The organism is Streptomyces filipinensis (genome assembly GCF_014649495.1).
Taxonomy (GTDB): Bacteria; Actinomycetota; Actinomycetes; order Streptomycetales; family Streptomycetaceae; genus Streptomyces; species Streptomyces filipinensis.
Window position 1 is genome coordinate 114,448 of sequence record NZ_BMTD01000014.1, and the last position, 56,360, is coordinate 170,807.

Here is a 56,360-nt window from a genome sequence, read left to right on the forward strand (position 1 = left end):
GGAACCCCTCGGCGTCGAGCTGGTCATCGCCGTACCCGACCAGCCCGCCGTGCTGCCCGCGGTCGCCGGTGTCCTCGCCGTGCACCGCCTCACCGTCCGCACGGCCGAGCTGCGCGCCCTGCGCCTGCCCGAGGACGTCGACGACGGCCCGGTGCTGCTGCTCAACTGGCGGGTCGCCGCCGAGTACGGCTCCTTGCCCCAGGCCGCCCGGCTGCGCGCCGACCTGGTCCGCGCCCTCGACGGGACCCTGGACATCGCCGGCCGCCTCGCCGAACGGGACGCGGCCTACCCCCGCCGGCGCGGCTGGGTCGCCCCACCGCCCCGGGTGACGGTGGCCCCGGCGGCCTCCCACCACGCCACGGTGATCGAGGTCCGCGCCCAGGACGCCCCCGGCCTGCTGCACCGCATCGGCATGGCCCTGGAGAAGGCGGCGGTGCGGGTGCGGAGCATGCACGTGAGCACGCTGGGCTCCAACGCGGTGGACGCCTTCTACGTCACGACCGGCACCGGGGAGCCGCTGCCGGGGGAGGACGCGGGGTCGCTGGCACGGGCCCTGGAGGAGACGCTGCGGGCCTGACCTCGCGGCCCCGTCGTCCTCGCGCGCCCCCTGGAGCGGGCGTGCGAGGACGAAGAGCTTGCGGGGCCAGATACCCTGGAAGACGCTCAGACTGCCCCCGACTCCGAGGACCGACGCCGCCGTGTTCGATACTCTCTCCGATCGCCTCTCAGCGACCTTCAAGAATCTGCGCGGCAAGGGGCGTTTGAGCGAGGCGGACATCGACGCCACCGCACGCGAGATCCGCATCGCCCTCCTTGAGGCCGACGTCGCCCTTCCCGTCGTCCGCGCGTTCATCAAGAACGTCAAGGAGCGCGCCCTCGGCGCCGAGGTCTCGCGCGCGCTGAACCCGGCCCAGCAGGTCCTGAAGATCGTCAACGACGAGCTGGTCACCATCCTCGGCGGCGAGACCCGCCGCCTGCGCTTCGCCAAGCAGCCGCCCACCGTGATCATGCTGGCGGGTCTGCAGGGTGCAGGTAAGACCACCCTCGCGGGCAAGCTCGCCCACTGGCTGAAGGAGCAGGGCCACTCCCCGCTGCTCGTCGCCTGTGACCTCCAGCGCCCCAACGCCGTGAACCAGCTGAGCGTCGTCGCCGAGCGCGCCGGTGTCGCGGTGTACGCCCCCGAGCCGGGCAACGGCGTCGGCGACCCGGTCAAGGTCGCCAAGGACTCCATCGACTTCGCGAAGTCCAAGGTCCACGACATCGTGATCGTGGACACCGCCGGCCGCCTGGGCATCGACCAGGAGATGATGCAGCAGGCCGCGGACATCCGTGACGCGGTCTCCCCAGACGAGATCCTGTTCGTCGTCGACGCGATGATCGGTCAGGACGCCGTCAACACGGCCGAGGCCTTCCGTGACGGCGTCGGCTTCGACGGCGTGGTGCTCTCCAAGCTCGACGGTGACGCCCGCGGTGGTGCCGCCCTGTCGATCCGGCAGATCACCGGCAAGCCGATCATGTTCGCGTCGAACGGCGAGAAGCTGGACGACTTCGACGCCTTCCACCCGGACCGGATGGCCTCCCGCATCCTCGACATGGGTGACCTGCTCACCCTGATCGAACAGGCGGAGAAGACCTTCAGCCAGGAAGAGGCCGCCAAGATGGCCTCGAAGCTGGCGTCCAAGAAGGGCCAGGACTTCACCCTGGACGACTTCCTGGCCCAGATGGAACAGGTCCGGAAGATGGGCAGCATCAGCAAGCTGCTCGGCATGCTCCCGGGCATGGGCCAGATCAAGGATCAGATCCAGAACATCGACGAGCGGGACGTGGACCGCATGGCCGCGATCATCAAGTCGATGACCCCGGCCGAGCGCCAGGACCCGACGATCATCAACGGCTCCCGCCGCGCCCGTGTCGCCAAGGGTTCCGGTGTCGAGGTCAGCGCGGTGAAGAACCTGGTCGAGCGGTTCTTCGAGGCCCGCAAGATGATGTCCCGCATGGCCCAGGGCGGCGGTATGCCGGGCATGCCGGGGATCCCGGGCATGGGCGGCGGCCCCGGCCGGCAGAAGAAGCAGCAGAAGAAGGCCAAGGGCAAGCAGCGCTCCGGCAACCCGATGAAGCGCAAGCAGCAGGAGCTGGAGGACGCCCAGCGCCGCGAGGCCGCGGCCCAGGGCGGGAACGCCTTCGGGCTGCCGCAGCAGGGCGGCCAGGACTTCGAGCTGCCGGACGAGTTCAAGAAGTTCATGGGCTGAGGGCGCCCCGCCGGGTCCGGGTTCGTCCCGGCTTCGGCGCTGGGCATGCCAGGGGTTGGTCATTGTCGTACGGTCCCGATATGACCAACCCCGCGCCGCCACGCAAGTCACCCGACCAGCCCTGGCGTACCGAGGGCGCTCCCGACGAACCGCCGCAGCAGCCGCCCGGCGGGCGCCGGATGCGTGGCGGCTGGTGGCGTCTGATCGTCACCGCGTTGGTCGTGTACCTGATCGCCAACCTGGTGCTGTCCTACTTCGACCAGGCCAACGAGCCCACGATCTCGTACACCGAGTTCAGCAAGCAGGTCAACGACGGCAACGTCGCCAAGATCTACGCCAAGGGCGACTCGATCCAGGGCCAGCTGCGCAAGGGGCAGAAGAACCCCGAGGGTGGCGGGAACTACACCAAGTTCAACACCGAGCGCCCCTCCTTCGCGCACGACGACCTCTGGGCGAACCTGACCAAGCACAACGTCACGGTCACCGCCGAACCGGTCGTCCAGCACCGCAGCTTCCTCGCCAACCTGCTGATCTCGCTGGCGCCGATGCTGATCATCGTCGGCCTGTGGATCCTCGTCGCCCGGCGGATGCGCGCCGGCCTCGGCGGCGCGGGCGGCATGCTGGGCCGCAAGGCGCCGCCGAAGCCGGTCGAGCTGGTGCCGGGGGAGAAGCGCACCACCTTCGAGGACGTGGCCGGTATCGACGAGGTCGAGGGCGAGCTGAACGACGTCGTCGACTTTCTGAAGAACCCCGACGCCTACCGCCGTATGGGCGCCAAGATGCCCCGCGGGGTGCTGCTCGCGGGCCCGCCCGGCACCGGCAAGACGCTGCTCGCGCGGGCGGTCGCCGGTGAGGCGGGCGTGCCGTTCTTCTCCGCGTCCGCGTCCGAGTTCATCGAGATGATCGTGGGCGTGGGCGCCTCCCGGGTGCGGGAGCTGTTCGCGGAGGCCCGCAAGGTCGCCCCGTCGATCATCTTCATCGACGAGATCGACACCATCGGGCGGGCCCGCGGCGGTGGCGCCTCGATGGGCGGGCACGACGAGCGCGAGCAGACCCTGAACCAGATCCTCACCGAGATGGACGGCTTCTCCGGCTCCGAGGGCGTCATCGTGATCGCCGCCACCAACCGCGCCGACATCCTCGACCCGGCCCTCACCCGCCCCGGGCGCTTCGACCGCATCGTCCAGGTCTCGCCCCCGGACCGCGGCGGACGCGAGGCCATCCTGGAGATCCACACGCGGGAGATCCCGCTCGCCGAGGACGTCGACCTCGCCCAGGTCGCCCGTACGACCCCCGGCATGACCGGCGCCGACCTGGCGAACCTCGCCAACGAGGCCGCGCTGCTCGCGGTCAAGCGGAAACAGGAGCGCGTGACCCAGTCGGACATGTCCGATGCGCTGGAGAAGGTCCAGCTCGGCGCGGAACGCCCCCTGGTGATGCCCGAGGAGGAGCGCCGGCGCACCGCCTACCACGAGAGCGGACACGCCCTGCTGGGCATGCTCCAGCCGGGCGCCGACCCGGTCCGCAAGATCACCATCGTGCCGCGCGGCCGCGCGCTCGGCGTCACCCTGTCCACACCGGACGCCGACAAGTACGCGTACACCGAGGAGTACCTGCGCGGCCGGATCATCGGCGCCCTCGGCGGCATGGCGGCCGAGCACGTCGTCTACGACGTGATCACCACCGGATCCGAGAGCGACCTGGAGCAGGTGACCAACATCGCGCGCGGGATGGTCTCCCGCTGGGGCATGAGCGAGGAGGTCGGCCGCCTCTCCGCGCTGCCCAACGACGCCCAGCAGGCCTACGGCCTCGCCGCCGCCCCGCAGACCCTCGACGTGATCGACACCGAGATGCGGCGGATCGTGGACGAGTGCTACGAGGAGGCCTGCCGCAAACTCCGCGACCACCGCGGCCAGTTGGACGCCCTCGCGCAGGCGCTGCTGGCGAACGAGACGCTGGAGGAGGCGGACGCGTACCGGATCGCCGGGATCACGCGGCTGACCAAGGACCTGGACCAGTAGGGGTCAGGGCACGCGGGCCACGAGGTAGCGGAACACGTTCGGCATCCACACGGTCCCGTCCGGGCGCCGGTGCGGATGCAGGGCCTCCGTCAGTTCCTTGTCGACCTGCTTGGCGTCGGTCGCCGTGATCGCCGCGTCGAACAGGCCCGTCGACAGCAGCCCGCGTACGGCGCTGTCGGCATCGGCGTACCCGAACGGGCAGGCCACCCGCCCCGAGCCGTCCGGCTTCAGCCCCGCCCGCTGGGCGACCTCCTCCAGGTCGTCCCGCCGGGCGGGCCGCCAGCCGCGTGCGCGGCGCAGCGGATCGGCCAGTCTCGTCGCGATCCGCAGCACCGAGGAGGTGGCACAGCGCTCCGGCGGCCCCCAGCCGGCCAGCACCACCGCGGCCCCGTGCTCGGCCAGCGGCAGCGCGTCCGCGAGCAGCTCGACAACCCCCTCGGAGTCACCGGCGCGGCAGCCTATCGGTTCGAAGACGGTCACCAGGCCGTACCCGGCCGTCTCCGCGCCGGCCGCCTCCCGGGGCGAGCCGTCGACGAGTCGCGCGAGCGCACGCGCGTGTGGACGGCTTCTTCCGCCGTGCGCGGCCGCGCCGCCGCTGCCGCCCCGCGGGGTGTCCGGCAGCAGACGTTCGCGGGCGAGGGCGAGCCGTTCGGGGGAGGCGGTGTCGACCCCGGTGACCACGGCACCTCTGCCCGCGGCCAGCAGCAGCGCGAGCCCCGCACCGCAGCGCAGGCCCAGCAGCCGGGTGCCGGGGCCCACTTCGAGCCGTTCGTAGACGGCTTCGTAGAGCGGCACCAGCATCCGCTCCTGGATCTCGGCCCAGTCACGCGCGCGTGCGCTCAGGTCCGCGCGGGGTGCGGAATCCGCGCCGGACACGTGCTGCCGCACGAGCGTAGGTGTCATAGGTATGCGCCCCAATCCGCCGACAGTTCGCCGTAGTGCCTGATCGCGTGGTCCCCGCGCCGTACGCGCACACTTCCCACGTAAGCCAGGTAACTCCCGGCTCGCGGCTCCGTCCAGGGGGCGTGGGGTTCCGCTTGGGCTCGGGACGCGGGTGTGGCGAGATTTCACATGCCGGTCATCTGGACGGCCATACGGTGTCCGGTTCCGGGGAACCGGCCGGTGCGGGGCGCCGGAGGGCAGGCGGTAACGTCACGGCCGTCACAGACGCTGACCGAGGTGAGGCATCGCGACGAGAGAGGCCGAAACGTCTCTTGCGCAACCGCCGACCGCGGCTGCATGGGTCCCTACAGGCCGGGGCGTACGGCGGACTACGCGTCGGCTTGATATGAGCTGTGAGGCTTCTCCACAGATCAGCGCACCCGCCCTCGTCCGGACGCATCAGCGGCAACTGACGGGTACGTGCAAATTATTTGGGATGACCCCGAATAGGAACACATTCGAGCTCCCGCTCGTTGTCATTACGTGAGCACGACACAGACACCACCTGTTCTCGCCGCAGAGCTGGCACAGGCGTGGGCCGACATTCAGCGGTACCACCCCGAGCTGCCGGACCTCGCCGCGCCAGAGTCCCTGATCGGGGAGTCGTCGTCCGCGTGCGGTCACGAACTCTCCTTCGAGCGACTGCTCCATGAGGCAGTCCACGGCATCGCCGCCGCCCGCGGGATCCGCGACACCTCCCGCGCCGGCCGCTACCACAACCGCCGTTTCCTCGCGATCGCCGAGGAACTGGGCCTCGACCACCCCGAGGAGCCGCACCCGAGCAGCGGCTTCTCCCTGGTCACGCTCAACCCCGAGGCCAAGCGTCGCTACCGCCCGACCATCGAGCGGCTGCAGCGCGCGCTGAAGGCCCACACGGCGGCCACCATGTCGGACACCACCCGCAGCTTCCGCGGTCCGGCCGCCCGGCACGGCTCCTCCGGCGGTGGCGTCCGGGTCAAGGCGGTCTGCGACTGCGGCCGCAACGTCCGCGTGGTCCCCTCGGTCCTGGCCCAGGCCCCGATCGTCTGCGGCGGCTGCGGCAAGCCGTTCCGGATCCCGGAGGTGGCGGGAGCGGCGTAATCGCGACAGGCCACGGAGTACCGGCATCTCGTGGGTGCCGGTGGCGGGCCGAGCGGCAACTTCACAGCAGCGGGCGGCGCACCCGACGTGACCTCACCTCCACGCCGGGTGCCTCCCAGCCATGCCCGAACGCGGCTCACCCCCCTCGGCCGGAAGCGCCCCGCCGGGTGTGGCACAATGGCTAGCTGTACTCGACAGCCGCACAGGACCCCTCTCTCCTCCGGCTGACGCGTCCATCGGGCACTCGGGTACCGCAACCCCACGCGGCAGTCTCGCCGTGCCCAACCACGTCAAATCCAGGAGAACCCACTCCCGTGGCAGTCAAGATCAAGCTGAAGCGTCTGGGCAAGATCCGTTCGCCTCACTACCGCATCGTCGTCGCCGACTCCCGTACCCGCCGTGACGGCCGGGCCATCGAGGAGATCGGCAAGTACCACCCGACCTACAACCCGTCGGTCATCGAGGTGGACGCCGACCGCGTGGCGTACTGGCTGGGTGTCGGCGCGCAGCCGACCGAGCCCGTTCTCGCCATCCTGAAGAAGACCGGCGACTGGCAGAAGTTCAAGGGCGAGCCGGCTCCCGCGCCGCTGCTCGTCGCCGAGCCGAAGCCGGCCCGTCCGTCGTTCGAGGCTCTCGGCGGTGACGACGAGGGCAAGGGTGAGGCGATCACCCAGAAGAAGAAGGCTGAGAAGAAGGACGAGGCCGCTGCCGAGTCCGAGTCGACCGAGGCCTGAGCAGCATGCTCGAAGAGGCGCTTGAGCACCTCGTGAAGGGCATCGTCGACAACCCTGACGATGTGCAGGTCGCCTCGCGCAACCTGCGCCGCGGGCGCGTGCTCGAGGTCCGGGTCCACCCGGACGACCTCGGCAAGGTGATCGGCCGCAACGGCCGCACCGCGCGTGCCCTGCGCACCGTCGTGGGCGCCATCGGCGGTCGCGGTGTCCGCGTCGACCTGGTCGACGTGGACCACGTCCGCTGACGCTTCATCGCAACCGGCTCGGGCCGGGGAGGGCCACTGGGCCGTCCCCGGCCCGTAGTCGTATGACAGGAGATCAAGCACAGTGCAGCTGGTAGTCGCACGGATCGGCCGTGCCCACGGCATCAAGGGCGAGGTCACCGTAGAGGTGCGCACCGACGAGCCCGAGCTGCGGCTCGGCCCGGGCGCCGTCCTGGCCACCGACCCGTCCTCCGCCGGACCGCTCACCATCGCCACCGGTCGCGTGCACAGCGGCCGCCTCCTCCTGCGCTTCGAGGGCGTCACCGACCGCAACGCGGCCGAGGCCCTGCGCAACACCCTGCTGATCGCCGAGATCGACCCGGAGGAACTGCCCGAGGGCGAGGACGAGTACTACGACCACCAGCTCATCGACCTCGACGTGGTCACCGAGGACGGTGAGGAGGTCGGCCGGATCACCGAGATCTCGCACCTGCCCTCCCAGGACCTGTTCATCGTGGAGCGCCCCGACGGCAGCGAGGTGATGATCCCCTTCGTGGAGGAGATCGTCACCGAGATCGACCTGGAGGAGCAGAAGGCCGTCATCAGCCCGCCGCCGGGCCTGATCGACGACCGCGCCGAGATCGCCTCCCCGAGCGAGGACACCGGGGAGGAAGCAGGGGCAGGGTCCGGGGGAGAAGCCGGGGAGGACGCATGAGGCTCGACGTCGTCACGATCTTCCCGGAGTACCTGGAGCCCCTCAACGTCTCCCTCGTCGGCAAGGCACGCGCGCGTGGGCAGCTCGACGTCCATGTGCACGACCTGCGGGAGTGGACGTACGACCGCCACAACACGGTCGACGACACCCCGTACGGCGGCGGCCCCGGCATGGTCATGAAGACCGACCCCTGGGGCGACGCCCTGGACACGGTCCTCGCCGACGGCTACGAGAGCGGCGCCCAGGCCCCCGCGCTGATCGTCCCCACCCCCAGCGGCCGGCCCTTCACCCAGGAACTGGCCGTCGAACTCTCCGAGCGCCCGTGGCTGATCTTCACGCCGGCCCGCTACGAGGGCATCGACCGGCGTGTGATGGACGAGTACACGACCCGCATGCCCGTCTACGAGGTCTCCATCGGCGACTACGTGCTCGCCGGCGGCGAGGCCGCCGTACTGGTCGTCACGGAGGCCGTCGCCCGGCTGCTGCCCGGCGTCCTCGGCAACGCCGAGTCGCACCGCGACGACTCCTTCGCACCCGGCGCGATGGCCAGCCTCCTCGAAGGCCCCGTCTACACCAAGCCTCCCGTCTGGCGCGGCCGGGACATCCCGGACGTGCTGCTCAGCGGCCACCACGGCAAGATCGCCCGCTGGCGCCGCGACGAGGCCCTCAGGCGCACGACCGCCAACCGGCCCGACCTGATCGAGCACTGCGATCCCAAGGCCTTCGACAAGAAGGACCGCGAGATGCTCTCCATCCTGGGCTGGGAGCCCGACCCGGAAGGGGAGCCGTACGGCCGATTTTGGCGGCGGGCCGAGGGCGTGGAAGAATAGAGCGCTGTTGTGCGTCCGTCCGGCGTGCGCCCCTGCCGCAGGGGGACACGACGTCCGCCCCGACCCGCACACGGCTTCGTGCAAACACCTAGTTTCCGTTGATGACCTGTGGCATCAGCGAAGAAAGCAGACGAAATGTCTCACCTGCTCGACTCCGTCGACGCCGCGTCGCTGCGCAGCGACGTCCCGGCCTTCCGCCCGGGCGACACCGTCAACGTCCACGTTCGCGTCATCGAGGGCAACCGCTCCCGTGTGCAGCAGTTCAAGGGCGTTGTGATCCGCCGCCAGGGCGCCGGTGTCCGCGAGACCTTCACGGTCCGCAAGGTCTCGTTCTCCGTCGGCGTCGAGCGCACCTTCCCGGTGCACACCCCGATCGTCGAGAAGATCGAGCTCGTCACCCGCGGTGACGTGCGTCGCGCCAAGCTGTACTACCTCCGTGACCTGCGCGGCAAGGCCGCGAAGATCAAGGAGAAGCGCGAGAGCTGAGCGCTCGCCGGGATCCATGGCGGGGCGGGATAGCATCTCGCTCCGATGGACACCGAAGCACAGCCGACGAAACGCGACCGCTCCTCCCACCCGGATTCCCCGGGGCCGGAGGAACGGTCGCGTTTCGCGTTGGTGGCGAGGGTCACCGACTGGCTGCCGGGCGGCCGGATCACCCTCACCCTCTTCGTCTGCCTGGTGTTTTTGCTGGTCCTCAACGCTTTCGTGGTGCAACCGTTCCAGATTCCGAGCGGATCCATGGAACAGGGTTTGAGGATCGGGGACCGCGTTCTCGTAAATAAGTTGGCATACCGTTTCGGTGCTCAGCCGCGCCGCGGGGATGTGATCGTGTTCGACGGCACGGGGTATTTCGGGGACGCGGACTACATCAAGCGCGTTGTCGGGGTGGGGGGAGACCATGTCGTCTGCTGTGACAAGGAGGGAAGGATCGAGGTGAACGGCCGCGCGGTCGACGAGTCGGCGTTCCTCTATCCGGGGGACAGTGCCTCCAGCGTGCCCTTCGACATCGCCGTGCCCGCCGGTCGCCTGTTCGTCCTCGGTGACCACCGCAGCGACTCCAGCGACTCCCGGGACCATCTCGGCTCGCCCGGCGGCGGCATGATCCCGGTCGGTGACGTCATCGGGCGCGCCGACTGGATCCTGTGGCCCCGTGCCCACTGGACGCACCTGACCCGGCCGTCCGCCTACGCGCGCGTGCCCGCCGCCGCGGCGGAGGGCACCCATGGGTAACCGCGGCAAGCCGCGCGGGGCGCCCAGCAGCCCCGCCGAAGATCTGCTCCCCACCGGGTCGCGCCGCGCCTCCGCGCCCAGCGGCGGCCGTACCCGCGCGGAGCGGCGGAAACTCCAGCGCAAGGTCAAACGCAAGCGCCGGCGTTCAGCCGTCCGGGAGATCCCCCTTCTGGTCGGTGTCGCCGTCCTCATAGCGCTGGTCCTGAAGACCTTCCTCGTCCAGGCCTTCGTGATCCCGTCCGGCTCGATGGAGCAGACGATCCGGATCGGCGACCGCGTCCTGGTCGACAAGTTCACCCCGTGGTTCGGCTCCAAGCCGCAGCGCGGGGACGTCGTGGTCTTCCACGATCCGGGCGGCTGGCTGGCCGACGAGCAGACGGCCAAGAAGCACGACCCGGTCGTCGTCAAGCAGCTCAAGGAAGGCCTCACCTTCATCGGCCTGCTGCCGTCCGACAATGAGAAAGACCTGATCAAGCGGGTCATCGGGGTCGGCGGCGACCACGTCAAGTGCTGTGACGCGCAAGGCCGTGTCACCGTCAACGGCGTACCGCTGACGGAAGGCGACTACCTCTATCCGGGGAACGAGCCGTCCGCCACGCCCTTCGACATCACCGTCCCCAAGGGCCGGCTGTGGGTGATGGGCGACCACCGGGCCAACTCCGCCGACTCCCGCGCGCACCAGAACACCGACTACGGCGGCACGGTCTCCGAGAAGTCCGTCGTCGGCCGGGCCGTCGTCATCGGCTGGCCGGTCGGCCACTGGACACGTCTGCGGGAACCTAAAACCTTCGCAAGCGTCACCGACTCCGTGTCGCGTACGACCGCCGCTCCCCGGGCGTCGCATAGGGTTGCCTCCGAGAATCCGAACGGAATGACCGAGCTCCCGACCCCTGCGGAACTCCCGCTCGTTATGGGAGTGGTGGGCCTGCGTCGTGTGTGGGGCAGGCGGCGGCACAGAGTAAGGAGTTGGCGTGGGGGACGTGGCGGTTGGCGCACGGTCGGGGCACGACGGCGAGGAGCACCGCGGGCACCCCGTGGAAGCGAACGCCCCCGTGCCGGACGGCGACATGACCTCAGAGAATGAACCAGCGGGCGGCGACGGCAGGCCGGAGGACGGACAGCGGCCGACGACCGAGGACGCCCGTACGGGCGATGCGGCCGGCCGGCCGAGGAAGCCACGCTCCTTCTGGAAGGAGCTGCCCATCCTCGTCGTCATCGCGCTGGTCCTGGCGCTGCTGATCAAGACGTTCCTGGTGCAGGCGTTCTCGATCCCGTCCGCCTCGATGCAGAACACCCTCCAGGTGGGTGACCGCGTCCTGGTCGACAAGCTCACCCCGTGGTTCGGTTCCGAGCCGGAGCGCGGCGAGGTCGTCGTCTTCCACGACCCGAGCGGTTGGCTGAACGGCGAGCCGGCGCCGACCCCGAACCCGGTGCAGCGGGTCCTCAGCTGGATCGGCCTGATGCCGTCGGCCAACGAGAAGGACCTCATCAAGCGCGTGATCGGGGTCGGCGGCGACACGGTGCAGTGCAAGAACACCGGCCCGCTGCTGGTCAACGGCAAGGCCCTGAACGAGCCGTACGTCTACCCCGGCAACACCCCGTGCACCGACGACGAACTGGGCGGCCAGTTCAAGGTGACGGTCCCCAAGGGGTACATCTGGGTGATGGGCGACCACCGCCAGAACTCCCGTGACTCGCGCTACAACCAGTCCGACAAGTACCACGGCATGGTTCCGGTGAAGGACGTCGTCGGTCGCGCCATCGTCAAGGCCTGGCCGATCAACCGCTGGGGCACGCTGCCCGTCCCGGACACCTTCGACCAGCCCGGTCTGAACGACAAGGCGGCCGCGGCCGCGCTTCCGTACGCACCGGAGGGGCTCGCCTTCACGGCTCTCGTCCCGGTGGCCCTGTGGCGGCGCCGCGTGCGCGCCAAGGCCGCGGCCGGGAAGTAGCCGCGGCGCGACCGCGCCGACCGGGCTCCTCAGGGCACCCGGGTCCGCGCCTGGTCGAGTCCTGCAGCAGTACGTGGGGCGGTCCCCTCGGATTTCGATCCGAGGGGACCGCCCCAGCTGTTCACCTGGCGCGATATGGTGCTCTGCGCGAGGCGCGGGAGCGGGAGTAGACATGACAAAAGCCGGGCGTGGCAAGGGAAACTCTGGTGCCGACTGGGGCGGAAGGCTCTCCGGCCTGGCCGTCGCCCTCGGCCTGCTGCTGTTCCTCGGCGGCTTCGGCTGGGCGGCGGTGAGCTACCGGCCGTACACCGTCCCCACCAGCTCCATGACCCCCACGATCGACACCGGTGACCGCGTGCTGGCGCAGAAGGTCGACGGTGGCGAGGTCAAGCGCGGTGACGTCGTCGTCTTCGAGGACAAGAGCTGGGTCACCGGCGCCAAGGTGGTCAAGCGCGTGGTCGCGGTCGGCGGCGACACCGTCTCCTGCTGCACCGACGGCAAGCTGACCGTCAACGGCAAGCAGATCGACGAGCCCTATCTGCCCAAGGGCAGCCTGGCCGAGAACAAGAAGATCCCGACGGTGACGGTCCCCGAGGGCCGCCTGTTCCTCCTCGGTGACGAGCGCCAGGGTTCCCTGGACTCCAGCGCCCACCTCACCGACGCCGCCAAGGGCACGGTCTCCCGGGACGCCGTGACCGCTCGGGTGGACGCCGTCGTGTGGCCCTGGAAGGGCCCGCTCAAGCGCCCCACCGGTTTCGAGGCGCTCGGCACCCTCTCGCAGCCCGGGCCGCTGCCCACCATCGAGCTGCTGATCGCCGCCGGCGCCGTCCTGGTCCTGGCCGGCGGTGCCTACGGCCCGATCGCCAAGCGCATGGGCCGCTCGCGTGCCGGCAGTGCCCGACCGGAGGCGGCCGGTGTCCGCTGAGTCCCCGCGGACCTGCGAGGACTCCTGCGAGGACTCCGGCGAGGGCGGCCTGCGCAAGGTCGCCCGGGTGGTCCTCCTCGATCCGGAGGACCGCATCCTCCTGCTCCACGGGCATGAGCCGGACGACAAGGCCGACGACTGGTGGTTCACCCCCGGCGGGGGACTGGAGGGCGCCGAGACACGCGAGGAGGCCGCGCTCAGGGAACTCGCCGAGGAGACCGGCATCACCGACGTCGAACTCGGCCCGGTGCTGTGGCGGCGCAGGTGCTCGTTCCCGTTCGCGGGCCGCCGCTGGGACCAGGACGAGTGGTACTACCTGGCCCGTACGGCCCAGACGGCGACCGCGCCGACGGGGCTCACGGAGCTGGAGCGGCGCAGCGTCGCCGGAGCGCGTTGGTGGACGTGCCAGGAACTGACCCGGGCACGTGAGACGGTGTATCCGACCAGACTCGCCGAGCTGCTGCGCACGCTGCTCGACGAAGGTCCCCCGGACAGTCCTGTGACCCTCGACCCGGAAATCGTCTGAGGACCCGTCGGACTGGCGCACAATGGGGGGATCGCACGGCTGAAGGGGAACATGCCATGAGCGCCGAGGACCTCGAGAAGTACGAGACCGAGATGGAGCTGAAGCTCTACCGGGAGTACCGAGATGTCGTCGGTCTGTTCAAATACGTGATCGAGACCGAGCGACGTTTCTATCTCACCAACGACTACGAGATGCAGGTGCACTCGGTCCAGGGTGAGGTGTTCTTCGAGGTGTCGATGGCTGACGCCTGGGTCTGGGACATGTACCGGCCGGCGCGCTTCGTGAAGCAGGTCCGGGTCCTCACGTTCAAGGACGTGAACATCGAGGAGCTGAACAAGAGCGACCTGGAGCTGCCGGGCGGGTGACGGGGTTTTCCACAACGGCCGGGTGGTCCACCAAGATCAACATCTCTCGGCCGGATGCGTGACCGTTGGCGCCGGAGGTGGTGCCGACATGAGCAGGGCACGCAACGGACTCGGCAGGTACGGCGAGGACCTGGCCGCCCGGCGGCTGGCCGAGGGCGGAATGACGATCCTGGGGCGCAACTGGCGTTCCGGCAGGTCCGGCGAGATCGACATCGTGGCCCGGGACGGGGACGTCCTGGTCGTGTGCGAGGTGAAGACCCGCAGGGGCGGGACCTTCCAGCACCCGATGGCCGCGATCACACCCGAGAAGGCCGAACGTCTGCGCGGCCTGGCCGAACGCTGGACGCAGGCCCACGGCGGAGCCCCGCCGGGCGGCGTCCGCATCGACCTGATCGGCGTCCTGCTGCCCCACCGGGGCGCCCCCTGTGTCGAGCACGCGCGGGGGGTGGCCTGACATGGGATTCGCCCGCACATGCTCGGTGGCCCTGGTCGGGGTCGAGGGAGTGGTCGTCGAGGTCCAGGCCGACCTGGAACCCGGCGTCGCGGCCTTCACCCTGGTCGGCCTCCCGGACAAGAGCCTGACGGAGAGCCGCGACCGGGTCCGGGCGGCGGTGGTGAACTCCGGCGCGGCCTGGCCGTCGAAGAAACTCACCGTCGGCCTCAGCCCGGCGTCGGTGCCCAAGGCCGGCTCCGGCTTCGATCTCGCCGTCGCCTGCGCGGTGCTCGGCGCCGCCGAACGGATCGATCCGCGCGTGCTCGCGGACATCGTCATGATCGGGGAGCTCGGCCTGGACGGCCGCGTCCGGCCGGTCCGCGGCATCCTGCCGGCCGTCCTCGCCGCGGCCGACGCGGGCTACGAGCAGGTGGTCGTACCGGAGTGCGCCGCCGCCGAAGCATCGCTGGTCCCCGGGGTCTCGGTGCTCGGCGTCCGCAGTCTGCGGCAGCTCGTCGCGGTCCTCACCGAAGAACCCGTCCCCGACGAGGAACCGGACGGGCAAGGGCGTCCCGACCCCCTCCTGGCGGGTCTGCGCATGCCCGGTACGGGCGCGGCCACCGGCATGCACAGCGTCGGTGCCGCGCAGCACGACCACGATCACGACCTGGCGGACGTCGTGGGCCAGACCTCGGCCCGCACGGCCGTGGAGGTGGCCGCCGCCGGCGGACACCACCTGTTCCTCGAAGGGCCGCCCGGCGCGGGCAAGACCATGCTCGCCGAACGGCTTCCCGCCGTCCTTCCCCGGCTCACCAGGGCCGACTCGCTTGAGGTCACGGCGGTGCACTCGGTGGCCGGGCTGCTGCCCGCGGGGAAGCCGCTCATCGACGTCGCCCCCTACTGCGCCCCGCACCACTCGGCCACGATGCAGTCACTCGTCGGCGGAGGCCCCGGCATCGCCCGGCCCGGTGCGGTCTCCCTCGCCCATCGCGGCGTGCTGTTCCTCGACGAGGCGCCCGAGTTCCGCAGCCAGACCCTGGACGCCCTGCGCCAGCCGCTGGAGTCCGGACACGTCGTGATCGCGCGCAGCGCCGGTGTCGTCCGGTTCCCGGCCCGCTTCCTGATGGTGCTGGCGGCCAACCCCTGCCCCTGTGGACGCTTCTCGCTGCGCGACTCCCTGTGCGAGTGTCCGCCGTCGGCGATCCGCCGCTACCAGTCCCGGCTCTCCGGTCCCCTGCTGGACCGGGTGGACCTGCGCGTCGAGGTCGACCCGGTCACCCGTGCCCAGCTCACCGAACCCGGGGCCCGGGGCGAGTCCACGGCGGCCGTGGCCGAGCGGGTGCGGCAGGCCCGCGAGCGTACGGCGGCCCGCCTGGCGGGAACCCCGTGGCGCACCAACAGCGAGGTGCCGGGCCGGGAGCTGCGCAGCCGCTACCTCCCCCTGGCCGGCGCGATGGGCGAGGCCGAGCGCAGCCTTGAGCGGGGCGTGCTCACCGCCCGCGGTATCGACCGGGTCCTGCGCGTCGCCTGGACGGTCGCCGACCTCGTCGGACACGACCGCCCGGACGCGACGGACGTCGCCCTGGCCCTCCAACTGCGCACCGGGGTGCCCCGAGGAGTACCGATGGCCATCGGGGCACTGACATGACCACGGGCGAGGACCCCGGGGACGAGCTGCTCGGGCGGGTCCTTCTGTGCCGGGTTCTTGAGCCGGGGGACGAGGCCGGCGGGCGGTGGGTCCGGGAGCTCGGGGTGGGGGAGGTGGTGCGGCGGTTACGGGACGGCGTGCGGGCCCTGCCGGGTGTGAGCGAGGCGCGGTGGGCCGGGCTGGTCGCGCGGGCCCGGCGGGCCGAGCCGGAGCGGGATCTCGCGGCGGCGCGGGCCGCCGGGGCGCGGTTCGTGGGCCCCCACGACACGGAGTGGCCCCGGCAGCTCGATGATCTCGGGGATGCGCGGCCGACCGGGTTGTGGGTGCGCGGACGGCCCAGTCTGCGGATGTGGGCGCTCAGGTCGGTGGCCGTCGTCGGGGCCCGTGCCTGCACCGAGTACGGCACCCACATGGCCGCCACCCTCGCCGCGGGACTCGCCGAACGCGGCTGGGTCGTGGTCTCGGGCGGCGCCTACGGCATCGACGGCGCCGCCCACCGAGGCGCCCTCGCCGCCCGCGGGGCCACCGCCGCCGTCCTGGCCTGCGGCGTCGACCGGCCCTACCCACGCGGTCACGCCGCTCTGATCAGCCGGATCGCGGAACAGGGGCTGGTGGTCGGAGAGCTGCCCCCGGGCGACCATCCGACGCCGAGCCGGTTCATCCTGCGCAACCGCGTCATCGCCGCGCTGACCACGGGCACCGTCGTCGTGGAGGCCGCCGCGCGCAGCGGCTCGCTGGCCACCGCGCGGGCCGCGGCCCGCCTCGGACGCTTCACCATGGGCGTGCCCGGGCCCGTCACCAGCGCCCTCTCCGCCGGGGTGCACGAACTGCTGCGTGGTGAGGCAACGCTGGTCACCGATGCGGCGGAAGTCGTGGAACTCGTGGGTGACATGGGTGAGCTGGCGCCGGCCCGCCGGGGCCCCGTCCTCCCACGCGACCTGCTGGAACCCCCCGTCCGGGCCGTCCTCGCCGCCCTGCCCGGCGACCGCGCGGCGACCGCCGAGGAGGTCGCGCTCGGCACGCCGACCACGCGGGACGAGGCGATCGCGAGATTGTACGAACTCCGAGCACTTGGATACGTCGAACGACACGGCGACGGCTGGAAGTTGACACGCCAGGCCGTGATGTCGGTCCGCAGGGGTCACCGTGCGTGCTGACCGAGCGTGTTCGGCCGTCCGGGGGAATGCCCGACGCCCTTGAGGTTTCCCGGAGTTGGCCCTCCGGCCGGTCACGCAGAGCGAGCTGCGGAAGGCGCGCGCGAGGCCGGCGGGAGCGCCCCGCGCACGGGTGGTGCCCCGTTGTTCGCACACCGCGACAGCTCAGTCACGCTACGCTCACGAGGGCGCCGCACAGATCCCGCCAACTCGACACCAGACCGACACCCCCCAGTCAGCCCGCTTCCCCGCACCCCGTCCCACTCACTCCTTCTTCACGGCACTTCACGGCACTTCACGGCAGAACGGCACAAGGCGACGAATGCCCCAGCACACCTCCGGGTCCGACCGGGCGGCGATCCCCCCAGCCGCTCGCGACGGTGGCAGCGTGCGGCCGCCCGCTCCCTCGACGCTCGACGAGCTGTGGCGGTCGTACAAGGCGACGGGGGACGACCGGCTGCGGGAGCAGCTGATCCTGCACTACTCACCGCTCGTGAAATACGTGGCGGGGCGGGTGAGCGTGGGGCTGCCGCCCAACGTGGAGCAGGCCGACTTCGTCTCCTCGGGTGTCTTCGGGCTGATCGACGCGATCGAGAAGTTCGACATCGACCGGGAGATCAAGTTCGAGACGTACGCGATCACCCGGATCCGCGGCGCGATGATCGACGAGCTGCGGGCGCTCGACTGGATCCCGCGGTCGGTGCGGCAGAAGGCGCGCAACGTGGAGCGCGCCTACGCCACGCTGGAGGCGCGGCTGCGGCGCACCCCTAGCGAGGGTGAGGTGGCCGCGGAGCTCGGCATGGAGGTCGAGGAGCTGCACGCCGTGTTCAGCCAGCTGTCGCTGGCCAACGTGGTCGCGCTGGAGGAGCTGCTGCACGTCGGCAGCGAGGGCGGGGACCGGCTCAGCCTCATGGACACGCTGGAGGACACCGCCGCGGACAACCCGGTGGAGGTGGCCGAGGACCGGGAGTTGCGCCGCTTCCTCGCCCGGGCGATCAACACGTTGCCCGAGCGGGAGAAGACCGTGGTCACGCTGTACTACTACGAGGGGCTCACCCTCGCCGAGATCGGCAACGTGCTGGGCGTCACCGAGAGCCGGGTCAGCCAGATCCACACCAAGTCGGTCCTGCAGCTGCGGGCCAAGCTGGCGAGCTTCGGGCGCTGAGCCGCCGGCGCCGGCCCGCGGCGCCGGAAGAGAGACCGGCGGCGCGGTGGTGAGTGGCTCCCGTTCGGGTGGGGTCGTCCGTAAAGTGGTTGACGTGCCAAGGATTCGAGCGGCCTCCGTGGCCGAGCACCGGTCGATGCAGCGAGCCGCCCTGCTGGACGCGGCGCGGTCCCTGCTGTCCGAGGGCGGAACCGATGCGCTGACCTTTCCCGCGCTGGCCGAGCGGACGGGGCTGGCGCGTTCGTCCGTGTACGAGTACTTCCGGTCGCGGGCCGCCGTGGTCGAGGAGCTGTGCGAGGTCGACTTCCCGTTGTGGGCGGCCGAGGTGGCTGCCGCGATGGAGCGCGCGCCGTCCGCCGAGGGCAAGGTCGAGGCCTATGTCCGGCAGCAGCTGGCGCTGGTCGGGGACCGGCGGCACCGGGCGGTCGTAGCCATCTCCGCGAGCGAGCTGGACGCCGGGGCGCGGGAGAAGATCCGGGCCGCGCACGGGGGGCTGGTCGCGATGATCGCCGAGGCGCTCGGCGAGATGGGGCACGAGCAGCCCCGGCTGGCGGCGATGCTGCTGCAGGGGGTCGTGGACGCGGCGGTGCGGCGCATCGAGCTCGGTGCCGCCGAGGATCCCTCCGTGGTGACGGACGCGGCGGTGGCCATGGTGCTGCGAGGCGTCAGAGGCTGAGCCCGGCCGCGGCCGCGGCGGCGCGGTACCCGCATGGCGGCCGCCGGCACGGCGGCCGACGCCGAGCGCTACCCCGGCAGGGATACGCCCAGCACCGGCAGCAGTCTCGGTGGCCCCCCGTGCAGCAGCCAGTGCGGCAGGAGGGACAGGGGGTCCAGGTAGGCCTCACCCCGCCGCAGTCCCCAGTGGACGCAGGTCGCCGCACCGCAGTGGGAGCCCGTCCGCTCCACCGCCCCCACGACCTCGCCCGGCCCCACCGTGTCCCCCTCGCGCACCGACGGAGTCACCGGCTCGTACGTCGTACGCAGATCCGTGCCCGTCAGGCCGACCGAGACCACCCCCCTCCCCGCCACCCGGCCCGCGAACGTCACCCGTCCGGCCGCGACCGCACGGACGGGTGCACCGGCGGGCGCCGACAGGTCCACGCCCCGGTGGCCGGGGCCGTACACCGTCGCCGGGGGCTCCCAGCCCCGTAACACCAAGGGGCGTACGCCCACCGGCCAGGTGCGCGCGACAGCCGGGACCGGGGGCCAAGAGGGTGGATCGGGGGCCGGCGCAGGGGCGTCCGCCCAGGCCCCGGGGGACAGCAGGGCCACCGGCCCCAGGCCGAGGAGCAGACCCGCCGACACCAGGGCATTTCGCATCGCTCGTCGCATGCGACCACCGTCCCGCATCCCCGCCGATCATGGCCGGAGCCTGTGGACCACGCCCCGGTTGTGGACAGCGGCGTCACCCGGCGCCCCGGCGGTCCCGTACACTTCTTCTGGCGATCCGGGTCACCGGGTCGACTTCGCACGCCCCGACACCAGTCCGTCCAGCGGTCGGTGTCAGCGCCTCTCGGTCCTCAGCGGCAAGGCGCGTCGCGGGCGTCAGGCGCGGGAGCCGTCCGGCATCCGCGGCACAACCGAGAACACCAAGGAGATACGGCCATGGCCGTCGTCACGATGCGGGAGCTGCTGGAGAGCGGCGTCCACTTCGGTCACCAGACCCGTCGCTGGAACCCGAAGATGAAGCGCTTCATCTTCACCGAGCGCAACGGCATCTACATCATCGACCTGCTCCAGTCGCTGTCGTACATCGACCGCGCCTACGAGTTCGTCAAGGAGACCGTCGCCCACGGCGGCACGGTCATGTTCGTCGGCACCAAGAAGCAGGCGCAGGAGGCCATCGCCGAGCAGGCCACCCGCGTCGGCATGCCCTACGTCAACCAGCGCTGGCTGGGCGGCATGCTCACCAACTTCTCGACCGTCTACAAGCGTCTGCAGCGCCTCAAGGAGCTTGAGCAGATCGACTTCGAGGACGTCGCCGCGTCCGGTCTGACCAAGAAGGAGCTTCTCGTGCTCTCGCGCGAGAAGGCCAAGCTGGAGAAGACCCTCGGCGGTATCCGCGAGATGCAGAAGGTGCCCAGCGCCGTCTGGATCGTGGACACCAAGAAGGAGCACATCGCGGTCGGCGAGGCCCGCAAGCTCAACATCCCGGTCGTCGCGATCCTCGACACCAACTGCGACCCCGACGAGGTCGACTACAAGATCCCGGGCAACGACGACGCGATCCGCTCCGTCACCCTGCTCACCCGTGTGATCGCCGACGCCGTCGCCGAGGGCCTCATCTCCCGCTCTCGCGTCGCCACCGGTGACAAGGGCGAGAAGGCCGCGGGCGAGCCGCTCGCCGAGTGGGAGCGCGACCTGCTCGAGGGTGAGAAGAAGGACGAGGCTCCGGCTGCCGAGGCCGCTCCGGCCGCCGAGGCTGTCGCCGAGGCCGCTCCGGCCGAGGGCGAGAAGGCCGCCGAGGGCGAGCAGGCCTGACGTCAGCGTTGACGGCGGGGGCGGTGACATCAAGTCCGCCCCCGCTGTTCACCCGCAGGTCGGCACCGCGTACGGGATCCGCGGCTACATGTGGATCACGAACCGTGCGGATCTGAAGACCTCCAGACTTCGAGAAAGACTCACAGACTCATGGCGAACTACACCGCCGCCGACGTCAAGAAGCTCCGTGAGCTCACCGGCGCCGGCATGATGGACTGCAAGAAGGCGCTGGACGAGGCCGAGGGCAACGTCGAGAAGGCCGTCGAGGCGCTGCGTATCAAGGGCCAGAAGGGCGTCGCCAAGCGCGAGGGCCGCTCCGCCGAGAACGGCGCCGTGGTCTCCATCATCGCCGACGACAACTCCTCCGGCGTCCTGGTCGAGCTGAAGTGCGAGACGGACTTCGTCGCCAAGGGCGAGAAGTTCCAGGCCGTGGCCAACGCCATCGCCGAGCACGTCGCGAAGACGAACCCGGCCGACCTCGCGGCCCTGCTCGCCTCCGAGATCGAGGCCGGCAAGACCGTCCAGGCGTTCGTGGACGAGGCCAACGCCAACCTCGGCGAGAAGATCGTCCTGGACCGCTTCGCGCAGTTCGCCGACGGCTTCGTGCTCGCCTACATGCACCGCACCATGCCCGACCTGCCCCCGCAGATCGGTGTCCTGGTCGAGCTGGACAAGCCGAACGCCGAGGTCGCCAAGGGCATCGCCCAGCACATCGCCGCCTTCGCGCCGAAGTACCTGTCCAAGGACGAGGTGCCGGCCGACGTCGTCGAGTCCGAGCGTCGGATCGCCGAGGAGACCACCCGCGCCGAGGGCAAGCCCGAGGCCGCGATCGCCAAGATCGTCGAGGGTCGCCTCAACGGCTTCTTCAAGGACGCCACGCTGCTCGGCCAGCCGTACGCGCTCGACAACAAGAAGTCGGTCCAGAAGGTGCTGGACGAGGCCGGTGTCACCCTGAAGCGCTTCTCGCGCATCAAGGTCGGCATCTGAGTCCGTACCGTGATCGACGCACGACCCACGGAGGAATTCCGGGAACAATCCCGGGAGGAATCCCGATAGGGTCGTAAGCAGTCGTCCGCGCACACCGCCACACCCCGGCGTGGGGCGGACGGCAGCAGATCTGACGAGGAGGCCATTGCCGCGCATGGGAGCGAAAAGCGACCCCATCGGCAATGGCCTTCTTCGTATGTGCAACACGTGAAAGAGGCGGGATCCCCATGACCACCAAGGGCCAGAAGAGCGACGACGGCAAAGTACGCGGCCGGTTTCTGCTGAAGCTGTCCGGAGAGGCCTTCTCCGGTGGCGGGGGCCTGGGCGTGGACCCGGACGTGGTGCACAAGATCGCCCGCGAGATCGCGGCCGTCGTGCGCGACGGCGCCGAGGTCGCGGTCGTCATCGGCGGCGGCAACTTCTTCCGCGGCGCCGAACTCCAGCAGCGCGGCATGGACCGGGCCCGCTCCGACTACATGGGCATGCTCGGCACCGTCATGAACTGCCTCGCCCTCCAGGACTTCCTGGAGAAGGAGGGCATCGACAGCCGGGTGCAGACCGCCATCACCATGGGCCAGGTCGCCGAGCCGTACATCCCGCTGCGCGCCGTGCGCCACCTGGAGAAGGGCCGCGTGGTCATCTTCGGCGCCGGTATGGGCATGCCGTACTTCTCCACCGACACCACCGCCGCCCAGCGCGCCCTGGAGATCGACGCCGAGGCGCTGCTCATGGGCAAGAACGGTGTGGACGGGGTCTACGACTCCGACCCCAAGACCAACCCGGACGCGGTCAAGTTCGACGCCCTCGGCTACGGCGAGGTCATCACCCGCGACCTCAAGGTCGCCGATGCCACCGCCATCACGCTGTGCCGCGACAACAAGCTCCCGATCCTCGTCTTCGAGCTTCTCGCGGAGGGCAATATCGCCCGCGCCGTCAAGGGTGAGAAGATCGGCACCCTGGTGGGTGACCAGGGCAGCCGGGACTGACCCGGGATCAACCCGGCCGGTGGTGTGCGGCCCTGTAAGGGGGCCGGACCCGGGCCGGGGGATGGACAATGTCCTGCCGGTCGGGAACCGTGCAGGAAGAAGACGCGACGCAGCCGGCCGCCGCCCGACAGAGGAACCGCAGCCGGGCCTTACTCAAGACACGCAGGAGCAAGTGGTGATCGAAGAGACCCTCCTCGAGGCCGAGGAGAAGATGGAGAAGGCCGTCGTGGTCGCCAAGGAGGACTTCGCCGCGATCCGCACCGGCCGTGCGCACCCGGCGATGTTCAACAAGATCGTGGCCGACTACTACGGTGCCCCGACGCCGATCAACCAGCTGGCCTCGTTCTCCGTGCCGGAGCCGCGCATGGCGGTCGTGACGCCGTTCGACAAGAGCGCGCTGCGCAACATCGAGCAGGCGATCCGCGACTCCGACCTGGGCGTCAACCCCAGCAACGACGGAAACATCATCCGGGTGGTGTTCCCCGAGCTGACCGAGGAGCGCCGCCGCGAGTACATCAAGGTCGCCAAGGGCAAGGGCGAGGACGCGAAGGTCTCGATCCGTTCCGTGCGCCGCAAGGCCAAGGACGCCATCGACAAGCTGATCAAGGACGGCGAGGTCGGCGAGGACGAGGGCCGTCGTGCGGAGAAGGAGCTTGACGACACCACGGCGAAGTACGTCGCCCAGGTGGACGAGCTCCTGAAGCACAAGGAAGCGGAACTGCTCGAAGTCTGATGAGCGACTCTTCCTGGGGGGCGCCGCCACCGGCGGGGCAGGCCCGCTACTGGGGGCCCACCGAGGGTGGGCCTGTCCAGGGGGCCGCCCCGGCGGGTCCCGCGTACGATGCGCCCAAGGCGCAGCACACTCGCCCCATGCCCATCGTGCCCGACGAAGCCGCCTACGGCGGAGCCCAGGACGACGACCGGCGGGCCGCTCGGGTGAGCGGCTCCCTGTTCCAGGACGAGTTCCGCCCCGAGCCCGCGCCGGTCCGGACCGTCCCGGCCGAGAACCAGAATCCGGAGCCCATGCCCGACGCCCAGCAGGCGGCGCCAGCGCCGCAGAAGAAGAGCGCGGGCCGTGACCTGAGCGCGGCCATAGGGGTCGGGGTCGGGCTCGGTGTGGTGATCGTCGCCTCCCTGTTCGTCTGGAAGCCCGCGTTCGTCGGCGTCATCGCCGTCGCCGTGGTCGTCGGGCTGTGGGAGCTGACCAGCAGGCTGCGGGAGCGCAAGGGCATCAAGGCGCCGCTGGTGCCGCTCGCGGTCGGCGGTGCGGCCATGGTCGTCGCCGGGTACGTCCGCGGCGCCGAGGGGGCGTGGGTCGCCATGGCGCTGACGGCCCTGGCCACCCTGGTCTGGCGGATGACGGAGTCGCCCGAGGGTTACCTCAAGGACGTCACGGCGGGCGTCTTCGCCGCCTTCTACGTGCCGTTCCTGGCCACGTTCGTCGCGATGACGCTGACCGCGAAGGACGGGCCGTGGCGGGTCCTGACCTTCCTCCTCCTGACGGTCGTCAGCGACACCGGCGCGTACGCGGTCGGCTGGCGGTTCGGCAAGCACAAGCTGGCCCCGCGCATCAGCCCCGGCAAGACCCGCGAGGGCCTGCTCGGCGCGGTGCTGTTCGCGATGGTGGCGGGCGCCCTGTGCATGCAGTTCCTGATCGACGGCGGCACCTGGTGGCAGGGCCTGCTGCTGGGCCTCGCCGTCGCGGCCAGCGCCACGCTGGGCGACCTCGGCGAGTCCATGATCAAGCGGGATCTGGGGATCAAGGACATGGGCACCCTGCTCCCCGGCCACGGCGGCATCATGGACCGGCTCGACTCGCTGCTGCCCACGGCGCCGGTGGTCTGGCTGCTGCTGGTGATCTTCGTAGGCTCCGCCTGACCTCCGTGTCGTACGCCTCCGGGCCCCCGTCCTGTGCGCAGGACGGGGGCCCGTTGCCGTGACCGGCCGAAAGCGGTCTCAGGTGGCGCGGATGGCGGCGATGTCGAACTGGAGACGGACCTTCTCGCTCACCATGGACCCGCCCTGGACCAGTCTGGCGTCGTAGGTCAGCCCCCAGTCGGACCGGTTGATGGTGGTCGTGCCGTCGAATCCCACCCGCTCGTCACCGAACGCGTCGGTGACATGGCCGATGTAGGTGAGCTCCAGGTCGACGGGGCGGGTGGTGTCCCTGATGGTGAGATCGCCGGTCATGAGGTAGACGTCCTTGCCGGCGAGCCGCACGGTGGTGCTCGTGAAGGTCATCCGCGGGTACGTCGCCGAGTCCAGGAACTGGCGGCCCACCACGTGGGCGTCACGCTGCTCGACACCGGTGTCGACACTGGCGGTGTACAGCACGAGGTCGGCGCGGGAGCGGGCCGGGTCGCGGCCGTCGAAGTACAGACGGCTCTCGTACTGCGTGAAAGCACCGCGGACGGTCGTCACCATCGCGTGCCGCACGGAGAACCCGATCCTGCTGTGCGCCGGGTCGATCAGCCAGTCGCCGGTGAGGCCCCCCAGCTCGGGGTCGGGCAGTACGGCGGTGGCACTGGCCACCGGGGCGGTCGCCACGGGAGCGGGGGACGGCTGCGCGCGCCGCTGGAAGGAGTTGCGGCCGAAAAGGTTCATGGCTCATCTGGTTACGTCAGCTCACGGGGCGGGACAAGGCCCGACCAGGAAACCCGACCGTTCGTCAGCAGAACTTCACAGCCGTTTCGGCTCCACCGACCGCGTGTGCGTCTGCGGGCACAACGGGTGATCCGTCCGGCGTGGAACGCCGTACGTCCTGCCCCAGGCCGTTCACTGGGAGGTGTGATCAGGCTCGATACGGTGCTCGCAGGCCTCGGCGGAGCCCTTGGCGGAGGTTTCTGCGGGGCCACGGCCCACTACGCGATCAGGACTCTGAGACAGCGCCACAGGGACGAGGAATCGGGTCTCCAGGCTCAGCGGCAAGCCGTCCACCAGCAGTTCGTGCAGGTGTGCGCGGCAAGGGACTGGGTGGCTGGGCTATCGCAGGTGATCAGCGCGTCGGACTTCCCCGGGCATCGGCAGCAGCTCCAGGACGAAGCGATGCTGCGCCAGACGGCGTGCCACGCGACCTGGGAGATGGCCCAGGCGGACATCGACAGTGACGAGGTGCGCTCGGCCACGGCGAGGCTTGATCTGGAGGTCGCCACCGTCTTGGGCCAGGTGGCGAAGGGGGACTTCGCCCCGGACCTGAATCCGCTGGCGCAGCGCCTCGACGAGCTGACGGCCGCCGCGAAGCACCGGCTCAGCGCCAGCCCACGATCTTCTCGGCCGAGACGTTGAGTGAGCGGGTCAGCGGGGCCGGAGCGGGCGTCGGTCCGTTGCGGCGCACGCCGCTCCTCGCGGTGACAGGATCGGTGTTATGAACACCAATACGGACTGGGCGTACCGGGTGTTCGAGCCGCACGGCTCCGAGGGCTGGCGCCCCTACGGCAGCGACCCCGACCGGTGGCAGGGCGCGATCACCGCTCCCGACTCGGCCGAGGGAGCCAAGCACGCCATCGGACGCATCGTCGCCGACCTGATGACCGAGTGGGAGCGGACCGGCCTCCACCACGCGATGCACGTGCGGGTCTTCCTCTGGCACGACGAGGAGGGCGACATCAGCGACGCGGACTTCGTCGTGGAGGTCCGGCCCCGGTCGGACTTCGACACGGCGTGACGGTTCGGGCGGTTCGGCGGCCCGCGTCCGCGCCGGTGGCGTTACCCGCCGGTAGGCACCTGAGAACCTCGCCTGCCTGCGGTTCCTCCCGCTCAGCGCAGTTGCTCGGCCAGTCCGACGATGACGCCCTCCGGGCCGCGGAGGTAGCAGAGCAGACAGCTGTCCTCGAACCGGGCGATCTCGCCGACGAGTTCGGCGCCGTGAGGGCGCAGGCGGGCGACGGTGTCCTCGATGTCGTCGACGGCGAACATGACGCGGTGCGTGCCCACGATGTGGTGCGGCCGGTTGCGCGGCCCGGCGCTGATCACCGCGGGGCTGCGGTACCTCGCCAGTTCGAGCCGGCTGTGACCGTCCGGGGTCCGGAGCATCGCGATGTCGCAGCGGACGCCGTCGAGTCCGGTGCACTGGTCGGCGAAGAGACCCTCGACCTCCCCCCTGCCCTCCAGCTCCATACCGAGTTCCACGAAGAACGCGATGGCGGCGTCCATGTCCTCGACGACGATGCCGACGTTGTCCATCCGCTGAATCGCCATGCCGGTCTCTCCCTCTACCCCGTGCGGCCGGTCGTGGCCGCTGCTGTCCCCGGGACGGAGCCGGTGCCCCGTTCTCGACATCCCCGGACCGCCGAACCCCGAAAAATGATCTGCGACACTGGTAAGGCCATGCCTAAGCCCGGAGAACTCACTTTCGTCGCCCCGCGCGGAGCCAAGAAGCCGCCGCGGCATCTCGCCGACCTCACACCCGCCGAGCGCAAGGACGCGGTGGCCGAGATCGGTGAGAAGCCGTTCCGTGCCAAGCAGCTCTCGCAGCACTACTTCGCGCGGTACGCGCACGACCCGGAGCAGTGGACCGACATCCCCGCCGGGTCGCGCGCCAAGCTGCAGGAAGCGCTGTTCCCGGAGCTGATGACCGTCGTACGGCATCTGTCCACCGACCAGGGGACCACCCGCAAGACGCTGTGGCGGCTGTTCGACGGGACACTCGTCGAGTCCGTGCTGATGCGGTACCCGGACCGGGTCACCATGTGCATCAGCTCGCAGGCCGGCTGTGGCATGAACTGTCCGTTCTGCGCCACGGGACAGGCCGGGCTCGACCGGAACCTGTCCACCGCCGAGATCGTCCACCAGATCGTCGACGGCATGCGGGCCCTGCGGGACGGGGAAGTGCCCGGGGGACCCGCCCGGCTGTCCAACATCGTCTTCATGGGCATGGGCGAGCCGCTCGCCAACTACAAGCGGGTCGTGGGCGCCGTTCGCGCGCTGACCGATCCCGCCCCGGACGGGCTCGGGCTGTCGCAGCGCGGGATCACCGTGTCCACCGTCGGGCTCGTGCCGGCCATCCACCGGTTCGCCGACGAGGGCTTCAAGTGCCGGCTCGCGATCTCCCTGCACGCGCCCGACGACGAACTGCGCGACACCCTCGTCCCCGTGAACACGCGGTGGAAGGTGCGCGAGGTGCTGGACGCCGGCTTCGAGTACACCGAGAAGAGCGGGCGGCGGCTGAGCATCGAGTACGCGCTCATTCGCGACATCAACGACCAGGCCTGGCGAGGTGACCGGCTCGGCCGGCTGCTCAGGGGCAAGCCCGTGCACGTCAATCTCATCCCGCTCAACCCGACGCCGGGATCCAAGTGGACCGCCTCGCGGCCCGAGGACGAGAAGGCGTTCGTGGAGGCCATCGCCGCTCATGGTGTGCCGGTGACGGTCCGGGACACCCGTGGTCAGGAGATCGACGGAGCCTGTGGTCAGCTGGCGGCCACCGAGCGGTAATCTGGCCACGTCCACACATCTTCATATTCCGACAGGGGAGCGCCACAGCGCTGAGAGTGCGGCGGACAGGGCCGCAGACCCTCTGAACCTCGCCCAGGTCATTCTGGGTAGGGAGTTCGGTCATCACTCAAGCTGTTGCGCCCTGCCCGGGCTCTTTCCACGGAGCCCGGGCAGGGCCGCGTCTCTTCCTGGCCAACCCCAGGAGGACATCCAGTGCAGAACAAGACCTTCGTGGCCGTGGCGGTCGGGCTCGGCCTGATCAGCCTGTCCGCGTGCGGTTCCGGCGGGGGTACGTCGTCCGCGGACTCCAAGACCGTGACCCTCGTCAGCCACGACTCGTGGGCCGTCTCCAAGAACGTGCTCCAGGACTTCGAGAAGAGGTCCGGGTACAAGGTCAGGGTCCTCAAGGACGGCGACGCCGGGCAGGCCGTCAACAAGGCGATCCTGACCAAGGACAACCCGCAGGGCGACGTCTTCTTCGGCGTCGACAACACCCTGCTCTCCCGCGCCCTGGACAACGGGCTCTTCCAGCCGTACGAGCCCAAGGGCGGCGACCTGGTCCTGCCCCGGTACCGCGTCGACCAGAGCAGGCACCGCGTCACGCCCATCGACACCGGCGACATCTGCGTCAACTACGACAAGGCCTACTTCAGCGAGCACAAGCTGACACCGCCGCAGTCCTTCGCCGACCTCGCCAAGCCCCAGTACAAGAACCTCCTCGTCACCGAGAACGCCGCGACCTCCTCGCCGGGCCTCGGCTTCCTGCTCGGCAGCGCCGCCCGGTTCGGCGACCATGGCTGGCAGGACTACTGGAAGAAGCTGAAGGCCAACGGCGTCAAGGTCGTCGACGGCTGGGAGCAGGCCTACTACCAGGAGTTCTCGGGTTCGTCGGAGGGCAGGAAGGCGGGTGGCGACCGCCCGCTGGCGGTGTCGTACGCCTCCTCCCCGCCCGCCGAGGTCATCTACGCCAAGAAGCGGCCCAGCACCGCCCCGACCGGCGTGTCGTACGGCACCTGCTTCCGGCAGACCGAGTACGCCGGACTGCTGAGCAACGCGAAGAACACCAAGGGCGGCAAGGCGTTCCTCGACTTCCTGCTCACCAAGGAGTTCCAGGACGACATGCCGCTGAACATGTTCGTCTACCCGGTGCGCAAGGCCGCCCAGGTGCCGCCGGAGTTCGCGCAGTACGGCCCGCAGGCCGAGCACCCCGAGACCATGGCCCCCGGCAAGATCGCCGCCAACCGTGACCAGTGGGTCAAGTCGTGGACCTCGCTCGTACTGAAGTAGCGAAGCCCCGGCGGGGGAGCGCGGCGCGGCTGGGCCTGATGGCCCTGCCCGTCGCGTTCTTCGCCGTGTTCTTCGCCTGGCCCGTCGCCGCGATCGTCGCGCGCGGACTGAAGGCGGACGGCACCTGGCGGTTCGGGCGGATCGCGGACGTGGTCACGCAGCCGGACATCCGGCACGTGCTGTGGTTCACCACCTGGCAGGCGCTGGCCTCCACCGCGCTCACCCTGCTGCTCGCGCTGCCCGCCGCGTATCTCTTCGCCCGCCTGGACTTTCCGGGCAAGCGACTGCTGCGGGCCGTGGTCACCGTGCCGTTCGTGCTGCCGACCGTCGTCGCGGGCAGTGCCTTCCTCGCCCTCGTCGGGCACGGCGGACTGCTCGACCAGCTGTGGGGCGTACGGCTGGACACCACGGTGTGGGCGATCCTGCTGGCCCATGTCTTCTTCAACTACGCGGTCGTCGTCCGCACGGTCGGCGGGCTGTGGTCCCAGCTCGACCCCCGCCAGGAGGAGGCCGCCCGGATGCTCGGCGCCTCCCCCCTGCGCGCCTGGCGCAAGGTCACCCTGCCCGCGCTCGGGCCCGCCGTGGCCGCCGCCGCGCTGATGGTGTTCCTGTTCACCTTCACCTCCTTCGGTGTCGTCCAGATCCTCGGCGGCCCCACCTTCTCCACCCTCGAAGTGGAGATCTACCGGCAGACCTCCGAGGTGTTCGACCTCTCCACGGCCGCCGTCCTCACCCTCGTCCAGTTCGCGGCCGTCGGTGCGATCCTCGTCGTGCACGCCTGGACGGTACGGCGCCGGGAGACCGCCCTGCGGCTCGTCGACCCCGAGGCCACCGTTCGCCGGCCGCGTGGCGCCGGGCAGTGGGCCCTGCTCACGGGTGTCCTCGTCACCATCGCGCTGCTCCTCGTCCTGCCCCTCGCCGTCCTGGTCCGCCGCTCCCTCGACGCGCCCGGCTTCGGCTACTACCGGGCGCTCGCGAACGGCGACGGCGGTACGTTCCTGGTGGCGCCGCTGCACGCGGTGTGGACCTCGCTGCAGTACGCCGTCGCCGCCACGGCCCTCGCCGTCGTGATCGGCGGACTGGCCGCCGCCGCGCTGGCCCGCCGGGACGCCGGACGGCTGGTACGGGGCTTCGACGCGCTGTTGATGCTGCCGCTCGGCGTGTCCGCCGTGACCGTCGGCTTCGGTTTCCTGATCGCCCTCGACAAGCCGCCGCTGGACCTGCGCCAGTCCTGGATCCTGGTGCCGCTCGCCCAGGCGCTGGTCGGCGCCCCGTTCGTCGTGCGGACCATGCTGCCGGTGCTGCGCGCGGTGGACGCACGCCTCCGGGAGGCCGCCGCCGTGCTCGGCGCCTCGCCCTGGCGGGTGTGGCGGGAGGTGGACCTGCCGATGGTGCGGCGGGCGCTGCTGGTCGCGGCCGGGTTCGCGTTCGCCGTCTCGCTCGGCGAGTTCGGGGCGACCGTGTTCATCGCGCGGCCCGACAACCCGACGCTCCCGGTCGCCGTGGCCCGGCTGCTCAGCCGTCCCGGGGACCTCAACTACGGCCAGGCCATGGCCCTTTCGACCATTCTGATGGTGGTGTGCGCCGCCGCGCTGCTGGTCCTGGAGCGGCTGCGCACCGACCGGACGGGAGAGTTCTAGATGCTGCAGGCCGGACCGGGGAGCTCTGGATGCTGCTGAGCCTCGATGCCGCGACCGTGCGCTTCGGCGGGCGGGCCGTGCTGGACGCGGTCGGACTCGACGTCGCCGAGCACGAGGTGGTGTGCGTGCTCGGGCCCAGCGGCAGCGGCAAGTCGACCCTGCTGCGGGCGGTCGCCGGGCTGCAGCCCCTGTCCGGCGGACGGGTGCTGCTCGACGGCCGCGACCAGGCGGGCGTGCCCGCGCACCGGCGCGGTATCGGCCTGATGTTCCAGGACCACCAGCTCTTCCCGCAGCGGGACGTCGGCGCGAACGTGGCCTTCGGGCTGCGGATGCACGGGGTGGCCAGGAGCGAACGGGACGCCGAGGTCGGGCAGTTGCTGGAGCTGGTCGGGCTGCCGGGGGCCGGCCGGCGGGCCGTGGCCTCCCTGTCCGGCGGCGAGCAGCAGCGCGTCGCGCTCGCCCGGGCGCTCGCCCCCCGGCCCCGGCTGCTGATGCTGGACGAGCCGCTCGGCCAGCTCGACCGCTCGCTCAGGGAACGCCTGGTGGTCGAACTGCGGGAGCTGTTCGGCCGGCTGGGTACCACCGTGCTCGCCGTGACCCACGACCAGGGCGAGGCGTTCGCGCTGGCCGACCGGGTGGTGGTGATGCGGGACGGGCGGATCGCCCAGTCCGGTACGCCCCTTGAGGTGTGGCAGCGGCCCGCCGACGCGTTCGTGGCCCGCTTCCTCGGCTTCGACAACGTGGTCCCGGCGACCGTCGCGGGCACGGCCGCCGACAGCCCCTGGGGCAAACTGCCGGTGCCCGAGGGGTCCGCGCAGGGTGCCCGCACGCTGCTGGTCCGGCCCGCCGGGGTACGGCTCGTGGCGGCCGACGCGGGCCTGCCCTGCACGGTGGCCGCCCGCACCTTCAAGGGCACCCATGTGACCGTCCGTCTGCGGCCCGGGGACGGGCCGCGCCTGGAGGCCGCCTGCGCGCTGCGGGACGCGCCGGAGGTCGGGGACGGTGTGGGCGTGGAGTTCGACGCGGCCGAAATCGTCGTCCTCGACTGATCATCGGACGCTCTAGGGTGAGGCGCATGACTGTGCTTGCCCATGACCGTTACTGTGATGAAATCGCCCACCAGGTCGAGCGGTTGAGGACCGTGGTGACCTCCGGCGCCGACCTGTCCGCGACCGTGCCGACCTGCCCGGAGTGGTCGCTGGAGGACCTCGTACGGCACATGGGTGGCGCGCTGCGCTGGGTGGACACCCTCGTGCGCACCCGGGCGCAGGAGAACGTGCCGCCGGAGCAGGTCCCGCTCGGTGGCGGGCCCGAGGAACGGGGTGACGCGGCCGCCCTGGACAAGTGGCTCGCGGAGACCGGCGAACTGGTCGTCGGCGCGCTGCGGGAGGCGGGGCCGGACACCGCGGTGTGGGCATGGGCCGGAACGATGAACTCCGGCTTCTGGGCCCGCCGTATGGTCCACGAGATCACCGTCCACCGCGCGGACGCCGTACTCACCGCCGGACTGCCCTACGAGGTCGCCCCCGACGTCGCCGCCGACGCGGTGGACGAGTGGCTCCAGATCGTGGAGTGGGCGCAGCGGAACCTGCCGCGGGACCCGGCGAAGGACCTGCGCCGGCCGGGCAGCAGCATCCACCTGCACGCCACCGACGCCGACCCGGCGTTGCACGCCGAGTGGCTGATCGAGCTGGGCGAGGAGGGTGTCGTCTGGCGGCGGGGCCACGAGAAGGCCACGGTCGCCCTGCGCGGCCCGCTCACCTCCCTGCTGCTGGCCTTCTATCGTCGGCTGCCGCTGGACAGCCCCGGCCTCGAAGTCCTCGGCGAGCGCGAGGTGCTGGAGTTCTGGCTGGAGCGGGCCACCTTCGGCTGAGCCGGACGGGCCGGCGACCGGCGGGCGCACCGGCGGACGACCGCGGCCCGTCCCCTGGGGATAGGGGGACGGGCCGCGGTGGTGTACGGAGGGTCAGACGTCAGCCGTTGCCGCGCGTACCGCGACGGCGCATGCCGAAGAAGACCGCGCCGCCGCCGATGACGACCAGCGCGCCCGCGATCCCGGCGATCAGGCCGGTGTTGGAGCTGGCGCCGGTCTCGGCGAGGTTCGAGTCACCGATCGCCGGGGACGGCGCGTTGCTCGGCACGGTCGCCGGGGCGGAGCTGGACTCGGAGGCCGACGGGGTCGGGGTCGCCGACTCGGCCGGGGCGGACTTCGACGGCTTCGGCTTCGGCTTCGGCGTCTTGGAAGCCGGCGGCGCCGGGGTCGAGCTCTCGGTCTTGCAGGCGGTGGACGCCGTCACCAGGTCGGGCTGGACGTCCTCGTCGACGATGTTGGCCGCCTTGACGTGGACGCGGTACGTCGCGCTCGGCTTCCAGTCCTCCGGGAAGCTGACCGGCGTGCCCAGGGCCGAGCCCTTGACCTCCTGCTGGCCCACCTTGGTCTCGACGCCGCCGCTGCTCTTGAGGAACACGGAGATGACGGCGGGGGTGGCGGAGGCGTCGGTGTCGGTGACGACGATGACGCCCTTGTCGCCGTCGCACTTGGCTTCGGCCTTGAAGTCACGGATGTTGCACGCGAGGGCGGAGCTGGACAGACCCAGCACCACCGCGGCCGAGGCGGAGGCGACACCCAGGATGCGCACGGAACGGCGTGCGCTGCGGCGAGTTATGGACACGTTTGTCCTTTACAGAGTGCACAACTGCGGGGGGCTGTAGGGGGAATTGGAGCAACGGATGAGGTGAGGCCCCAGGACCCCCAGGAGGCTCACAGGTCTATAAGCGCTCCATAAGCAGTGTCAACGCATATGCCACTCACGGCCGTTGGCTTTACCCGCTTATTAACCGCCGCGACGTTTGATCGCGTCCGAAGCCGGCTCGATCCGGTCACCGAGGGCGATAGGGGACTTGGGCGGTCCGCACCTGTGCGTCCGTGGTGGTCAGCTCTGCACCGCGGCCGGGTCCATCCACATGATCTCCCAGGTGTGGCCGTCGAGGTCGTCGAAGGCGCGGCCGTACATGAAGCCGTGGTCCTGGGTGCGCCCGGTGGCCTTCCCGCCCGCCGCGATCGCCCCGTCGACCAGCTCGTCGACCTTCTCGCGGCTCTCGGCGCTCAGACAGACCAGCACCTCGCTGGTCGTGGTCGCGTCGGCGATCTCCTTCGTGGTGAAGGTCGCGTAGAACGGCTTGGTCAGCAGCATCGCGACGATCGTGTCGCTGATCACCACGGAGGCGGCGTTCTCGTCGCTGAACTGCGGGTTGATCGTGTAGCCGAGCTCCGTGAAGAACTTCTTCGAGGCGTCGAGGTCGTTCACGGGCAGGTTCACGAAGATCATCTGCTGGTACATGAGGTTCTCGCTTCCGTGGTGGTGCGTCCTGGGGTCAGCCTGTTCGGTGGGGTAGACCCCGGGCTCCGGGAGAACTCATCGGTCGCCGGAGATTTTTTCCGCGGCGGGTGGCTCAGCGGGTCACGGGGAGCGCGGCCAGGGCGGCGACGCCGAGGGTGAGCGGGCCGAAGAACGCCAGCAGGGCCGCCGCGCGGATGGCCACGGCCATGCGCAGCAGCGTGGCCGGGGCGCCGAGGCGGAGTAGCGCGGCGGTCGTGCCGGCCCGGCACTGGCGGGTCTCCACCGCGGCGGTGACGAGGGTGGCGACCGTGCAGCCGGCGACGAGGAGGGTGCCGAAGGTGGTCAGGGGGCCGAACGCCGGTGCCGAGCCGGTGTACAGGGTGGTCATGGCGAAGCCGGCGGACGCGACGGCGCACACGACGCCCAGGGGGCGGCCGATGCGGGTGGCCTCCGTCATGAGGACGCGGCCGGCGAGGAGGCGGAGGGCGCCGGGGCGGGTGGACTGCAGGAGCCAGCCGCACACGTGGGTGAGGCCGGGGGCGGCGAGGACGAGGCCGGTCGTGGTGAGGAGCCAGCCGGCGAGGACGCCGAGGGACGAGCGGTCGGCGTAGGCCTGGGCCGTCAGGCCGCTGGCGAGGAGGGCGATGCCCCAGGGGAGGCCGGCGGGGGCCTCTCTGGGGGGCTTGGCGGTGAGGTCGCTCCAGTCGGCGTCCGGAGCGGGGGTGCCGGCGCTGCCAGGGGGTGGTGGGGTGGGGCCGGTCGCGCTGCCCGGCGCGGGGGCGCTCGGTGGCTGGAGGCCGGTCGCGCCGGCCGGTGCGGGGGTGCCCGGTGGCTGGATGCCGGTCGCGCTGCCCGGCGCTGACGGGGTGCCGTCCGCGCCCACCGGTGCCGCCCCGGCGGTACGACCGCCCGCGGACTGGCGGAGGCCCTCGGACCGACCGAGGCTCGTGGGCTCGTCTGCCGGTGTGGGGCGGCGGGCGAGGCGTGCTCCGAATCTCGCGCACGTGCCGAACGTCTCCCGCGCCACCGAGTGGCCGAACGCGCCGAAGCGGCCGTACGTGCGGTGGGCCGGGGTGGCGGGGCCTGGGTCCTTCGGGCGCAGGGCCAGAGCCACCGCTGCCGAGGCGACGGCCGGGGGCAGGGCCAGCAGGGTCAGGGTCGCGGGCCCGGGGAGGTGCCGCCCCGCCGCCAGGACGTCCGCGGCCGCCCCGTCGAACGGCATGCCCGTCAGGTCGCCGCGCAGGTGCAGGAAGACGAGCAGGGCCAGCAGCGAGCCCAGGGAGCAGGACAGGGCCGTCGTCAGCGCGGAGACGGCCATCAGGCGGGCCGGGCCGAGGCCGACGGCGGACAGGCCGGGGCGCGGCCGGGCGCCCGGGTCGGTGCGGGCGACGGCGAGCGCCAGGTACCCCGTGGCGGCGAGCGGCACCGTGCACCAGGCCAGGCGCAGCGCGGCGGCGGACGCGGACCCGGGGTGGTTCAGGGCGTAGCCGAGGCAGGACAGGAGCAGGAAGCCGGTGCCCGCCGAGGCCGCGGCCACCAGCAGGCGGCGCAGCTGGACGGCGGGCCGCGCGCTGCGGGTCAGACGGAGAGCGACCACGCGACCCGGCCCTCCGTGTCGGGTACGTCCGGCAGGTGCAGGGTCCGCACGCTCCGGCCGTCCAGCAGGTGCACGCTGCGGTCGGCCTGGGCGGCGGTCTCGGGGTCGTGGGTGGCGAGGACCACGGTGATGCCGTGCGAGCGGGCGGCCGAGGTGAGGGTGCGCAGGACCTGGGTGCGGTCGCCGCGGTGCAGCGGCGCCGTCGGCTCGTCGGCGAAGAGGATCGTGGGGGCCGTGGCCAGTGCCCGGGCGATCGAGACCCGCTGGCGCTCGGCCTGCTGCAGTGCGTGCGGCCGGTTGCGGCACTTGTCGCCGACGTCGAGCCGGACCAGCCACTCCAGCGCGGCGACCTTGGCCCTGCGCCGGCCGACCCCGCGCAGCATCAGCGGCAGCGCGACGTTCTCCCAGGCGTTCAGCTCGGGGACCAGGGCGGGCGCGGGGTCGATCCAGCTGAAGCGTTCCCGGCGCAGCTGCTCGCGGCGCATCGGTCCGAGTGTGTGCAGGGGCGTGCTGTTGAACCACACCTCGCCGTGCCGGACCGGGACCAGGCCGGACAGGCAGCGCAGCAGGGTGGTCTTGCCGCTGCCGCGCGGGCCGGTGACGGCGACGATCTCGCCGTCGCGCACGGCGAGCGCCACCCCGGCGAGTCCGGGCGACCCGTCGGGGTGCCTGAAGTGCAGCGAGCGTGCCCAGAGCACGTCGTTGTCCGGCGGGGCCTCCATGCGCGTCCACCTCGGTTCTGATCCGCTTTTTCCTGCCTGGTCCCTCGTGCGGGGGAACGAAGGCTGGGCCGATCGGTCACTGGAACGCTAGGCAGGTCCCCTGCGGCAGCCCGGACAGCGCGCGGCCCCGGGCCTCCGTTCCCACTCGAACGGAGGCACCGGGGCCGGTGCCGATCAGCCAGTCGGATGATCGGGCCTTCCGGGGAAGGCTCAGAGCTTCGTCCACGCCTCCGTGAGGGTGGCGCGCAGGATCTGCTCGATCTCGTCGAAGGTCTCCTGGTTGGAGATCAGCGGCGGGGCGAGCTGGATGACCGGGTCGCCGCGGTCGTCGGCACGGCAGTACAGGCCGTTGTCGAACAGAGCCTTGGAGAGGAAGCCGTACAGGACGCGCTCGGTCTCCTCCTCGTTGAAGGACTCCTTGGTGTTCTTGTCCTTCACCAGCTCGATGCCGTAGAAGAAGCCGTTGCCGCGGACGTCGCCGACGATCGGCAGGTCGTGCAGCTTCTGCAGGGTCTGCAGGAAGGCGCCCTCGTTGTCGAGCACGTGCTGGTTGATGTTCTCGCGCTCGAACAGGTCGAGGTTGGCGAGACCCACGGCCGCGGAGACCGGGTGGCCGCCGAAGGTGTAGCCGTGCAGGAAGGTGTTGTCGCCCTTGTAGAACGGCTCGGCGAGGCGGTCGGAGACGATGCAGGCGCCGATCGGGGAGTAGCCCGAGGTCATGCCCTTGGCGCAGGTGATCATGTCCGGGACGTAGCCGAACTTGTCGCAGGCGAACATGGTGCCGAGGCGGCCGAAGGCGCAGATGACCTCGTCCGACACGAGCAGCACGTCGTACCGGTCGCAGATCTCGCGCACGCGCTGGAAGTAGCCGGGCGGCGGCGGGAAGCAGCCGCCGGCGTTCTGCACCGGCTCCAGGAAGACCGCGGCGACGGTGTCGGGGCCCTCGAAGAGGATCTGCTGCTCGATCTGGTCGGCGGCCCAGCGGCCGAAGGCCTCCGGGTCGTCACCGAAGATCGGCGCGCGGTAGATGTTGGTGTTCGGCACCTTGTGCGCGCCCGGCACGAGCGGCTCGAAGGGGGCCTTCAGACCGGGCAGACCCGTGATGGACAGGGCGCCCTGCGGGGTGCCGTGGTAGGCGACCGCGCGGGAGATGACCTTGTACTTGGTGGGCTTGCCGACCAGCTTGAAGTACTGCTTGGCGAGCTTCCAGGCGGTCTCGACGGCCTCGCCGCCACCGGTGGTGAAGAAGACCTTGTTCAGGTCGCCCGGGGCGTGGTGGGCGAGGCGCTCGGCCAGCTCGACGGCCTTCGGGTGGGCGTAGGACCACACCGGGAAGAAGGCCAGCTCCTGGGCCTGCTTGAAGGCGGTCTCGGCGAGTTCCGTGCGGCCGTGACCGGCCTGGACCACGAACAGACCCGCGAGACCGTCGAGGTAGCGCTTGCCCTTGTCGTCGTAGATGTAGGTGCCCTCACCCCGGACGATGGTCGGGACCGGGGAGTTCTCGTACGAGGACATGCGGGTGAAGTGCATCCACAGGTGGTCGTACGCGGTGCGGCTGAGGTCCTTGGTGCTCACGGTTATCGGGTCCTCACGGTTATCGGGTTCCCCACATGTAGGTCTGCTTCTTCAGCTTCAGGTAGACGAAGCTCTCGGTGGAGCGCACACCGGGCAGGGACCGGATGCGTTTGTTGATGACGTCCAGCAGGTGGTCGTCGTCCTCGCAGACGATCTCGGCGAGGATGTCGAACGAGCCCGCGGTCATCACCACGTACTCGACTTCCGACATGCCGGTCAGCGCGTCCGCGATCGACTCGACATCGCCCTCGACGTTGATCCCGACCATCGCCTGCCGGCGGAAGCCCACGGTGAGCGGGTCCGTGACGGCGACGATCTGCATCACGCCCTGGTCCAGCAGCTTCTGCACGCGCTGGCGCACGGCCGCCTCGGACAGGCCGACGGCCTTGCCGATCGCGGCGTACGGCCGGCGGCCGTCCTCCTGGAGCTGCTGAATGATGGCGAGGGAGACGGCGTCCAGCTGGGGGCTGTTGCCGTTCCTGGACTCGCGGGTGGAGTCCCTCTGGTCTGCGCTTCGACTGGCCACGACCTCACTGTGCACGACGTCTCGACAGTTTCGCAACCCTCAAGCGATGAAATTCGTTGTTTATGACTCGTCGGTTTGCGGATTTCGCAGAAGTGCTTGGGGTGGGGGTGTTGAAAACGTCGGTATGCCGATTAGGGTGGGGTGTCTCAGCGATCGGACAGCCGAGCAGGCTGGCCGGGCTGGACAGCTCGAACCCTCGAACCAGATCAGGAGGCCGGCAGTGAGCACCGAGCTGCGTCGTCTGCGCAACTACATCGACGGTGAGTTCCGGGACGCCGCCGACGGACGGACCACTGAGGTGGTCAACCCCGCGACGGGCGAGGCGTACGCCACCGCGCCGCTGTCCGGCAAGGCGGACGTGGACGCCGCCATGGAGGCCGCCGCCCGCGCCTTCCCGGCCTGGCGCGACACCACCCCCGCAGAGCGCCAGAAGGCCCTTCTCAAGATCGCGGACGCGTTCGAGGAGCGTGCCGAGGAGCTGATCGCGGCCGAGGTGGAGAACACGGGCAAGCCCACCGGGCTCACCCGCTCCGAGGAGATCCCGCCGATGGTCGACCAGATCCGCTTCTTCGCGGGCGCGGCGCGACTGCTGGAGGGCCGCTCGGCCGGTGAGTACATGGAGGGGATGACCTCGATCATCCGCCGTGAGCCGGTCGGCGTCTGCGCCCAGGTCGCCCCCTGGAACTACCCGATGATGATGGCGGTGTGGAAGTTCGCCCCGGCGATCGCCGCGGGCAACACGGTCGTCCTGAAGCCGTCGGACACCACCCCCGCCTCCACGGTCCTGATCGCCGACATCATCGGCTCGATCCTGCCCCGGGGCGTCTTCAACGTCATCTGCGGCGACCGTGACACCGGCCGCCTGATGGTCGAGCACGACACCCCTGCCATGGCCTCCATCACCGGCTCGGTCCGCGCGGGCATGTCCGTCGCCGAGTCCGCCTCCAAGGACCTCAAGCGGGTCCACCTGGAGCTGGGCGGCAAGGCCCCCGTCGTCGTCTTCGAGGACACCGACATCGCCAAGGCCGTCGAGGACATCTCCGTGGCGGGCTTCTTCAACGCCGGGCAGGACTGTACGGCCGCGACCCGCGTCCTCGTCCAGGAGTCCATCCACGACGAGTTCGTGGCCGCGCTCGCCAAGGCGGCGTCCGAGACCAAGACCGGCCAGCCGGACGACGAGGACGTGCTCTTCGGCCCGCTGAACAACCCGAACCAGCTCAAGCAGGTCGCCGGCTTCATCGACCGCCTGCCGGCCCACGCCAAGGTCGAGGCGGGCGGCCAGCAGGTCGGCGACAAGGGCTACTTCTACGCCCCGACCGTCGTCTCCGGCCTGAAGCAGGACGACGAGATCGTCCAGAACGAGGTCTTCGGCCCGGTCATCACCGTGCAGTCCTTCGCCGACGAGGACCAGGCCATCCAGTGGGCCAACGGCGTCGAGTACGCCCTCGCCTCCTCGGTGTGGACCAAGGACCACGCCCGCGCGATGCGCATGTCCAAGAAGCTCGACTTCGGCTGCGTGTGGATCAACACCCACATCCCGCTGGTCGCCGAGATGCCCCACGGCGGCTTCAAGAAGTCCGGCTACGGCAAGGACCTGTCGGCGTACGGCTTCGAGGACTACACGCGGATCAAGCACGTGATGACGTCGCTGGACTGACGTTCCCACCGGCACCGTGCAGCGCGGCCTCGGACGGGTTCACCTCCCCGTCCGGGCCGCGCTGTCTCATTCCCCCGTCACGAACCGCAGCTCCTCCTCGGTGAGCCGGAGGGTGGCCGCCCGCGCCCAGTCCGCGGTCTGCTCCGGACTGCGCGCTCCCGCGATCGCCCCGGTGACGCCCCGCCGGGCCAGCACCCAGGCGATCGCCACCGCGCTCACCGTCGTCCCGTGCGCCTGCGCGACCGTCCGGAGCCGGTCCACCGTACGCAGGTGGGTGTCCAGGTGCGTCGTGAAGTCGGGGTGGGTGCGGCGCCAGTCGGACGGGTGCAGGCGGGCCAGCCGCTCGCGGGTGAAGGTCCCGCTGAGCAGGCCCGAGTGGAGCGGCTGGTAGGGGATCACGCCGGTGCCGTGGTCGGCGGCCCAGTCGATCTCCGGCTCGGCGGCGCGGTTGAGAAGGGACAGCGGGGGCTGGATCGCGTCGACCGGGGCGATGCGGTGCGCGGCCGCCAGCTGTTCGGGCGAGTGGTTGGAGAGCCCGATCGCCCGCACCTTGCCCTCCGCCTTCAGGTCGGCCATCAGCTGCCAGTACTCCTCCAGCGGGGTGGCCCGCGCGTCCTCCGGGGGCTCCGCGCCGTCCCAGCTCAGGGACGCGCCGGTGTCCGGCCAGTGCACCTGGTACAGGTCGATCGCCTCCACGCCGAGCCGGCGCAGCGAGTCCTCGACCTCACGCCGTACGCTGTCGGGCCGCATGATCCGCCGGGGTGCCGCAGCAGGGTTCTCCGGGTCCCAGACCAGGCCCGCCTTCGTGAACACATACGGGCGGTCGGCGTGCGGCAGCTCGGCCAGCGCCTTGCCGACCACCTCCTCGGAGTGGCCGAGCCCGTACACGGCGGCGGTGTCGATCCAGTTGACGCCCAGCTCGACCGCCCGGTGCACGGTCTCGATCGACCGCCGGTCGTCCTGCGCGCCCCACGTGAAGCGCCAGCCGTCGCCGCCGAACGACCAGGCGCCCAGCCCGATCACGGAGATGTCGAGGCCGGAAGTGCCGAGGGGGCGGAGGGGGAGAGTCATCGTCGTACGTCCTTGTCGCACTCGTCGTTTCCCTGACGTCCACGACTCTGCGCCCTGCGGAACCGCCCTCAACAGGCCCGTTTTTTAGGGGGGAAAGACTTGGCCACCCTGGTTCGGCGCAGGTCCCGGATACTCGTGGGCATGACGACTCCCGGCGAACGGCGCACCGAACTCAGCCAGTTCCTCCGGTCCCGGCGGGCCCGGCTCACCCCGGCCGACGTGGGGCTGACGGCGTACGGCCCCCGGCGCGTGCCCGGGCTGCGGCGCGAGGAGCTGGCGCAGCTGGCCGGGGTGAGCGTCGAGTACTACGTACGCCTGGAGCAGGGTCGCAACCCGCATGTCTCGGACGCGGTGCTGGAGGCCGTCGGCCGGGCGCTGCGCCTGGCTCCGGCCGAGCGGGCACACCTGCGCAACCTGGCCCGCCCGGACCGCGCCCTGCCGGACGCGACACCGGCCACCGAGACCGTGCGGCCCTCCCTGCGCCGGCTGATCGACGCCCAGCCCGGCCCCGCCTACGTCTGCGGTCACCTCACCCAGGTGCTCGCCTGGAACCCGCTCGCCGCCTCTGTCTTCGGTGACTTCGGTGAAGTGCCGTGCGAACGGCGGACGTTCGCGCACCTGGTCTTCCTCGACACCCGCTACCGCGAGCTGTTCGCGGACAGCTGGCGCCCGAAGGCCGAGTCGACCGTGGCCTTTCTGCGGGTGAGCGTGGGCCGTTACCCCGACGACCCGGCGCTGGCCTCCCTCATCGGGCGGCTCGCCATGCGGAGCGAGGAGTTCGCCGCGCTGTGGGCAAGGCAGGACGTGGCGGACAAGGGCCCCGGCCGCTACACCCTGCACCACCCGCTGGTCGGCCCGCTCACCCTGGACTTCGAGGTGCTGCACACGAACGAACCCGGCCAGCTCCTGGTCAGCTATCTTCCGGCGCCGGACACCGAGGCGGCCGAGGCCCTGGGGCTGGTCGGCAGCTGGGGCGCGGACCGTGCGTGAACGGCGCTGATCGACAAGGTGTCGGGGGAAGGGGGCCGCGCTCGACGCAGCGTCGATTGTCCGTGGAACGCGCCAGACGGCATCCTTCCGGAGTGCCCCAGACTTCCTCGCGTACGTCCGTGATGCCCCGCCGCTCCCTCCTGCGCGCACTCGGCGGCACCGCCGCGCTCGGTGCCCTGGCCGGCTGCGGGGTGCCCGCCGCCTATGTCGCGCCCGGCGACCGGGCCGTAGCCGACGAGTCCACGGCCGACAGGAAGCTGACCTGGGCGAACTGGCCGCTGTACATCGACACCGACGACGACGACCCCAACCGGCGGCCCACCCTGGAGGCGTTCGGGAAGCGCACCGGGATCCGGGTGGACTACGTCGAGGAGATCAACGACAACGACGAGTTCTTCGGCAAGATCAGCCCCGCGCTGATGAACCACCAGTCCACCGGCCGCGATCTGATCGTCATCAGCGACTGGATGTGCGCCCGGTTCGTCCGGCTGGGCTGGGTCGAGGAGATGGACCGCGCCCGCCAGCCGAACGTGGCGAAGTACCTGGACCCGCTGCTGCGTACGCCCGCCTTCGACAAGGGCCGCAGGTTCACCGTGCCGTGGCAGTCGGGCATCACCGGCATCGCCTACAACCGCAGGAAGCTCGGCCGCGAGATCCGGCACGTCAAGGACCTCTGGGCGAGCGACCTCAAGGGACGCGTGACCCTCCTGTCCGGCCTGGACGAGTCCTTCGCGCTGCTCATGCAGGGCGACGGCGTGGACATCACGAGGTGGACGGCGGACGACTTCCACCGCGTCTGCGACCGGGTGGAGCGGGAGGTCCACCGCGGCCAGATACGCCGCTTCACCGGCAACGACTACACAAAAGACCTGGTCAGCGGGGATGTGCTGGCCTGTCAGGCGTACTCCGGCGATGTCATCCAGCTGCAGGCGGACAACCCCGACATCCACTTCGTCGTGCCCGAGGAGGGCGCCGAGCTGTGGTCGGACTCCCTGATGATCCCCGACCGGGCCCGCCACAAGGCCAACGCGGAGCGCCTGGTCGACTCCTACTACGACCCCGCCGTCGCCGCGAAGCTGGCCGCCTGGGTCAACTACGTCTGCCCGGTGCCGGCCGCCAAGGAGGTCCTGGCGGCGTCGAAGGACAAGGACACCGCCGCCCTCGCCGACAACCCGCTGATCTTCCCGGACACCGGCATGCGGTCCCGCCTCGCCATCGCCCGGGACATCACCTCCACGGAACGTGTGGAGTACGCGAAACGGTGGAACACGATCGTGGGCCTGTAGGGCACGGCGGGACGTCCCCCGCGCCAGGCACCGCGACCTCCGCCGAACGCCCCGCCGCTGACGGCTGATTGACGCATGGCTGACGGCGTGTCCTTGCTCCTACGATGGAAGCCACCGTCGGGGGAGGGTGGACGTGACGCGCAGTACGCCACAGGGTGCCGGGCGCCGGCTGGAGGACGCGATCGCCTGGGCGGTCCGCAACGCGGACGGGATCGTCGCCATCGGCGTCGCCCTGGCCGTCGGGCTCATGGACGTCCTCAACCAGAACATGTCCGACAACATCGTCTCCGGCGCCACCCTGCTCGTCCTCGCGGCGCTGGTGTACGGAGGGCTCACCGAGCGCCGCCGCCGGGTGAGCGACATCCGGGCCGCGACCGCCGGGACCAGCCGGGCCATCGAGGACCTGGCGATGGTGCGCACCCTGTCCGGCGCCGAGGTCGCGCTCGCACACGAACGGGCCCGGCGCACCACCACCCGCTGGGTGTTCAAGGGCGGCACCGGCACCTATCTGCGCGCCGTCACGCTGCCCGAGTGCGTGCTGGAGGCGCAACGGCAGCGGCGTTCCCTCAGCATGAAGATCGACATCATCAACCCCGCCGACGACCAGGTGTGCACCGCGTACGCGCGGTTCAGGAGCACGTTCGGCGGCGGCTTCGGCGAGTGGACCGTGGAGCGCACCCGCAAGGAGGCGTACGCCACCGTCGTCGCCGCCGGCTGGCACCGGCAGCGGCTGGACACCCTGGAGATCGACGTCCACCTGTCCTCCGTGGCACCGGCCCTGCGCTTCGACCTCTCGGACACCTGCCTGATCATCACCCAGGACGACCCGAGCCGCGTCAGCCTGTCCGTGGAGCGGGACCGGCCGCTCTACGACTACTACGTCACCGAGCTGCACCAGAGCCGCGAGCAGGCGGTCAAGCTGGATCTGCGCGAGGCCGTCCCCCTCTCCGACGAGCCGACCGTCGACGAGGTCAGACGCCTGCTCGACCGGCTCGGCCTGCCACTCCCGTCGAGCTTCACCGATCGTGACGTCGGCGACATCATCGACAAGGCGCTGCGCGCGGAGAACCCGTACCGAAGGTGAGCGTCGTGTTCCGGCCAAGGGGGGAAGGAACATGGACTACCCGGCCCTGGAACGGGCCGCCCGGCGGCACGCCACCGCCGAGCTGATACGACACGCCACGGCGGAACTGGACGGGATCGCCTCGGGCCGCCGCGCCCTGCGCGCGGTGCGCCATCCCCTGGGCTTCGTCTGCCTCCCCGTCCTGCGCGAGGGCGGCGACGGCGTCTGCGTCCACGTCTTCAGCACCCCGGAGGCGGAGCCCGACCGGGCCGCCGCCCAGGTGCACTGCCACAGCTGGGACCTGACCAGCACCGTGCTGTACGGGCGGCTGGGCAACCGGCGCGTGCACATCGAGGACGGCGGCGGCGAACCCACCCACCGTGTCTTCGAGGTGCTCAGCGACCCCTCGGGCGTCGACGAGCTGCGCCCCACCAGGCGCCTGGTGCGCTGCCGGTCCGGCGCCGAACACACCAGCGGGCCCGGCCAGACCTACGCCCTCCCGGCGGGTGAATTCCACACCACCGTGGTGCCCGACGACCGCCCCACCGCCACCCTGGTGCTGGGGCGGACCCTGCCCGGCCGGGTGGACCTCTCGCTGGGCCCGCTGTCCGCACCGGGGCACCGCGTGGTCCGCAGCACGTGCGACGCGACCCAGACCGCCCGGATCGCTCGGGCCGCCCTCAGGAGGATCCATGAGCCCGAACCCTGACCCCGGCTACACCGGCGAGCACCGCACGGCGGTGGCCGCCGCCGAGGAGGCCGGGACGCTGTTGCGGTCCCGTTTCCCCGACGGCTTCGCCGCGCGGCAGAAAGGCGAACTCGGGGACGTCGTCACCGACCTGGACGTGGCCGCCGAGCAGCTCGTGGTGGACCGGATCCGGGCCCGTTACCCGCACGACCGCATCCTCGCCGAGGAGTCCGGTGAGCTCAGGGGCGACGGTGGCGGCCGTACCTGGCTGGTCGACCCGCTCGACGGCAGCAACAACGTGGTCATCGGGCTGGCGGTCTACGTCGTCGGCATCGCGCTGTGTGTCGACGACACGCCCGTCGTGGGAGTCGTCCACGATCCGATGACCGGCCGCACCTGGTCCGCCCTGCGGGGCGGTGGGGCGCACGGCCCGGCCGGGCGGCTGGCCACGTCCGCCGATGTCCGCCTGACGCCTTCGGCCGGACCGCTGCTGGCCTGGACCCAGGGCCACGGCGTCTCCCGCGACGACCCCGTGGCCTGCGCCCTGAGGCACACCCTCGAACTCCGCTCCCGGCGCCTGCTGCAGCTCTGGGCGCCCCTGGTGGCCTGGTCGATGCTGGCCCGCGGGGACATCGACGGCTTCGTCGGCTACCGCGCGGAGGCGATCGACCTGCCCGCCGGCGCGCTGCTCGCCCGCGAGGCCGGGATCGCCCTGCGGCACCTCGACGGCGCCGAGTTCGGCGGCGGCTTCGGCGGGCCGGACACCGGGCGCTCCTTCGTCGCCGGCCGCCCCGAGATGCTGCCGCACCTGCTCGACCTCGTCAGCCCTTTCTCTCCCGGCACCGCGCGCACGCGTGACAACGTGGTGCGCAACACGGGGAGTTGAAAGCGTGGACCGGCATCCTGCGGACGCCGGCACACGCACTCGAAGTGTTCGGCTCCGGCGCCTCGCCCAAGCGTCCGGAGGAACGCGACGAGCTGCTCACCGCACTCCTTGAACGTGGCCGCGTCCTCGGCGTTCGTCGGCGCTGTCAGCGGCTGGGGCACACACCTCACCGAGAACCCGTGTCACAGACGACCGGGCTGTCTTGTCTCAGGTGACGAGGCAGGACGCTTACGTCGGGAGGGTGATGGTGATGCGGGTGTTCGTGGCAGGGGGGTCCGGGGTTCTGGGGCGGCGGCTGGTGCCGCAGCTGCTGGCCCGAGGCCACCAGGTGACGGCTACGACCACGAGCGCGGCCAAGCTGGGCCTGCTGGCGCGGCTGGGCGCGGACGGTGTGGTGATGGACGGGCTGGACGCGGCGTCCGTGGGGGAGGCGGTGGCCAAGGCCCGGCCCGAGGTGATCGTGCACCAGATGACCGCGATCTCCATGGCGCACGCCGGCAAGCCCGACATCAAGCATCCGGACCGGTGGTTCGCCCTCACCAACCGGCTGCGTACCGAGGGGACGGACCACCTGCTGGCGGCGGCGCAGGCGACCGGTGTGTCCCATGTCGTCTGTCAGGGCTACGCCTCCTGGAACGGCATCCGCGAGGGCGGCTGGGTGAAGACCGAACGGGATCCGCTGGACCTGCTGGAGGGGACGGCGGCGCACGTGGGCCTGAAGGCGCTGCTCCATGCCGAGGAGGTGGTCCTCAAGGCCGGCGGGGCGGTCCTCAGGTACGGCGCGTTCTACGGACCGGGCGCCATCGACGACCAGGTCGAGCTGGTGCGCAAGCGGCAGTACCCGCTGGTCGGGCGTGGCACCGGCCACAGCTCGTGGGTGCACCTCGACGACGCGGCCGCTGCGACCGTCCTGGCCGTGGAGCAGGAGGCGCGGGGGGTGTTCAACGTCGTGGACGACGAGCCGGCTCCGGCGAGCGAGTGGCTGCCCCACCTGGCGGCCTGCGCGGGCGCCAAGCGCCCGATGCGGGTCCCGGTCTGGCTGGCCCGGCTGCTGGCCGGGGACCAGGCGGTGGTGATGATGACCGAGGGGCGCGGCTTCTCCAACGCCAAGGCCAAGCGGGAACTCGGCTGGCAGCTGCGCTATCCGTCCTGGCGGCGGGGGTTCGAGGAGGAGCTGGCGTGAGCCGGGGCATGGAGAAGACGGCGGACTTCGAGGAGCTGCGACCGCTGCTGTTCTCGATCGCGTACCGGATCCTGGGCAGCGTGACGGAGGCCGAGGACGCCGTTCAGGAGACCTGGCTGCGTTACGAGGCGTCCCCGACGCCTCCCGCCTCGGCCAAGGCGTTCCTGTCCGCCGTGGTCACCCGCATCTCGATCAACGTGCTGCGCTCGGCTCGCGTCCGGCGTGAGGAGTACGTCGGGCCGTGGTTCCCCGAGCCGCTGCTGGCCGACCCCTACCAGGACCCCGAGCGCTCGGCCGAGCTGGCCGACTCCGTGTCGATGGCCGCACTGCTGCTGCTCGAACGGCTCACCCCGCTCGAACGCGCGGCGTTCGTGCTGCGGGAGGTGTTCGGCTTCGGCTTCCCGGAGATCGCCTCGGCGGTCAACCGCTCGGAGGCGGCCTGCCGTCAGCTGGTGGTACGGGCACGCCGTCACATGAGCGAGGGGCGGCGCCGGTTCGAGGCCGACCGGCGCGAGCGCGAGGAACTCGCGACGCGGTTCTTCGGGGCCCTCACCGAGGGGCACGTCGACGAGCTGCGGGAGCTGCTCTCCGCCGATGTGCAGCTGGTCGCGGACAGCGGCGGCAAGGCCCCGCAGTGGGCCAGGGGCTTCTTCGGCGCCGACGAGGTGTCCCGGGTGCTCGGCGCGCTCCTGCCGCCGTTCGTCCGCATCGGTGGCGTCGTGGAACCGCATCAGGTCAACGGCCAGCCGGGCGCGATCTTCCGCGACCCGGACGGCAAGGTCATGAACACCTGGACGCTCGACATCCTCGACGGGCGGATCCAGACGATCCGCACGGTGAGCAACCCCGACAAGCTCGGGCATGTGGGCCCCGTGGCGGATGCCTGGGCGGTCCTGCGCGACACGCAGCAGGCCCGCCGGGACGGGAACTGACCGGAAGAACACGGAAGAACGCGTGAACACCCGAACGCCGGAACGACAAGGGATGCGGACATGACCAGGATCGGCATCATCATCGGCAGCACCCGCCCCGGCCGCAACGGCGACCGCGTGGCCCGGGTGGACCTGGCCGCGAGCATGCCGGCCCCGCTCGACGACGACCGGCACCTCCGCAGCACCGTCGGCGTCGGCACCACCGACGACAACCCCACCCTGCTCCGCTGGATCCGCCGCGAAGCGCTCGCCGGGAGCACGCCTAGCGCGTCAGCGCCAACACGGTCACCGACGTGACCACCGTCGCCGTCGCCAGCACCGCACCCGTGCCCATCAGGCGTGCCACCGGCACCCGCACCCCGTACGCGTGGCACCGCTCGTACCACAGCAGCGTGGCCAGGGACGCCCACGGTGTGATCACCGGGCCGGCGTTGGTGCCGACCAGGAGCGCGAGGAGCTGGTCGTGGTTGCCCCACGGCACCGCCGCCTCCCCGGCGAGATACACGGGAAGGTTGTTCAGGGCGTTGGACAGGCCGCCGCCGACCGCGGCCGCGCGGAAGAGGCCGAGCGTGTCGCCGTCGGCGCCCACCGCCGAGGCCAGCAGGCCGTGCAGCCCGTGCACGTCGACCGTCTCGACCACCAGGAACATGCCCGGCACCATCACCAGCAGGCGCCAGGGGACGAGCGACAGCCGCAGCGGGGATCGGTCGCGGACCGCGAAGGCCGCCACGGCGACGGCCGCGGCGGTCGCGGAGGCCGTCCACAGCGGGACGTCGGCCACCAGGATGGCCAGCAGGAAACCGGCACAGGCCAGGGCGCAGGCACGAAAGAGCACCGGGTCGGCGGGACGGTGGACGACGGGCGGCGCATAGCGGTCGCCGCCGTCCGGCCGGACATCCGCCGCACGCGCCGCCCCCGGCCCCGACACCGCCGCCGAGGTCAGCAGGCCGGACCCGTCCACACCGGCCCCCACGGGCGCCCCACGCCTGCCCCGGCGCCAGAAGAACAGCCACAAACAAGCCATCGTCACCGCGACCGCCGCCAGTTGCGGCGCCCACATCCGGGCCGCCAGTCCCAGCGGCGACAGCGCGACCCGGTTGGCGGCCAGCAGGTTCGTCAGGTTGGACACCGGCAGCAGCAGGCTCGCCGTGTTGGCGAGCCACACCGTCGTCATCGCCAGCGGTACCGGCGCGATGCCCACCCGGGAGGCGAGCGCCAGCATCACCGGAGTCAGCAGGACGGCCGTCGTATCCAGGTTCAGGGCGATGGTGGTGACCGAGGCGAAGAGCACACACAGCAGGAACAGCAGCGCGTAACTGCCCCGCCCCGCGCGCGCCACCCGCGCCGCCACCACGTCGAACACCTCGGCCCGGCTGGTCAGTTCGGCCAGCACGATGACCGTGCCCAGGAACGCCAGCAACGGGGCGATGCGTGTCATGGCGTCGGACGCGGAGCGCTCCGGCAGCAATCCCGTGGCCACACAGAGCAGTCCGGTCGCCAGCAGGCCGATCGCCACCCGGTCCAGGACATGCAGACGCAGTAACAAGGCACGCACGCCTGGAAGGGTCGCACGTTTGTACGTCGCTGTGACCAGGGCGTCGTCGAAGGCCTGGAAACGACCGGTATCAACCTCTCTTTTCACGGCATCATCAATACATGGTGGCTCGTCAGGACAACCCGGGGGACACCGGGCCATTGGACTTCTTCATCAGCTACTCGCCGGCCGACGAACGCTGGGCGTCCTGGATCGCCTGGACCCTGGAGGAGGCCGGATACCGCACGGTCCTGCAGGCCTGGGACTTCGTGCCCGGCACGAACTTCGTGGACTTCATGGACCGGGGGGTGAGCGGGTCCGCCGCCGTCATCGCCGTACTGTCCAGGAACTACGAGCGCTCGCGGTACGGGCGGATGGAGTGGCAGGCCGCGTTGCGCGCCGATCCGGACGCGCCGGAGCGGCGGCTGATCACCGTGCGGGTCGAGGACATCCCGGTGGAGGGGCTGCTGGCCACCATCACCTATGTGGACCTGGTGCCGGTCGCCGAGCCGGGAGCGGCGCGGGAACTGCTGCTCGCCCGGGTGCGGCAGGCGCTGGACGGGCGGGCCCGGCCCAGCCTGCCGCCCGGCTATCCCGGTGCGCACGGCCGTCCCGTACCGCCCGCCGCGACCGCCCCGGGGCCCGGGCGGCCGCTCGGCGGGCCGGGGTGGGCGGGGCGGCGCCGACCCGCCGCGCCGCCGTCGTATCCGCGGGTGTCCGCGGCGCCGGGCGAGCGGGAGGCGGTCACCGTGCTCCAGCTGGCCGGGCCCGCCTTCGGCCGGGGGCAGGACCCCGCCGAGCTGCAGGCGGCGATCTGGGGGGACCTGGTCGAGCTGGCGGACGCCGGCGCGCCCTCCCCGGACCTGCTGGTCGTCACCGGTGATCTGACCGCCTCCGGCAGCCGGCGCGAGTTCGAGCAGGCCCTCGCCTTCCTCACCGGGCTGCGCGCGCTGCTCGGGCTCGAACCGCACCGGGTCGCCCTCGTGCCGGGCGGCCAGGACGTCAACCAGGCGGCCTGCCAGGCCTACTTCAGCACCTGCGAGGCCGACGAGATGCCGCCCCGGCCGCCGTACTGGCCCAAGTGGCGGCACTTCGCCCGGCTGTTCCAGGAGCTGTACCAGGGGCTCGACGTCGTCTTCGACAGCGATCAGCCGTGGACCCTCTTCCCCGTCCCCGAGCTGCACACCGTGATCGCGGGGCTGAACTCCTCCATGGCGTACAGCCATCGGCGTGACGACCAGTACGGGCTGATCGGGCGCGAGCAGGCCGCCTGGTTCGCGCAGGCCCTGCGGCCCCACGAGAGCGAGGGCTGGCTGAGGATCGGCGTCGTGCGGCACTCGCCGGGGGCCGCCCGGGCCGCCGCCCCCGGCCTCCGCCGGGCCGGTGCGCCGGGCACGGCCGCGCTGGACGGTGCGGGGCCGCTGCGCGACACCGATGTGCTGACCCGGCTGACCGCTCCCCGGCTGCACCTGCTGCTGCACGGCCCGTCCGACGCCGGTGCGCTGCCCGTCCTCACCACCGCCTCCGGCGAGGTGCCGGTGATCGGCGCGGTCGGTCCCGGCCGGCACCAGCTGCTGCGGGTCGGCCGGGACGGAGTGTCGGTCTGGGAGGGGCCGCAGGAGCCGCGGCGCAGGCCGGTCCGGTGGCACCGGGCCCACCGCGCCTTCGGCCCCGAGGCCGCCGGCGACGCAGGGGACACAGGCGATTCCGGCGGTGGTGTGCCCGGCGCCGGCCCCGTGCCCCCCGCCGGCCGGAACGGCGGCCCCGAGTCCGAACCGGAGCCGCGCGCCCTGACGAGCCCGGCCGAGATACTGCTCGCCCGGGTCGCCGAGGTGTGCCGCACCCGCCACGAGGGCGCCCAGATCCGTCACGTCGACGGGCCGCTGCCGCAACTCCTCGTCACCTGGACCCAGTCCGGCTTCGTCCGCCAGCAGCGCGTGGCCGTGCAGCTCGGCACCCCGGCCGCGCAGGACGTCGACCGGTTCGTGGCCCTCGTGCACGCCGCCGACGCCGAGACCGAGGCCGAACTCGTCCACGACGGCCCGCCGCCCGCCCGCGAGCTGCGCGACGCGGCCCGCCGCCGGGGCGTGCGCGTCCGCAGCTTCACCGAGTTCCAGGGCCTGCTGGACCTGCGCGGCTACGTCGCCGCGCAGAGCGAGCGGCTGCGCACCGACCCGCGCTACCCCCCGGGCATGTACCTGCCGCAGCGCTACCGGGAGGTGGAACGCCTCGACGCCGAGGACCGCGACGGGCTCGTCGACGAGATGCTGCGGCTGCTCGACTCCGACCAGGGGCGCTTCCTGCTGCTTCTCGGCGACTTCGGGCACGGCAAGACCTTCGCGCTGCGCGAGCTCGCCCGCCGTGTCCCCGCCGAACTCCCGCACCTGGTCCCCCTGCTGATCGAACTGCACGCGCTGGACCGGGCCTATTCGTTCGAAGGCCTGGTCGCCGCGCACCTCGCCGCCCACGGCGTCGACAACATCGATCTGCGGGCCTTCCGGTACATGCTCCAGCAGGGGCGGATCGTGCTGCTCTTCGACGGCTTCGACGAACTCGTCAACCAGGTCACCTACGACCGCGCCGCCGAACGCCTGCAGGTGCTGCTGGACTCCGCCGTGGACAGCGCCAAGATCGTGGTCTCCAGCCGCACCCAGCACTTCCGCTCCCAGGGGCAGGTGCTGACCGCGCTCGGTGAACGCGTCGGCCTGCTCCCGCACCGCCGGGTCCTCGCCGTCCAGGAGTTCAGCCCGCGACAGATCCGCGCCTACCTGGTCAACCGCTACGACGGCGACGAACGGGCCGCCGAGCACCGGCTGGCGCTGCTGGACGCCATCCCCGACCTGCTCGCCCTGTGCCGCAACCCCCGGCTGCTCGGCTTCGTCGCCGACCTCGACGACGACCGGCTGCGCGCGGTCGCCGGCGCCGGGCGCGCCCTCAGCCCCGCCGGGCTGTACGAGGAGGTGCTCACGGCCTGGCTGAACTTCGAGGTCCAGCGCGCCGGCGGCAGCCCCGGCCGGGCGCCCGGCCTGTCCCTGGACCAGCTGTGGGACGCGGTCACGGCACTCGCCCTGCGGCTGTGGGAGAGCGGGCAGGACTCGCTGCGGCTGGACGAGCTGACCGACGTGGCCGAGACCCTGACCGGGCTCGCCGAGGCCCGGCTGTCGGTGCCGCAGACCGCGCACGCCATCGGCTCCGGCAGCCTGCTGGTGCGCAGCCACGACGGCGTGTTCCGGTTCATCCACGGCTCGGTGGTGGAGTGGCTCGTCGCCCGCGAGTGCGCCCGCCGGCTCACCGACGGCGACAGCGCCCTGCTGGGCCGGCGCCAGATCGGCCAGCTGGCCGTCGAGTTCCTGTGCGACCTCGCCGACCACCGGATCTGCCAGGCTTGGGCCGAGCGGGAGCTGTCCGGCTCCCCGGGGGACGCCTCCTCGGACGCCGGCCACGCCAACGCGGTGAAGATCCTCAGCCGGCTCCGGGTGCCCGCCCACACCGATCTGCGCGGCGCGGCCCTGGCCGGGGAGGACCTGTCCCACCGCGACTTCTCCGGCGTCGACCTCACCCGCGCCGACCTCACCGACGCCCGGCTGGTCGGCGCCCACCTCTCCGGTGCCGTCCTGCGCGGCACACGGCTGACCGGCGCCCGGCTCGACGGCGCGGATCTGACCGGCGCCGACCTGCGCGGCGCCGACCTCAGACGGGCCCGGCTGATCGGCACCGATCTGACCGGCGCCCGGGTGGACGGGGGCCGGTGGCGGCGGGCCGCACTGATCTCGGCGACCATCGGGCCCCTGGCGCGGACCCCCGAACTCCGGGGCGCCGCGATCGCGCCCGGCATGGCCGTCGACTCCGGGTTCCGGCCTTCCGCGGTGGGCGTCCCGTACGGCTTCGACATGCGCAGCAGCCGGCTGCCCGAACCCATCTCCTACAGCCCCGACGGCGAACTGCTCGCCGTGGGCAGCGAGGACGGCGGGGTGCTCGTCTGCGACGCCGCCACCGGCACCCCCCTGCGCACCCTGCAGGGCCACACCGGCCGGGTCTACGCCGTCAAGTTCCGCGACCGCGTCCTGGCCACCGGCAGCTCCGACGGCACCGTACGTCTGTGGGACCCGGTCTCCGGCCGCTGTCTGCACCGGCTGGAGATCCACGCGTACGGCGTCTGGCCGGTCGTCCTCGACGCCGAGGGCTCCTTGCTGGCCACCGGTGACGCGGACGGCGTGGTCACCGTCTGGGACACCGCCTCGGGCACCGCGCTGCACCGGCTGCCCGGCCACACCGCGCCCGTCTACACCGTGGCGTTCGGGCCGGACAACGCCCTTCTGGTCACCGGGGACGCCTCCGGTGCCGTACGCCTGTGGGACCTGGTCACCGGGGAGACGCGCGGCGAACTGACAGGACATCGAGGTGCGGTGTACCGGGCGCGGCTGAGTCCGGACGGCTCCGTCCTGGCCACCGCCGACCAGGGCGACGAGCGGCAGGGCGGCACGGTGCGGGTGTGGGACCTCGCCACCGGAACCGTGCGGCACGCGTTCACCGGGCACTCCGGTCGCGTCTACACCCTGGACTTCCACCCCGGGGGCGGGCTGCTGGTCAGCGGTGACACCAACGGCGAGGTACGGCTGTGGGACCTGGCGGCGCACCGCTCGGCCGGCCTGCTCGGCGGCTGCCGGGGGGCCGTGTACCAGGTGCTGTTCGACCCCGACGGGACCCTGCTCGCGGCCGGGGACAGCGCCGGGGTGGTCCGGCTGTGGCGGATCGACCCGGAGGCCGACCCGGTCGCCACGCCGCTGCACCGGCAGCCCGCCGAGCACCGCGGGTCGGTATGGGTGTGCAAGTTCCGTCCGCACGGCGACACGCCCGCCCAGGGCCCCGGCACGCTGCTGGTGACCGGCGGCAACGACGGCGTCGTACGGCTGTGGGAGCCGGCCGCCGGGCAGGGCCGGCGCATCCTGCGCGGCCACGGGCGGCGGATCGGCAGCCTGTCCTTCAGCGCCGACGGCTCGATGCTGGCGGCGGGCGGCAACGACGGTGTCGTCCGGGTGTGGCACGCCGCCTCCGGCCGGCGGCTGCGCGAACTGACCGGGCAGAGCGACCGCCTGGTCTCGGCGGTGTTCGGGCCGGCGGGCCCGCTGCTGGCCACCGCCAGCAGCGACGGCGACGTCTACCTGTGGAACGCCGCCACCGGCGAGTACCAGCGCGAACTGGACGTCGAGACCGACCACGTCTGGGCGGAGGCGTTCAGCGCCGACGGCGAGCTCCTCGCCACCGCCAACGACGACGACACCGTACGGTTGTGGTACCGGGCCACCGGGGCGCACGTCGCCACCATCACCGAGCACTACGGGCGGGTCCGCGCGATCGCCTTCCGGTCCGACGGCGCGGTCCTGGCCACCGGCTGCGACGACCGCAAGGTGCGGATCTGGGACGTGGACGGCAGTCGGATCACCGCGCAGCTCGACGGCCACACGGACCGGGTGTACGCCGTGGCCTTCGCTCCCGACGGCTCCTGGCTCGTCAGCGCCTCCTGGGACGGTACGGCGGTGGTCTGGAAGGACGGCGAGGCCGGCCATCGGCTGACGGGCCACACCGGCAAGCTCTGGACCGCGGCCGTCCACCCCGCGCGCCCCCTGCTGGCGACGGCGGGCGACGACCGGACCGTCCGCTTGTGGAACCCGGACACCGGCGTGCAGAGCGCTGTTCTGACGGGCCACACCGGGCGGATCCTCGCGGTGGCGTTCAGCCCCGACGGCTCCCTGCTGGCCAGCGGCGGCGAGGACGGCACGGTACGGCTGTGGGACGTCCCGGCCGACGCCCCGGCTGCCCTGCGCGTCACCCTCGTCGGCATGCCCGGCGGCTGGGCGGCCCTCGCGCCGTCCGGTGGCTACAAGTACGAGGGAGACGTCACCGGCGAGTTCTGGCACGCGGTCGGCATGTGCCGCTTCGAACCGGGCGAGCTGGACGGTCATCTGCCGGGGGTGTGGCAGGTGCCGCTGGACGACCGGCTCGGGTGAGGGCCGACAGGAGGGGGCGAGCAGGGGGGAGTTCAGGAAAGGGGGCACTTTTGAACACGTTCAAATGTGGGCGTACGCTGTTGCCATGAGCGACAGAGCCGCCCTGCTGAAGGGCATCCGCGTCTGGTTGGCCCTCTTCGTCGTGTGCCTCGCGCTCAGCGGGGCCACGGCCTTCCCCCTGGTGCACGAACTGCGCTGGACGGACAGCGCGCTGCGGGCGCTGTCCGTGCCGGAGCACCTGCCCGCGCTGACGGACTGGATCACCCGCGTGCGCGACGGCCTCGACACCGCCGACGCCGACTACCCGTTCCT

55 protein-coding genes (2 of these 55 only partly in view) are annotated in these 56,360 nt (G+C 71.5%); 43 read left to right on the forward strand and 12 right to left on the reverse strand.

All coding sequences use genetic code 11. The features are described from left to right. The 3 genes from IE244_RS28160 to ftsH all read left to right on the forward strand — a co-directional run. Positions 1 to 577, forward strand: partial view of a [protein-PII] uridylyltransferase gene (locus IE244_RS28160; protein WP_191876380.1) — the end only. The gene continues 1,880 nt to the left of window position 1, outside the view; 577 of the gene's 2,457 nt are visible here — the last part of the coding sequence; its start codon lies off the left edge, out of view; its stop codon occupies positions 575 to 577. Between the two features lie 121 nt (positions 578 to 698). Continuing rightward, positions 699 to 2,249 carry a signal recognition particle protein gene (ffh, locus tag IE244_RS28165; RefSeq protein WP_191876381.1) on the forward strand — a complete coding sequence of 517 codons (1,551 nt, stop codon included), beginning with the start codon at positions 699 to 701 and terminating at the stop codon, positions 2,247 to 2,249. Between the two features lie 80 nt (positions 2,250 to 2,329). Further along, positions 2,330 to 4,270 (forward strand): ATP-dependent zinc metalloprotease FtsH, encoded by a 1,941-nt coding sequence (gene ftsH, locus IE244_RS28170; RefSeq protein ID WP_191876382.1) that lies wholly within the window; start codon positions 2,330 to 2,332, stop codon positions 4,268 to 4,270. Between the two features lie 3 nt (positions 4,271 to 4,273). Here ftsH and IE244_RS28175 read toward each other — a convergent pair whose 3' ends face one another. Then, positions 4,274 to 5,173, reverse strand: coding sequence for an SAM-dependent methyltransferase (locus IE244_RS28175; protein WP_191876383.1), 900 nt, complete (start codon positions 5,171 to 5,173; stop codon positions 4,274 to 4,276). 522 nt (positions 5,174 to 5,695) lie between these two features. Between IE244_RS28175 and IE244_RS28180 the strand changes: the two genes are divergently transcribed. The 17 genes from IE244_RS28180 (at position 5,696) to IE244_RS28260 (ending at position 18,851) form a co-directional block, all read left to right on the forward strand. Next, positions 5,696 to 6,292 (forward strand): hypothetical protein, encoded by a 597-nt coding sequence (locus tag IE244_RS28180; protein WP_191876384.1) that lies wholly within the window; start codon positions 5,696 to 5,698, stop codon positions 6,290 to 6,292. 314 nt (positions 6,293 to 6,606) lie between these two features. Further along, positions 6,607 to 7,026, forward strand: coding sequence for a 30S ribosomal protein S16 (gene rpsP / locus IE244_RS28185; RefSeq protein ID WP_023546467.1), 420 nt, complete (start codon positions 6,607 to 6,609; stop codon positions 7,024 to 7,026). A gap of 5 nt (positions 7,027 to 7,031) precedes the next feature. After that, entirely contained in the window at positions 7,032 to 7,271 is a 240-nt protein-coding gene (locus IE244_RS28190; protein ID WP_003973401.1) for an RNA-binding protein, read from the forward strand. 82 nt (positions 7,272 to 7,353) lie between these two features. Continuing rightward, a complete protein-coding gene (gene rimM, locus IE244_RS28195; RefSeq protein WP_191876385.1) occupies positions 7,354 to 7,944 on the forward strand; it encodes a ribosome maturation factor RimM in 591 nt (196 codons plus the stop codon). Further along, positions 7,941 to 8,774, forward strand: a complete 834-nt coding sequence (trmD, locus tag IE244_RS28200; RefSeq protein ID WP_191876386.1) for a tRNA (guanosine(37)-N1)-methyltransferase TrmD — start codon at positions 7,941 to 7,943, stop codon at positions 8,772 to 8,774. The genes rimM and trmD overlap by 4 nt, the downstream gene beginning before the upstream one ends. A 135-nt stretch (positions 8,775 to 8,909) precedes the next feature. Continuing rightward, a complete protein-coding gene (gene rplS / locus IE244_RS28205) occupies positions 8,910 to 9,260 on the forward strand; it encodes a 50S ribosomal protein L19 (RefSeq protein WP_019760519.1) in 351 nt (116 codons plus the stop codon). Positions 9,261 to 9,305: 45 nt separating this feature from the next. Next, complete coding sequence (gene lepB / locus IE244_RS28210) at positions 9,306 to 10,007, forward strand: signal peptidase I (RefSeq protein WP_191876387.1); 702 nt, start codon at positions 9,306 to 9,308, stop codon at positions 10,005 to 10,007. After that, entirely contained in the window at positions 10,000 to 11,091 is a 1,092-nt protein-coding gene (gene lepB, locus IE244_RS28215; protein ID WP_191876388.1) for a signal peptidase I, read from the forward strand. The genes lepB (IE244_RS28210) and lepB (IE244_RS28215) overlap by 8 nt, the downstream gene beginning before the upstream one ends. Next, on the forward strand, positions 10,979 to 11,959 hold the full coding sequence (gene lepB, locus IE244_RS28220) for a signal peptidase I (RefSeq protein ID WP_191876389.1): 981 nt from the start codon (positions 10,979 to 10,981) through the stop codon (positions 11,957 to 11,959). The genes lepB (IE244_RS28215) and lepB (IE244_RS28220) overlap by 113 nt, the downstream gene beginning before the upstream one ends. 172 nt (positions 11,960 to 12,131) lie before the next feature. Beyond that, positions 12,132 to 12,884, forward strand: coding sequence for a signal peptidase I (gene lepB / locus IE244_RS28225; RefSeq protein ID WP_031167338.1), 753 nt, complete (start codon positions 12,132 to 12,134; stop codon positions 12,882 to 12,884). Further along, positions 12,874 to 13,410: an NUDIX hydrolase gene (locus IE244_RS28230; RefSeq protein WP_191876390.1), complete on the forward strand. Its 537-nt coding sequence runs from the start codon at positions 12,874 to 12,876 to the stop codon at positions 13,408 to 13,410. Before lepB (IE244_RS28225) ends, IE244_RS28230 begins: the two co-directional genes overlap by 11 nt. Positions 13,411 to 13,466: 56 nt before the next feature. Next, positions 13,467 to 13,775 carry a DUF2469 domain-containing protein gene (locus IE244_RS28235; RefSeq protein ID WP_003965949.1) on the forward strand — a complete coding sequence of 103 codons (309 nt, stop codon included), beginning with the start codon at positions 13,467 to 13,469 and terminating at the stop codon, positions 13,773 to 13,775. Between the two features lie 58 nt (positions 13,776 to 13,833). Then, positions 13,834 to 14,229, forward strand: a complete 396-nt coding sequence (locus IE244_RS28240) for a YraN family protein (RefSeq protein WP_191876391.1) — start codon at positions 13,834 to 13,836, stop codon at positions 14,227 to 14,229. A gap of 1 nt (position 14,230) precedes the next feature. Further along, positions 14,231 to 15,856 carry a YifB family Mg chelatase-like AAA ATPase gene (locus IE244_RS28245; protein ID WP_191876392.1) on the forward strand — a complete coding sequence of 542 codons (1,626 nt, stop codon included), beginning with the start codon at positions 14,231 to 14,233 and terminating at the stop codon, positions 15,854 to 15,856. After that, entirely contained in the window at positions 15,853 to 17,013 is a 1,161-nt protein-coding gene (dprA, locus tag IE244_RS28250) for a DNA-processing protein DprA (RefSeq protein ID WP_191876393.1), read from the forward strand. The genes IE244_RS28245 and dprA overlap by 4 nt, the downstream gene beginning before the upstream one ends. 319 nt (positions 17,014 to 17,332) lie before the next feature. After that, entirely contained in the window at positions 17,333 to 18,175 is an 843-nt protein-coding gene (gene whiG / locus IE244_RS28255) for an RNA polymerase sigma factor WhiG (protein ID WP_191876394.1), read from the forward strand. A gap of 118 nt (positions 18,176 to 18,293) precedes the next feature. Next, positions 18,294 to 18,851 carry a TetR/AcrR family transcriptional regulator gene (locus tag IE244_RS28260; protein WP_031167350.1) on the forward strand — a complete coding sequence of 186 codons (558 nt, stop codon included), beginning with the start codon at positions 18,294 to 18,296 and terminating at the stop codon, positions 18,849 to 18,851. A 68-nt stretch (positions 18,852 to 18,919) separates the two neighbouring features. Here the strand turns inward: IE244_RS28260 and IE244_RS28265 are convergent, their stop codons facing one another. Beyond that, positions 18,920 to 19,507, reverse strand: coding sequence for a murein hydrolase activator EnvC family protein (locus IE244_RS28265; protein ID WP_229854366.1), 588 nt, complete (start codon positions 19,505 to 19,507; stop codon positions 18,920 to 18,922). A 273-nt stretch (positions 19,508 to 19,780) separates the two neighbouring features. Between IE244_RS28265 and rpsB the strand changes: the two genes are divergently transcribed. From rpsB to IE244_RS28290, 5 genes are all read left to right on the forward strand, one after another. Beyond that, positions 19,781 to 20,656, forward strand: a complete 876-nt coding sequence (rpsB, locus tag IE244_RS28270) for a 30S ribosomal protein S2 (protein WP_191876395.1) — start codon at positions 19,781 to 19,783, stop codon at positions 20,654 to 20,656. 150 nt (positions 20,657 to 20,806) lie between these two features. Beyond that, the gene (tsf, locus tag IE244_RS28275; protein ID WP_191876396.1) at positions 20,807 to 21,643 is read left to right on the forward strand and encodes a translation elongation factor Ts; all 837 of its coding nucleotides are present in this window, start codon (positions 20,807 to 20,809) and stop codon (positions 21,641 to 21,643) included. A gap of 227 nt (positions 21,644 to 21,870) precedes the next feature. Next, positions 21,871 to 22,629 carry a UMP kinase gene (gene pyrH / locus IE244_RS28280; RefSeq protein WP_191876397.1) on the forward strand — a complete coding sequence of 253 codons (759 nt, stop codon included), beginning with the start codon at positions 21,871 to 21,873 and terminating at the stop codon, positions 22,627 to 22,629. Between the two features lie 175 nt (positions 22,630 to 22,804). Beyond that, on the forward strand, positions 22,805 to 23,362 hold the full coding sequence (gene frr, locus IE244_RS28285) for a ribosome recycling factor (RefSeq protein WP_014675285.1): 558 nt from the start codon (positions 22,805 to 22,807) through the stop codon (positions 23,360 to 23,362). Further along, positions 23,362 to 24,507, forward strand: a complete 1,146-nt coding sequence (locus tag IE244_RS28290; protein ID WP_191876398.1) for a phosphatidate cytidylyltransferase — start codon at positions 23,362 to 23,364, stop codon at positions 24,505 to 24,507. Before frr ends, IE244_RS28290 begins: the two co-directional genes overlap by 1 nt. A gap of 78 nt (positions 24,508 to 24,585) precedes the next feature. On the opposite strand, the gene IE244_RS28295 is transcribed toward IE244_RS28290, so the two are convergent. Continuing rightward, entirely contained in the window at positions 24,586 to 25,233 is a 648-nt protein-coding gene (locus tag IE244_RS28295) for a YceI family protein (protein WP_191876399.1), read from the reverse strand. Positions 25,234 to 25,416: 183 nt separating this feature from the next. Here IE244_RS28295 and IE244_RS28300 point away from each other — a divergent pair, with 183 nt between their 5' ends. Further along, positions 25,417 to 25,914, forward strand: coding sequence for a hypothetical protein (locus IE244_RS28300; protein ID WP_191876400.1), 498 nt, complete (start codon positions 25,417 to 25,419; stop codon positions 25,912 to 25,914). Positions 25,915 to 25,993: 79 nt separating this feature from the next. Further along, entirely contained in the window at positions 25,994 to 26,293 is a 300-nt protein-coding gene (locus IE244_RS28305) for a hypothetical protein (RefSeq protein ID WP_031167369.1), read from the forward strand. Between the two features lie 92 nt (positions 26,294 to 26,385). Here the strand turns inward: IE244_RS28305 and IE244_RS28310 are convergent, their stop codons facing one another. After that, the gene (locus IE244_RS28310; protein ID WP_191876401.1) at positions 26,386 to 26,826 is read right to left on the reverse strand and encodes a VOC family protein; all 441 of its coding nucleotides are present in this window, start codon (positions 26,824 to 26,826) and stop codon (positions 26,386 to 26,388) included. Between the two features lie 129 nt (positions 26,827 to 26,955). On the opposite strand from IE244_RS28310, the gene rlmN reads away from it, so the two are divergent. The 5 genes from rlmN (at position 26,956) to IE244_RS28335 (ending at position 32,862) form a co-directional block, all read left to right on the forward strand. Beyond that, on the forward strand, positions 26,956 to 28,062 hold the full coding sequence (gene rlmN, locus IE244_RS28315) for a dual-specificity RNA methyltransferase RlmN (RefSeq protein WP_191876402.1): 1,107 nt from the start codon (positions 26,956 to 26,958) through the stop codon (positions 28,060 to 28,062). A 213-nt stretch (positions 28,063 to 28,275) separates the two neighbouring features. Continuing rightward, positions 28,276 to 29,349 carry a thiamine ABC transporter substrate-binding protein gene (locus IE244_RS28320; RefSeq protein ID WP_191876403.1) on the forward strand — a complete coding sequence of 358 codons (1,074 nt, stop codon included), beginning with the start codon at positions 28,276 to 28,278 and terminating at the stop codon, positions 29,347 to 29,349. Positions 29,350 to 29,387: 38 nt separating this feature from the next. Further along, positions 29,388 to 30,989 (forward strand): ABC transporter permease, encoded by a 1,602-nt coding sequence (locus tag IE244_RS28325; RefSeq protein ID WP_191876404.1) that lies wholly within the window; start codon positions 29,388 to 29,390, stop codon positions 30,987 to 30,989. Positions 30,990 to 31,018: 29 nt separating this feature from the next. Continuing rightward, positions 31,019 to 32,038, forward strand: a complete 1,020-nt coding sequence (locus IE244_RS28330) for an ABC transporter ATP-binding protein (protein ID WP_191876405.1) — start codon at positions 31,019 to 31,021, stop codon at positions 32,036 to 32,038. 26 nt (positions 32,039 to 32,064) lie between these two features. Beyond that, a complete protein-coding gene (locus IE244_RS28335; protein ID WP_191876406.1) occupies positions 32,065 to 32,862 on the forward strand; it encodes a maleylpyruvate isomerase family mycothiol-dependent enzyme in 798 nt (265 codons plus the stop codon). Between the two features lie 100 nt (positions 32,863 to 32,962). On the opposite strand, the gene IE244_RS28340 is transcribed toward IE244_RS28335, so the two are convergent. The 6 genes from IE244_RS28340 to IE244_RS28365 form a co-directional block, all read right to left on the reverse strand. Continuing rightward, the gene (locus IE244_RS28340) at positions 32,963 to 33,661 is read right to left on the reverse strand and encodes an LAETG motif-containing sortase-dependent surface protein (protein WP_191876407.1); all 699 of its coding nucleotides are present in this window, start codon (positions 33,659 to 33,661) and stop codon (positions 32,963 to 32,965) included. A 261-nt stretch (positions 33,662 to 33,922) separates the two neighbouring features. Beyond that, positions 33,923 to 34,330 (reverse strand): VOC family protein, encoded by a 408-nt coding sequence (locus IE244_RS28345; RefSeq protein WP_191876408.1) that lies wholly within the window; start codon positions 34,328 to 34,330, stop codon positions 33,923 to 33,925. A gap of 112 nt (positions 34,331 to 34,442) precedes the next feature. Continuing rightward, entirely contained in the window at positions 34,443 to 35,927 is a 1,485-nt protein-coding gene (locus IE244_RS28350) for a hypothetical protein (RefSeq protein WP_191876409.1), read from the reverse strand. Beyond that, complete coding sequence (locus IE244_RS28355) at positions 35,909 to 36,649, reverse strand: ABC transporter ATP-binding protein (RefSeq protein WP_191876410.1); 741 nt, start codon at positions 36,647 to 36,649, stop codon at positions 35,909 to 35,911. Before IE244_RS28355 ends, IE244_RS28350 begins: the two co-directional genes overlap by 19 nt. Positions 36,650 to 36,859: 210 nt before the next feature. Next, positions 36,860 to 38,224 carry an aspartate aminotransferase family protein gene (locus IE244_RS28360; protein ID WP_191876411.1) on the reverse strand — a complete coding sequence of 455 codons (1,365 nt, stop codon included), beginning with the start codon at positions 38,222 to 38,224 and terminating at the stop codon, positions 36,860 to 36,862. A 19-nt stretch (positions 38,225 to 38,243) separates the two neighbouring features. Further along, the gene (locus tag IE244_RS28365) at positions 38,244 to 38,765 is read right to left on the reverse strand and encodes an Lrp/AsnC family transcriptional regulator (protein WP_031167396.1); all 522 of its coding nucleotides are present in this window, start codon (positions 38,763 to 38,765) and stop codon (positions 38,244 to 38,246) included. A gap of 205 nt (positions 38,766 to 38,970) precedes the next feature. Here IE244_RS28365 and IE244_RS28370 point away from each other — a divergent pair, with 205 nt between their 5' ends. Further along, positions 38,971 to 40,407: a gamma-aminobutyraldehyde dehydrogenase gene (locus IE244_RS28370; protein ID WP_191876412.1), complete on the forward strand. Its 1,437-nt coding sequence runs from the start codon at positions 38,971 to 38,973 to the stop codon at positions 40,405 to 40,407. A gap of 66 nt (positions 40,408 to 40,473) precedes the next feature. Here IE244_RS28370 and IE244_RS28375 read toward each other — a convergent pair whose 3' ends face one another. After that, positions 40,474 to 41,478: an aldo/keto reductase gene (locus IE244_RS28375; protein ID WP_191876413.1), complete on the reverse strand. Its 1,005-nt coding sequence runs from the start codon at positions 41,476 to 41,478 to the stop codon at positions 40,474 to 40,476. Positions 41,479 to 41,619: 141 nt separating this feature from the next. On the opposite strand from IE244_RS28375, the gene IE244_RS28380 reads away from it, so the two are divergent. The 8 genes from IE244_RS28380 to IE244_RS42225 all read left to right on the forward strand — a co-directional run bounded on the left by IE244_RS28380 (position 41,620) and on the right by IE244_RS42225 (position 48,803). After that, positions 41,620 to 42,468, forward strand: a complete 849-nt coding sequence (locus IE244_RS28380; RefSeq protein WP_191876414.1) for a helix-turn-helix transcriptional regulator — start codon at positions 41,620 to 41,622, stop codon at positions 42,466 to 42,468. 122 nt (positions 42,469 to 42,590) lie between these two features. Continuing rightward, positions 42,591 to 43,754, forward strand: coding sequence for an ABC transporter substrate-binding protein (locus IE244_RS28385; protein ID WP_191876470.1), 1,164 nt, complete (start codon positions 42,591 to 42,593; stop codon positions 43,752 to 43,754). Between the two features lie 133 nt (positions 43,755 to 43,887). Next, positions 43,888 to 44,838 carry a hypothetical protein gene (locus tag IE244_RS28390; protein WP_229854367.1) on the forward strand — a complete coding sequence of 317 codons (951 nt, stop codon included), beginning with the start codon at positions 43,888 to 43,890 and terminating at the stop codon, positions 44,836 to 44,838. A gap of 31 nt (positions 44,839 to 44,869) precedes the next feature. Beyond that, positions 44,870 to 45,526 carry a hypothetical protein gene (locus IE244_RS28395; protein ID WP_191876415.1) on the forward strand — a complete coding sequence of 219 codons (657 nt, stop codon included), beginning with the start codon at positions 44,870 to 44,872 and terminating at the stop codon, positions 45,524 to 45,526. Further along, a complete protein-coding gene (locus IE244_RS28400; RefSeq protein WP_191876416.1) occupies positions 45,510 to 46,391 on the forward strand; it encodes an inositol monophosphatase family protein in 882 nt (293 codons plus the stop codon). The genes IE244_RS28395 and IE244_RS28400 overlap by 17 nt, the downstream gene beginning before the upstream one ends. A 244-nt stretch (positions 46,392 to 46,635) precedes the next feature. Further along, on the forward strand, positions 46,636 to 47,574 hold the full coding sequence (locus IE244_RS28405) for an NAD-dependent epimerase/dehydratase family protein (protein ID WP_229854373.1): 939 nt from the start codon (positions 46,636 to 46,638) through the stop codon (positions 47,572 to 47,574). Positions 47,575 to 47,582: 8 nt separating this feature from the next. Then, a complete protein-coding gene (locus IE244_RS28410; RefSeq protein ID WP_191876472.1) occupies positions 47,583 to 48,506 on the forward strand; it encodes an RNA polymerase sigma-70 factor in 924 nt (307 codons plus the stop codon). A 60-nt stretch (positions 48,507 to 48,566) separates the two neighbouring features. After that, a complete protein-coding gene (locus IE244_RS42225; protein ID WP_229854368.1) occupies positions 48,567 to 48,803 on the forward strand; it encodes a hypothetical protein in 237 nt (78 codons plus the stop codon). Here the strand turns inward: IE244_RS42225 and IE244_RS28420 are convergent. Continuing rightward, on the reverse strand, positions 48,769 to 50,061 hold the full coding sequence (locus IE244_RS28420; protein ID WP_373305783.1) for an ArsB/NhaD family transporter: 1,293 nt from the start codon (positions 50,059 to 50,061) through the stop codon (positions 48,769 to 48,771). The two genes, IE244_RS42225 and IE244_RS28420, sit on opposite strands and share 35 nt — an antisense overlap. Positions 50,062 to 50,162: 101 nt before the next feature. On the opposite strand from IE244_RS28420, the gene IE244_RS28425 reads away from it, so the two are divergent. Further along, complete coding sequence (locus tag IE244_RS28425; protein WP_191876419.1) at positions 50,163 to 56,048, forward strand: WD40 domain-containing protein; 5,886 nt, start codon at positions 50,163 to 50,165, stop codon at positions 56,046 to 56,048. An 85-nt stretch (positions 56,049 to 56,133) separates the two neighbouring features. Then, positions 56,134 to 56,360 carry the beginning of a hypothetical protein gene (locus IE244_RS28430; protein WP_191876420.1) on the forward strand. It continues 274 nt past the right edge of the window, so the window shows 227 of its 501 coding nt (coding positions 1–227); it begins with the start codon at positions 56,134 to 56,136; its stop codon lies beyond the right edge, outside the window.

What these genes read in the sequence shown, in the direction of transcription:
- ftsH (WP_191876382.1), top strand. Translation starts at nt 2,330, where the DNA reads ATGACCAACCCCGCGCCGCCACGCAAGTCACCCGACCAGCCCTGGCGT.
- IE244_RS28175 (WP_191876383.1), bottom strand. Translation starts at nt 5,173, where the DNA reads ATGACACCTACGCTCGTGCGGCAGCACGTGTCCGGCGCGGATTCCGCA.
- IE244_RS28190 (WP_003973401.1), top strand. Translation starts at nt 7,032, where the DNA reads ATGCTCGAAGAGGCGCTTGAGCACCTCGTGAAGGGCATCGTCGACAAC.
- trmD (WP_191876386.1), top strand. Translation starts at nt 7,941, where the DNA reads ATGAGGCTCGACGTCGTCACGATCTTCCCGGAGTACCTGGAGCCCCTC.
- rplS (WP_019760519.1), top strand. Translation starts at nt 8,910, where the DNA reads ATGTCTCACCTGCTCGACTCCGTCGACGCCGCGTCGCTGCGCAGCGAC.
- lepB (WP_191876387.1), top strand. Translation starts at nt 9,306, where the DNA reads ATGGACACCGAAGCACAGCCGACGAAACGCGACCGCTCCTCCCACCCG.
- lepB (WP_191876388.1), top strand. Translation starts at nt 10,000, where the DNA reads ATGGGTAACCGCGGCAAGCCGCGCGGGGCGCCCAGCAGCCCCGCCGAA.
- lepB (WP_031167338.1), top strand. Translation starts at nt 12,132, where the DNA reads ATGACAAAAGCCGGGCGTGGCAAGGGAAACTCTGGTGCCGACTGGGGC.
- IE244_RS28235 (WP_003965949.1), top strand. Translation starts at nt 13,467, where the DNA reads ATGAGCGCCGAGGACCTCGAGAAGTACGAGACCGAGATGGAGCTGAAG.
- IE244_RS28245 (WP_191876392.1), top strand. Translation starts at nt 14,231, where the DNA reads ATGGGATTCGCCCGCACATGCTCGGTGGCCCTGGTCGGGGTCGAGGGA.
- dprA (WP_191876393.1), top strand. Translation starts at nt 15,853, where the DNA reads ATGACCACGGGCGAGGACCCCGGGGACGAGCTGCTCGGGCGGGTCCTT.
- whiG (WP_191876394.1), top strand. Translation starts at nt 17,333, where the DNA reads ATGCCCCAGCACACCTCCGGGTCCGACCGGGCGGCGATCCCCCCAGCC.
- IE244_RS28265 (WP_229854366.1), bottom strand. Translation starts at nt 19,507, where the DNA reads ATGCGACGAGCGATGCGAAATGCCCTGGTGTCGGCGGGTCTGCTCCTC.
- rpsB (WP_191876395.1), top strand. Translation starts at nt 19,781, where the DNA reads ATGGCCGTCGTCACGATGCGGGAGCTGCTGGAGAGCGGCGTCCACTTC.
- tsf (WP_191876396.1), top strand. Translation starts at nt 20,807, where the DNA reads ATGGCGAACTACACCGCCGCCGACGTCAAGAAGCTCCGTGAGCTCACC.
- pyrH (WP_191876397.1), top strand. Translation starts at nt 21,871, where the DNA reads ATGACCACCAAGGGCCAGAAGAGCGACGACGGCAAAGTACGCGGCCGG.
- IE244_RS28290 (WP_191876398.1), top strand. Translation starts at nt 23,362, where the DNA reads ATGAGCGACTCTTCCTGGGGGGCGCCGCCACCGGCGGGGCAGGCCCGC.
- IE244_RS28295 (WP_191876399.1), bottom strand. Translation starts at nt 25,233, where the DNA reads ATGAACCTTTTCGGCCGCAACTCCTTCCAGCGGCGCGCGCAGCCGTCC.
- IE244_RS28305 (WP_031167369.1), top strand. Translation starts at nt 25,994, where the DNA reads ATGAACACCAATACGGACTGGGCGTACCGGGTGTTCGAGCCGCACGGC.
- IE244_RS28310 (WP_191876401.1), bottom strand. Translation starts at nt 26,826, where the DNA reads ATGGCGATTCAGCGGATGGACAACGTCGGCATCGTCGTCGAGGACATG.
- rlmN (WP_191876402.1), top strand. Translation starts at nt 26,956, where the DNA reads ATGCCTAAGCCCGGAGAACTCACTTTCGTCGCCCCGCGCGGAGCCAAG.
- IE244_RS28325 (WP_191876404.1), top strand. Translation starts at nt 29,388, where the DNA reads ATGGCCCTGCCCGTCGCGTTCTTCGCCGTGTTCTTCGCCTGGCCCGTC.
- IE244_RS28330 (WP_191876405.1), top strand. Translation starts at nt 31,019, where the DNA reads ATGCTGCTGAGCCTCGATGCCGCGACCGTGCGCTTCGGCGGGCGGGCC.
- IE244_RS28335 (WP_191876406.1), top strand. Translation starts at nt 32,065, where the DNA reads ATGACTGTGCTTGCCCATGACCGTTACTGTGATGAAATCGCCCACCAG.
- IE244_RS28345 (WP_191876408.1), bottom strand. Translation starts at nt 34,330, where the DNA reads ATGTACCAGCAGATGATCTTCGTGAACCTGCCCGTGAACGACCTCGAC.
- IE244_RS28355 (WP_191876410.1), bottom strand. Translation starts at nt 36,649, where the DNA reads ATGGAGGCCCCGCCGGACAACGACGTGCTCTGGGCACGCTCGCTGCAC.
- IE244_RS28375 (WP_191876413.1), bottom strand. Translation starts at nt 41,478, where the DNA reads ATGACTCTCCCCCTCCGCCCCCTCGGCACTTCCGGCCTCGACATCTCC.
- IE244_RS28380 (WP_191876414.1), top strand. Translation starts at nt 41,620, where the DNA reads ATGACGACTCCCGGCGAACGGCGCACCGAACTCAGCCAGTTCCTCCGG.
- IE244_RS28385 (WP_191876470.1), top strand. Translation starts at nt 42,591, where the DNA reads ATGCCCCGCCGCTCCCTCCTGCGCGCACTCGGCGGCACCGCCGCGCTC.
- IE244_RS28395 (WP_191876415.1), top strand. Translation starts at nt 44,870, where the DNA reads ATGGACTACCCGGCCCTGGAACGGGCCGCCCGGCGGCACGCCACCGCC.
- IE244_RS28400 (WP_191876416.1), top strand. Translation starts at nt 45,510, where the DNA reads ATGAGCCCGAACCCTGACCCCGGCTACACCGGCGAGCACCGCACGGCG.
- IE244_RS28405 (WP_229854373.1), top strand. Translation starts at nt 46,636, where the DNA reads ATGGTGATGCGGGTGTTCGTGGCAGGGGGGTCCGGGGTTCTGGGGCGG.
- IE244_RS28410 (WP_191876472.1), top strand. Translation starts at nt 47,583, where the DNA reads ATGGAGAAGACGGCGGACTTCGAGGAGCTGCGACCGCTGCTGTTCTCG.
- IE244_RS42225 (WP_229854368.1), top strand. Translation starts at nt 48,567, where the DNA reads ATGACCAGGATCGGCATCATCATCGGCAGCACCCGCCCCGGCCGCAAC.
- IE244_RS28425 (WP_191876419.1), top strand. Translation starts at nt 50,163, where the DNA reads ATGGTGGCTCGTCAGGACAACCCGGGGGACACCGGGCCATTGGACTTC.